Here is a 49,302-nt window from a genome sequence, read left to right on the forward strand (position 1 = left end):
GCGGTTTAATGGCGGGGGAGCCTCTGAATGCTTCGAAACTGTCGTTGCCGCCTTCGGCGTGGCCGGACATGTTGCCTCCGGCATCGCCGTAGAAAGTGATATGCGGTGCAACTGCGCCAAGGGCAGGAGCGGCCTCACCAGTGTCATCGCCGCCACGCGCGTAGCCGGACATGTTTCCGCCAGCGTCCCCATAGAAGGTGCTGTCGGTGAAGGCGAGATCCGTGAAGCGGTCGTTGCCGCCAACGGCATGGTCGAGCATGCTCCGACCCGCATCGCCAACGAAGTTGTTGATGGAGTTCACACCACCGGAAAAGGTGTCGTTGCCCCCGGTGGCGTGATCGCGAATATCCTGACCCGCATCGCCGACAAGAAAGTTGGTTGCGTTCGCGAGGCCAATCAAACCGTCATCGGTACCCACCTGATGGTCAATGAGACTACCAGGAATAATTGGAATGCGCTTGGCCATGAACACCTCCCGTTAAACGTCCCATTTTTCAAATGCAAACCTGCATGCCGGCGGAAACGAGAGGTTTCGCGCAATGAGCCGAGCAAATCGGATGGCTTCGCTGAAGCGAATGTGCCGGATGAGCCGTCGCTGCCAGCCTGTGCTGCGCCAGACTCCGGGGCGCAGCATGAGAAAGCTCTCAGGCGCATCTTCCGTGTCGGTACGAACGGTCAGCCTCCGCTTGGCCGGACTAAGCTCTTTGTCGGATCGATCTCGTTTTGGAGCATGCCGCGGCGGGTCTAGCACCGGCGCATGGTTAGGAACGCCCTTGGCCCGCTTGGTTGTTGCGCTGAGAGGTGGTTGCCGAGCTCCGCGAGCAACTGTTGAGCCAACTTGAAGCTCTGCTGGCCAGCGAAGGCCTGCTCGCCTGGGCCAAGGCCAGCCTACCGCTCAAGAACACCCTGCTGGAGTCGGATGCCCGACTCGTCGAGGCCGCCTATCAAACCAAGCTTGAGGAGGTCACCCGTTCATTCGCCAAGGATGTCGAACCAACGCCCGAAGCATCACCGGAGCACCTGCGAGGTGCAGCTGCAGGGATCGTAGCGCTGCACAGATTGCCAGACGAGGTTGGGCCTGCCTATCCCAAGGAGCCGCCCCGCGTACGCAGCAAGGCCCACCGGCTGTTTGTCCGTAACCAGCCCTGCCTCATCTGCCAGCAAACCCCGTGCGATGCCCACCATCTGAAGTTTGCCCAACCCAAGGCGCTCGGCCGCAAGGTCAGCGACGAGTTCACCGTCCCCTTGTGCCGCGCCCATCATCAGGAGCTGCACCGGCACGGTAATGAAAAAGCCTGGTGGGCCAACCTGCAGATCGCGCCACTGCCAGTGGCGCAGGACTTGTGGTCGGCGAGCCCTGTCCACGATACGGTCAACCTCACGCGGGCGGCTTTGCCCGCGAAGCTTGGACCGGAGGACCTACCGCGATGAACGAGCCTTTCCGAACGCCGCGGCCGCCGACCGCGATCGCGCTGCCGGTCGAATTGGAGGTGTTGGCGCCGCCCTATTGCCGCCCGCGAGAATCTTGACGACTACTATGCGCTGCGGCACGCGATCTTCGCCGACGTCGTGCCACGCCACGATCGGCCACCGAGTGGTCTGCTGGTGATCGATGTCACCGAACTCTCCTGGAAATCCAAGGCTAAGGAGTGTTGCGCCACAAGCTTCTGGAAATCTATCCGCAAAAAGTGATCTTACGGCGGGTCGACCTGTGCGGAATTGCCCCGAGTGTGGCGGTAGCGGATCGGGCGGGCTCAAGGCCCCTCGCGGCGACTTGAGGCCAGGGACCGGCATAGACACGCATCGGGACAACATCAGAGCGACACAGGCTCGATCTTCGCAACTCGCAAACTTTTAACTCCGACCGTATTTCTCCGGCAACAGCCGAAGGTGCGACGGCCAAAGCGGTCCGCTTGATCCATGGTGCTACACGGAGCCGGTCGGCGAGCGCGAGATGTAGGCGGGACTGTCACAGTTGTCGATGCAGCGTCAACAAGGGCGCGTCCTGGACCCGATAAGCCGCTCGGATCGCCACGCGTCCAAATAGCAAAGGTCTTTCAGGACGATGAAACGGGCTTTGCGTCGGCATGATCACGAACGGACGCCTGTTCGCCCGCGCGCTCGTTAGACTTGGAGTTACGCAACAAGAACAGAGCTCTCCAATCGAGCCGATGGCCAAACTCAATATAGCGATAGCTCAAAGCGCTCAGCGCGAGCACTATTGCGAGATACGGCAATGACAATCGAAGCGTGTCTTTCAACGAAGAAGTATCCGGCGGGATCATTTCGACCATGATGATCGAATGCCATGCATAGATGCTGTAGCACATGCATCCGACGATTTGAATTGCCCATGCTTCGAATACACGATTTGCCGACCATGCCCCACACAGCACCGCAAGCAACACCATGGAAAACCCGGCGCAAAATATCGTTGTATAGAGAATGCTCACGGCCCAAGGACCGTGATCCTTGAGAAATATGGCGGCAATCATCAGCAGCACACCGGGCAGCAGCCCATGCGAATGGAATCGCCCGAGCGAGGCGCTGTCCCTGGACTTGACATAAAGATCGCAAACCAACATTCCGAAAATGAATTGGTAGCACGACCCGAAGATGCCGCCCACAAACGGGCGAAATATGCCGACCCGGTCGACCGCGATAAGATTTCCGGCCACCACGAAGGCTGAGCAGACGAGCACGCTCAACAGCACCAACCTTTCGAGGCTCCACCGCGCGATCAGAAGGATCAGCAGCGGAAACAAAAGGCTAAACCAGACTTCAACACCGACGGACCACAGCACGGGATTGGAGGGGGGCATAAACCCGTGCGGCACAAAAATGAAAAGTGTCGATAGGAGTCCGCCAAGCTCCATATACCAGCCGTGCGATCCAGCGGGAGATTTGGCATGGAGTGCAACGGTCACGAGGACGACAATATAGTAAAGCGGAAGCAACCGGGCAGCGCGATGCCAATAGAAATCCGGGAAATCCGCCAGCCGATTGATCGCCCTCTTTTTTGTGCGATAGGGAAGGTACAGAACGAATCCAGAGAGCACAAAAAAGATATTTACGCCCAAGAAGCCGTGCTTCGCGACAGTGGCAAGAAGACCATTGGGATTAAGCTCGCCGGGAAACGACGGCGTGCTGGATGTAAACGGGACGAACAGGTGAAACACGATCACCATCATAATGGCGAGTCCACGAAGGCCGTTAACGGCCCCGATCTTCTGCGCGCCGCTTTCTGCGATCGCCGCGGAACCTGGAGATTGTAATAACAAGATCGGCGATCTCGGCATTTCGTGGTTTGCTATTTGCAATACTGGCCAGATTGAACCGCCTGTCAATCGACAGTGCTGCCACATCAGTCATCAGGACACGATTCTGAACGAGCGCGGCCCGGGACGAACGCGCGAACAACGTGCCTTCAAATAGTCAACTACGGGATATAGACGGCAGGAGGCTTGCTTTGGGGCATAATTGTGAGAGCGCACGTATAGCTTGATGGCAGGGCTCCTTATCATATTTGTTCTGCTCGCGATTGGCTTCGCTGCCGGCTATGGCACGCGCGAGCTAATCTCGCGCAAGCGACACGCGGAGTACCTGCATTTGCAGCCGTACATTTCGCCCGCGCTCAGACCCAAGCAATCATCTTCTGATGAACGCACCAGGACGCGACATGCCGCGTCTGAATCGGCAATGGCTGAAAGACAACGGACGAACCACGACATCACGCGCTCGTTTCAGGACATATCCATTCACGACCGCAACCCAGAAAACCCGGCAAGGCCTGCCGGCGGAAACTTGCATCTGGTTCAGGCTCATCGGCCTGAGCCGGACGCTGGATCTTTGCAGCCCGCGAATTTCGAACAGAGCCTCGAGGAGTTGGTCGCACTCCTGCAGCGCCGCAGGCAGGACGTCTAGGCCCCTTTACTTCCGCGTCGGTTGACCAGAAGTCTTTCGCCGTGTCTGCGCGTCGCTTTTTGCAGCGTGGTAGCGCTGATTGCTTTACGATGCTGAGGATGTTCCTGGAAGCTGAAGCCGCTGCCCATTTTCGGCGAAAGTGGCAGCCACAAATTGACTAGCAGGCGCAGTTAGAAAGTGGTATCTTTCTAGCAGTTCTGTGGTTGAAATGCGATGATGGCGCGTGTGCAGGACATCCTTGGCGCACATGCAGGAGGGTGGATTTTGATCTTGCTGTTGATAGCAAGCGGCGTGGTGGGTCTTCTTTTGGGACGCACCTTTCGCGCGTTCGTCCTCATTCCCGCAACGATGCTAGTCATGGTTCCAGCGTGGTATTTGGGCACTGAGCAGGGTTTGTTGACCGGTGCGGTTTCATTTGTCGTCAGCGCTGTGGTCATGCAGGTGGCGTATTTCGCGAGCCTGCTAACCAATCTGCTTCGCCAGAACCTCTCGCTGCTCGATCAAGTACAATCGGAGGCATCCCCGCCGTTGCCCGAATCACGAGTCGTACTCTAGCCAATCACTGGCGCGACAGTGGGCATGCATGCCGAGGATTTCGTCACATTGCGACGTGCCCCCGGATGAGCCTCAATCCCGTTTGGTCGCGCGCACCACGGATGATATTTTCCACGTCGACAGGGCCGTCGGTCTGCCCGTCGACCGGTTCCATTGTGGTCCTGTCGGGATTTCCCGGTCGGTGCACGCCGGACATAGTCCGGCGTGCGAACACTTCGAAACCGTGAGCGGAAAGTCTGTCCGCCACCTCAGCACACGTTGCATCCACACTGAACGCCACCTGAGCTCGATCTCCTCAAGAACTAGTAGCATTGCATCAGCAGTGACTCACGCTGTTTGGGGATTGATGACAACGGCGAGGCGGATCTGGAACCGGCGCCTGTGAAATCCCCGGCCGATATTTCTGCATTGTGCAGAAGCAGATGGCCTCGCCCTGGACTTGTGAATGTAGATCAACTCGCTGAAAACGATATGGTCTGCCGTCGATGGCACCTATCTTCGCCGTCTTTGTCGTGTCCTGTCTTAAGATTGCTCGAATGTGTGTTTAGTTGACCGGAGGATCCAAGATGGAACTGCTGGCGAGAGCAGCGGCAGCAGGACGCCGTAGCGGCGCGTGGGACTCGTTGCAAGAGTCGATCGAAACGGATCGAGCGGCTATAGCTCTCTCGATGCCAACACGATTGCGGCCGAAGCAGCGTCCCGGTCCCGTCATTCACCGGATTGATACCCGGCCGCTCGATATCGGCGCCGATGAGGTCGTGGCGGTTGGCAAACTCCGCAATGAGATGCTGCGACTACCCGATTTCCTGCGCCACCATCGGCGACTCGGGGTCAGACGTTTCCTCGCGATCGATGATCGTTCGGACGACGGCACGCGAGAATTCCTCCTCGATCAGCCAGACGTTCACGTATTCGAGATCCGCGAGCCGTTTGCAGAATCACGTGGTGGCGCGCGTTGGACCAGCGCCGTGCTCGACCAATTCGCGCCCGGACGGTGGGCGCTGACGCTCGACGCCGACGAGCTCTTTGTCTACCCCGGCTGCGAAAATTTTGATCTTCGATGGCTGTGCCGCTATCTGGAGAGCTCAGGCGCGGATTGCATGACTGCGGAGATGATCGATATGTATCCACGCGTGCTCGGCGGCTCGGAACGCTACCGCGCTGGAGAGAGCCTCGTCGCATTCTGCCCCTACTTCGATTCAGATACCTATGTGAAGCGCCGTCGGCGCGGCTTTCCGACGAACTACCTGATTGGCGGAGCGCGAGCGAGACTGTTCTATGATGAGCCGATGCCGCCGAAGATCGCGCTCTACGACGCGCTCGTACGGCTGCTTGAGCCCTACGGACTGGAGCGGCTTCTGCCTGCAATCAACATCACGCGCTGGGAGCCACCGCTGCTTACTAAGGTGCCGCTCGCGCGCTGGTTGCCCGGCCGTCGCTATATCGCCGCCGGTCACCTGATGGCCCCGCGCGGCAAGCCAGGGGACGTCACCGGCGCCCTGCTCCATTTCAAGTTTCTCCACGACTTTACAGACAAGGTCGCCACCGCCGTCCGCGAGGGGAATTACTACCGCGGATCGGTCGAGTATAAACGCTACGCGGAGCGGCTCGCCCAGGATCAGTCATTCGAACTCACCTATCCAAAAAGCCGGATCTACCAATCGTCGGATGATATTGTCAGTTGCGGTCTGATGCGCTTCTCCCCGGCCTACCAGGCCGCGATGCGACAACCCTAACCATCGCTTCCGAAACATTGGGCGCGCGCTCGACTCCTTTTCTCCAATCGTGGCCGGGCCGGTCGTTCTGCTCGATGGACTTTTTTTGAAGACCGGTACCTGCCGTTCTGGAGCATGCTCGGATCAGAGCTCACCGATTGGCTTGCGGCCGAGCAGCCGAAGGAGAAGTTTCCTTCCACGCACGAGCGTCGGATAAAGTGCCCGTGCAAGGCGCGGCCGGGAGAACACGAGCCGGTTGACTCGGTTGAAAAATGTCGCTTCGCCGGCAAGCGTTGCCAGCAGATACATTGCCTCGGCCCCATAGTAATACTGCCGACGCCAGCGAACCACCATGCCTTCATTAAGATCGAGGTTGTGCGCGCGGATCTCGCGTAAGATCGGATGTTCCGAGCGCGCGTCGATCAGGTGGACACGCTGCCCCTGCTCCCGCAACTGATACAGCAGGACATAACGGCTGCATAACGGGCATTCGCCGTCATAGACCACCCAGATCTCGTCATGGCCATCTTGGGTCAATTCGATAGTCCGTCTGCTTCCGCACGTCGCGCACAAGTTTGCCTTCGACAAGGCCGAGGCATACCGACTCTACTACGTAGTGATAGGCGACAATGTCGTCCATGCTCAGCTTGTTGAATTCGCTGTACATCCATGGATTGGCGAGCATGTGGTGCGGATAGGCATAGAAGCTGTTACTGTCCTTGACCCAGGGATAGATGCGGAAAAAACGGTCCGTCTCGCGGACCAGTTTCTCGACAGCGTCCATGGCTACTCCTGTGTCCTGACGCGGAAGAATCTCCGGGCCGCAGGTGGTCGCGTCGTGCCAGGTCGCAAGATCGTGGTTGTTACCGCCAACGCGAGCCCGGAAATGGTTTTCGGGGATGTACATGGTTCCGGTCCCGATCATGTACGAGTAGATGCCGAAATAGGTGGACGGGGCGAGGATCTGGCGGCCATCCCGGGTCTCGACGAAGAATCGCGGGCTTGCCAGCTTCGGCCCGTCCAGCCAGCCTAGGAAGTTGGTGTAGAAGAAGAATCGACCGCAGATGACAGCCACGACCATCACAACCTTCATGGCCGGGGTGAATCCGTCGCGCGGCAGCCTGCGCGCCGCGGCGACGACGAAAAGGTTGAGCGCAATCCAGAAGAAGAACAGCGCCCCGAGCGTGAAGTACACACCAACGTGGAAGAGATCGAACAACAGACAGAAGAACGACAACGCGCGCGTCGAGATCGCGGCCAGCGGCGACAGCAGCTGCGCGCCCAGCACAAAGACGTTGAAGAGCAACTGGTTGCTGACGATCGCGTCCCAGGTCGTCTGCAACGCGCCCGGCCATAGGCCGAGCGGGGCGTCGCCACGTTCGAGCCCCATCAGGATCGAGGTCTGCGTGGGGTTCGCAAGCAGCCAGGTCCACGGCTTCTCGCCGCCTGCCTGCAGCTTCGCGATTCCCGACCAGAAATAGCTGCCGAGATGCGCCCCGACGGCGCACGCCCAGATCAGGCCGTAGGCGCGATCGCGGAGCTCTTTCACGCCATCCGCGGAAGCGAACACAGTGCGCAACTGCGGCACGCGATCCATTGCCCAGGCACTGGTGAGGACGATCGTGCCCAGCACGCCAAGGACGCAGAAGTTGCCGACGTCGAGCATGCCGAGATAATCAGTCTCGGTCACGAAGATTCCGGACACGACGCTGACCATCTCGCGCCACGCATGATAGAAGTAGAACAACGGTAGCAGAAATGCTGGGCGCCAGATCGCGGCGATGCCAGCTACGACCGCAAGCACTGCGCCGTACCGAAAGAACAGGATCCTGTCGCCCGAACCGAAAAGGATATTGGCAGGACCTGCGAAGGGTCCCAGTGAATCGAACAACAACTGCATGAAGATCGCCATTCCGATCGCGAAGGCGGTGATCCGCAATGGCGGCGAGAAATCCCGGTAGCGAATCGAGTTGAAGGCGAGCGCGCCGGCAAATGCCGCGCAAACCAGCACAAACGCGTAAATGTCAGACCAGCGCGCGAGATGCGTGACGGCCCGCCGCGAAATCGCAGACAGAACGATGGCTACTGCAAGAAGGAAGAGAGGTCCCGCCAGCGACGAGATGCCAGACCGGGTTCCTTGCCGTGATGATGCGACGGTGTATAACGCCATCCCGCCTCGGACCTCCGGAACTGCGCGATCGCAGATCAACCGAACATTATCGAACCGCTTGCATCCTGCAAGCATCGCACGCGCAGCCTTGGCCTTCCGCAGCGGGAGTGCTCACAAAATCATCTTGCGGGAACCTGAACATTGCAAATTGAAATGTGACAAACTGCGGGCATTGTTGTGACTGCGCGTCTCCGCACCGCCAACTGACATTGGTGAATCTTCACGCACTCGTTCGAAGTTGGTCATCCGCCTCGACCGGACTCGCCTCACAGTTCGCCGATCCCACGTCGCTCGATCATATCTTCCGTTCGTGTCAAAGCCGAGCTAAAAGCCGGGGCGGTCCAGAACCGTCACAGTTGAGAGCGATAGATTTCGCGCCGGCATTTGCAGGCAGCCGCAAGACCGAGCAAGAACTGTTTGAGATCGCGGGGTGAACTCGTTGGACAGAGACAGCAAGTCGCGGGCCGCAACCAACATCCTCATAACAGGTGGGGCCCAGGCCTGGAAACTGTCAGCCGGTTTCGTTTTGACAATATTCTCGACGCGAAATCTTACGCCGTCCGACTTCGGCCTACTTGCCATGTCCGCGACGGCCGCAACGTTCCTCGGGCTCATCAAGGACCTCGGCGTCGGACAGGCCATCATTCAACGCCCGGAAATCGCCAAGGGCCAGATCGATACGCTGTTCTGGCTGTCGGTGCTGGCTTCCGCGGCGTCAGCCCTCGCCCTGACCTTGAGCGCATATCCGCTTTCACTGTTTTACGACGATCCCAGGCTTCGACAGCTCATCGTCGCAATTGCAGGGCTTAGCTTCATTGCAGGCCTGCCAACCGTTCCCGCCGCCCTGCTTGCCAGAGAGTCCAGGTTCAAAGCCCTGGCAGTCTTGGATGTCGCAGCGACAACCGCGTCCATTGTCGCGGGGATCGTTGCTGTGATCATCTTGAGAAATTATTGGGCGCTTTACCTGTCCACGCTCGTTCTCACGCTGCTTTCGACAGCTGGGATCTGGACCTGTTCGGGCTATCGTCCCGGATATCCTCACTTGGACAGCGAGACGCGGCACATGGCAAGATTCGGCCTGCACGTGTCCGGGTTCAATCTGGTCAACTATTTCTCGAGAAACGCGGACAATATCCTCATCGGCAAATTCCGCGGCGGCGACGAACTCGGCCTTTACGATCGGGCCTATAAGCTATTGCTGTTCCCGATCGTTCAACTGCACAACCCGATCGGGCAGGTGATCGTGCCGCTTCTTTCGCGGCTTCGTCTCGATAAGAAAGAATACCTGAGCACTTACGACGATGCCCTTTCCATGGTCATGCTTGTATGTCAACCAGGCATCGTCTTCGCCATCCTGCTCTCGGAGCCGCTCTTCAGAAGAGTCCTCGGAGAGCATTGGGTGGGTGCAGCCCCGATTTTTTCGTGGCTGGGCCTTGCGGGCTTGATCCAGGTCGCGACCGCGACGGCAGCCTGGCTGTTTCTCAGTCAAGGCCGTGGGCGGGAGTACTTCAGGCTGGGCGTTTGGACTGCTCTGATCAACGTGATCTCATTCGTCATCGGCCTTCCCTGGGGCGCCCTTGGAATTGCCATCGCATATACGCTGGTGAACTGCGCCATCGTGCTGCCGCTTTACGCGACATTGATCGGTCGCAACGGCCCCGTGACGACGAGGCGCCTGATCGAAACGACCGGCCCGCATTGGATCGGTTGTCTCGTTGCGGCGGCCATCACAAGGATTTCGACCATCTCGTTGCTGGATGGAAACTCTCTGGCTGGACTGGCTACGCTGCTGGCGCTTGCCTATGCGTCATATCTCATAGCCATCAGCTTCTTTGCGCAGAAAAGGGCACTCGCGAAGCGTCTGTTGCGCTACGGTTACCGAAGGGCAGCCCCGCAAATCTAGGCAAAACTTCCCCGGATTGCAGGAACCGCGCAAGCCGGGGCTTTCAGCCAACCGGACCTTAACAGCAGTCATACCAATGCGCGCTGAGCAGGGATTGAGTTCACCTTGCTGAATTCGCCCTGCCGATCTGATCAGGTCGGCTTGACTGTTGACGTCCGCAGCCATCCAGTCCTCACGACCTTCAGCGAAGGATGAAGTTGTGCAATTCCGCCAGATGGGCATCGATGGGAGCCACCGCGTCAACGACGTCGACCCGATGAAGGCCGAGGTTGGCCTCCGGGCGAGTGGCCTCCAAGACAGGCGTTATCCCTGCCGATTCATGGAACGCCTCGCTAACGAACTCGTAGGCGCCTTTCGAGGCAGCGGACTGCTCGAAAACAAGACCGTCGCTTCCCAGGCGCGCCGCCATGACAGCCGCTGCAGTCGCACTGGGCTGCGAGGCCGGAACGGACGCGAAATCAAAGCTGGCCTTCGGAGGATCGATGACCAGCGTGCCGCCATTTCCGTCATTTGAGATATTGAACGTCGACTTTGTGTAGTCACCGACCAACGAAATCTGTGCGGCGTGATTTTGCGCATCGACCACCGTCAACACGCCACCGGCCGTGTTGCCGGAAAACGACGCCGACGTTCCCGCTCCGTACGCGATGTCCTTCAGGTCGATATGGTTGGAATTGGCAGCGGTGCCGTCACCCGCCAGACCGATCAGCGTTCCCGTAAATTGCGCCGCATGGTCCAGCACCAGATTGCCTGTCGACGCTTTGAAAGTGATCGACCCGGAAGCCGCGCCCGACAATTCGAGTGTGGCGCCGGCGTCGAGCGTTGCGGCCTGCGTCATCTTGTCCAGGTTCAATACGACATTTCCGGAAATCTTGAGAATGGTCGATGACGTATTGATGACGCCATCGCCGTTGAGGTCCTGAAAAAAAGTCGTCTCGACCGCTTTAAGAGAAGGGTCGGTCGGGGACACCTTGTTCAGGAGGTTCGATATATAGTTGCCATTGCTGTCCGTGGTCCACACACAGAGTTCGCCGGTGGCCGGGATCTTCCAGGCCACGTCATAACCGCTGGACGTCTGCTCCACGGCTACCGGCGTCCATACGCCGAATTGTCCGGACACAACCGCGATACCGCCATACTTCAACGTCGGCCCAGTGCCGCTGGCCATCGAGTCGAGCAAATAATTCTTGCCGACCAGAACCAGGCTAGTCGAGCCGGACGCCTCGATCGTCGTGCCTGAAACCGGCTGGGACGCTGGTGGAAGACCAATCACTCCATCCCCGTTGAGATCCTGGTGGAAGAGAGTCTCGCTTGATTCAAGCGCCGGGTCGGTGCTGGACACCTTGTTCAGATAATTGGATACGAAATTGCCGTTGCTGTCGGTGTCCCAGATCGCGAACTGTCCGGTGGAAGGAATCTTCCAGGCGACAAGGTAGCCGCTCGATGATGCTTCCGCACCCACCGGCACCCATGAGCCCAGCTGCCCCGCGACAACCGCCGCTCCGCCATTCTTTAGAAGAACCGATGAACCGCCAGTCGACAGATAGAAGTAGCTTCCCACTTGGGTGAGCGTTGTCATACCGGCCGCTTCAATCACCGTACCGACTGTCGGGCTGAAGGCGTTCGAGAGCGCACTCAAATTGCCAGCCACATCAGTTGCGGTCCCGGTGAACTTATGTAGACCTTGCGTAAGCGGCCCGGTCGTGATGTTCCAGGCGCCATTGGTCCCCGCCACACCTGCGCCGAGCAAGCTCGAACCTTCGTACAATTTCACCGAGCTTCCGGCTTCCGCGGTACCGGAAATGATCATGCTGTTCGAAGCCGCGGGTGCGCCCGATACGATGGTCGGCGCAATGGGTGCAACCGTATCCGTCGTCACGTTCAAAGCAGCCGAGGGCGCGCTGAGATTGCGGGCGGCATCCGCGGCCTTGGCCGTAAAAACGTGGCTGCCGTCCGCCAGGGTTCCGGTCGCAAATGACCAGGCTCCATTGGCATCGGCGCCCGTGGTTCCGATCAGCGTCGCACCGTCGAAGATCTGCACCGCGCCTCCTGCCTGAGCAGTCCCGGCCAGATTTACGTGATTGACGTTGGTGACGCCGTCGCCTGCAATATTGCTGTCGGGCGAGAACGACGTGACCGTGGGGACGGTCGGGGCGACCGTGTCGATCGTGACGTCTACATTGGCGGAACGCGCAGTGATATTGCCCGCGCCGTCCGTAGCGGCAGCCGCGAACGCATGGCTACCATCGATCAGTGTTCCCGTAGCATAGCTCCACGTGCCATTGTTGTCGGCGATCGCCGTGCCGATCTGATTTGCTCCGTCGAACACCTCGACGGTCAGACCTGCCTGCGCGTGGCCTGTCAGGATCAGGTGATTTGAGTTGGTAAGGCCCGACGCGATCGAACCGTTGTCATTGGTGACCGCGATCGTCGGCACGTTGATAGGCATCGTGGCAATCGGCACATTCGTCGCGGACACGAATGAATAGTCGGCCGATGTCAAGCTGGTGATGCCGGCAATGCGCAGCGTATCTGCTCCACCCGCGTAGTGAACTGTCCACACGTCGTTCACATGGGTCAAATAGGCGCCGCTGTCATAGCCTTTCAGGATCAGCTTGTCGTGTTCGGCAGTCGCGCTCGTGAAGACGTGGAAATCCGCGATCGTATCGTTGCCGCTGCCTGCATTGTAAATGAACGTATCGTTCCCGGCTCCTCCGGAGAGCCAGTCATTCCCGCCGGCGCCATCGACGATGTCGTAACCGCTCGAGCCGACCATGCGGTTTGCCATTTGGTTGCCGACGCCGGTGAGCCCTCCCATCAACAGCGTCAGATTTTCGACGTTGGCCGGCAGCGTGTACGACGTCCATGCCTCCACGCTGTCGATGCCGCCGCCCGCATTCTCGACTATCTTCTGGTTCGTGTTGCCGATGACATAGGTATCGTCGCCCTTCCATCCTACGAGCGCGTCATCAATATTCACCGCCGTGAGCTTGTCGTTCGCCGCGGTGCCGTAGATCATGCGGCTGCTCGCTTTTCCGCTGATCCAGGACGTAATTGTCCCGCCGACAGGGAGCGTTGCGGGCAATTGGAAATCGTCGCTGCTGAACGCCGAGATCGTCGTGTTGCGGAACACCAGCGTATCCTGGCTCGTCAGCTTCAGATATACGTCGCCCCTGACCTGGCTCATCGCCGCCTGCACGTCGACGAATGAGGTGAAGGCAAAGCCGTTCAACTGCACAACGTCGTGTCCGGCGCCCGATCCCGGTGAGAAGTCGGTGATGATGTCCGAACCGTCGCCGGAATTGACTACGAAGGTATCCGCGCCGCCGCCGCCGGTCAGAATATCATTACCGAGTCCGCCGGTGATAACGTTCGCCGCGGAGTTTCCGATGATGATGTTGGACTGGATATTGCCGCTGGCGTTGATCGCCGCCGAGCCGGTGAGCGTCAGATTCTCGACGTAGCTGGAAAGCGCGTGCGTCACCGAGGAGCGCACCGTATCGACGCCTCCGCCATAGGCCTCGACAACCTTCGCAGCTGAATCGGTCACCACGTAGGTATCTTCGCCGGCACCGCCGGTCATGGTATCGGCGCCTCCGGCGCCACCGATCAGATCATTGCCGGAAGTGCCGGTCAGCGTATCCGCAGCCGCGCTTCCCGCGATCGTGTTGGTCGGGGTGCCGCTCGTGAGAAGAGCGTAGTTGGTAAGCGTGTACTCCGGCAACTGATAGGCCTTGAACGAATCGATGGTCATCGTCGCCGTCGATCCTGGAGCGGCGTTGCCCGGCCAGCTCCCGCCCATCGCGAGATTGGCGATCATGTACATCGCCGTATTCATGTCGGCGGGTGTGGCCTGCTGTGCGACCTCCTTCCCGTCGACGAAAAACGTCAGGTCGTATGGCGTCCATTTGAGCGCAAATGTGTGTTCTCCGGTAGTCAGGTTGGCTGTATTTGCCCAACCGCCATTCGTCGCGGGCGCGTACGGTGAGTGAATGGCCCAGTGGGCCTGGTTAGGATCCTGACCAAAGGCTTCGAGCACATCGATCTCGGTATTGAGATTATTGGCAGTGCTGGGCAACAGCCAAAACGCCGGCCACGCGCCGGTTGTGCTGGGCAGCGTGGCCGTCATCTCGAAATAGCCGTAGGTCTGGGTAAAGCTGTTCTGGGTCGAGATCATGCCCGACGAGAAAATGGCGCTCCCAGTATAAGGCGTGGCGCTCGCAGGCAAGGGCTGCGCCGTGATGACAAGGTGGCCGTCCCGAATCGAGAACGGATTAAGCCCAAGCGACGTCGATGCCTGCGTTGCCGGCAGCCCGGAAAAACTGGGATCGACGTACACTTCCTGTTCGCCGGCCAGCCCGTAGCCTGCTGCTCCGCTCCAAGCATAGCTTGTGCGCCAGGTCAGGCTGGGATCCTGCCCCGCGGAGAGCGCGTTGAAGTCGTCGTTGAAGGTCGGGACCAGTCCGGTCAGCGGGCTGACGATGTTTATATTTGCGGGCGTGAGATCCTGGAGGCTGGTATTCTCGAGCCTAATGGTTTCGCCGCTAGCGATCGTCAGGACCAGGTCGGTGCCGACCTGTTTCATGGCTGCCGTGACATCGGCGAAGGTCTTGAAGCCCGTGTCGTTGAGCTGCAGGATGTCCCCTCCCGCGCCCGCCTGAAAATCGGTGACGATGTCGTTTCCATTGCCCGCGGTTACGACAAAGGTGTCGCGACCGGCCCCACCGGTCAGCACATCATTGCCTCGACCGCCGTCGATCATGTTGTCGCCGGCATTGCCGACAATGATGTTGTCGAGATCATTACCGGTGGCGGGAGACGGAACGCTATCCGTCAGGATCAGGTTTTCGACGTTCGACGCATTGATGAGGCTGTATCCATTGATGTTCCAGACACGGATCGTATCAATGCCCTCTCCGGCCTGCTCGACGACCTTGGTGTTGTGGTCATAGACGTAGTAGGTGTCGTCCCCCGCACCGCCGATAAGGGTAACGCCCGCGCCGCCGGCCTCTATGCCGTCATTTGTTGCTCCCGTCGTCAGCGCGCCACCTGCAGGAACAGTGCCCGCCCAGTTCCACGCCGTACCGCTTGCCGGCAACGAATCGTCCAGCGCGACATTGTCTGCGACCAAAGCCGAAAGCGCGACATTCTGCAGCGTAAGAGTTTCCGTCGACGACAGAGTTACGACTATATCGGAGCCTACTTGGGTAACCGCGGCCAGGAATTTGGCGAACGTCGCAAAGCCGTAATTCTGCGCCCGCAACACATCGCCGCCTACTCCCGCCTGAAAGTCAGCGACAGTGTCGGAGCCATATCCTTTCGAGATGACGAACGTGTCCGCCCCTGCGCCTCCGGTCAGAACATCGTTTCCGGTGCCGCCAAACAGGATGTCAGCACCGGCAGTGCCGCTGATTCCGGTCATGATGATTGCTTGCTCCCTTTGTAGGTCAGCCAACGACAACCGCGTTCAAAACGGCCTTACGGATTCGAAACAATTTGAAGCATGAAGAGGAATTCAGTGACAGCTTCAAGACCGCGCATCGCTCAAGGGCATCGTAAGAATACGGGGCATCGTTTGAGGTCAGCGCGTTCCGCAGCAAAGAGACTTCAACCAGACGAGCCGCCGCGTCGTTCCACTGCGCGAGATCCTCTCCCGGAACCAGGCACAGAACTGGAACTCGATGGCGGTCCCAAAGAATTCGGCTGCATCGCGTTCGGACTCGAGGCGAGTAAAGTAATAAGGGAGTTGTGCAGATGCAGGCTGCAGGCGGTCACGGCACGGCGATGTTGCCGCGAAACAATTGTCCCGATGCAAGTTCACCCGCGGGATAGAATCGTCCCTGATGCTTCCGAAAGAAACTTGTCCTGTCGAAGATTTCGGTCCATTCGTACAGACCAGGGTTGCAAGGACCGAAGGTCCGGATCGTCCCCAGACAACACGACGCTATTACGGGAACCGAAACGTTCTGGCCTCCCATTTCTCGCGCGCCTTGCCTCAGCGTGAGCGACATCGACGCATCATCTGCGGGAACGTTGCGCAGACGAATCTCGGGATTTAGGAAGAGCGTGACGCAACCGTGCGCCCCCTGCCATGAAAGATCCAGCGTCATCGGATCAGCCGATGCACGACGACATACAGCAAGCCATCAGGCGAAGACCGCAACAGCAACTCTCACTTAGAGCTTCCATTTCGAATTCGCTTCCGATCTTCAGGCGATCGGCTACACAGCAGGCACGCAAAATAGATCGCCGGTTGCAAGGCACCTCAGTAGTCAGACTCGCTCAGTTGCCGAGGCACCAAGAGATCAAGTCAAGAGGTCACGAGTTGGCCATTCTTTTGGCCGACCGTTGGCTTGTCCCTTGGCGTGCATCAATAAATAGCGTTCCCGCGCCTCCCAACGGATTGAACAGATAAACGCAAGTGGCAGCTAAACCGTGTCTAGAAAAGTCCTGATCGTCGTACCGGTTTTGAACGAGGCGTCCCACATCGAGACGGTTGTCCGTAACCTGGCCCGGGACAGTCTCCACGAAGACCGCACAATAGTGGTTGCAGATGGTGGCAGCACGGATGGGACGCCTGACATTGTCCGCGCTCTCGCCAGTGAGATTGATAGCGTCAATCTATTGCATAATCCCCAGCGGTTACAGAGCGCCGGCGTCAATCTGGCCGTCCAGGTCTACGGGGCGGGCGCGCAGGCCCTGGTGCGGTGTGACGCCCATTGCGAATATCCGGCTCATTACGTTTCGAGCCTTCTCAAGACCCTGGACGAGCGCAAAGCCGACTCGGTCGTGGTCCCCATGGACTCGCGTGGCGACGGCTGCCTACAGAAGGCCGTCGCCTGGGTCTCGGACACGAAGGTCGGTTCGGGCGGATCGGCACATCGCGGCGGAACGCAAAGCGGCTTTGTCGACCACGGACATCATGCGGCCATAACCGTTGACGCGTTCCGCAGGGCGGGTGGTTACGACGAAACCTTCACTCATAATGAAGATGCGGAGTTTGACTGCAGGCTGCGTGCAATCGGCGGCCGGATATTTCTGGATTCGGACATCCGCCTTTCATATCGACCGCGATCAGGCTTCGTGAGCCTGGCGAAGCAATATTTCAATTATGGTCGCGGTCGATCGAGAACCGTGAGACGGCATCCCGGATCGTTGCGACTGCGTCAGTTCCTAGTACCCACTCATGTTGCACTCACGGTTTGCGCCATCCTACTGTCTCCAGTGGCGCCAGCGCTGTTGGCATTGCCGGCGGCTTATCTGGCGATACTGGCACTGACCGCAGTTATGATTGCAGGAAAGCATCGCTCGATCTGCGGACTGCTGGCCCTGCCGGCCGCTGTCGTGATGCATTTCGCGTGGGCGCTGGGCTTTTTCTGGGGCATCCTGTCGATCCGCCAGACCACCTGGCAGATGACCCCTTCAGTTTCGTGAAGCCTCAAGAACCTGGACGCTGGCATCTGCGCCCACACGCTGGCCCGCCTTCGCATAGGCGGCCTCGGTCAGGCGTGCGATCGAGGTCCACGTCGGCACGGAATCGCGCAGATCCAGCATTCCTTGACCCTTGGAGTTTCGATAATCAGGATCGCTGATCAAGCGCTCGAGCGACCGGGACAATGCGACGGGTTCATCTGGCGGAACGAGCGTCCCTTCTGCCTGATCGCTCAGCCATTCCGAAAATGTTCCAAGGTTCGACGCGACAATGGGACGTCCCGCTGCGATCGCCAGCATCAGCACACCCGACGCGTCGATATCCCGGTACGGAAAAGCCAGGATGTCCGCGCGTGCGACCAGCGAAGTGACTTCATCTTCCGGAACAAAACGCAGGTCAAATTCGACATGCTCTTCGAGCTGCAGATCCTTCACCATCGCAAACAGCGGCTCCATCGGCATTTCCGGCCAGCCCACGACCTTCACAACGCAACGCGCCCTAACCTCTCGAGGCAGCAGCGCAAGCGCGCGAAGCATGACGTCTACGCCCTTGTAGGGCTTTATCTTGCCGAACAGGAGTATTTGAACGCGCCCGCCCCCGTCCGAAGGCTCGTCGGCCGGTCGGGCGATATGATCCGTCAGCAATCCGTGCGGGATAACCGATATCCTCTCGTCGAGGATACCAACGCGCAATAGGCGATCGCGACCAACGGTCGTATGAACGATAAGATGGTCGAAGCAATGCAGAATCTTGAGCGCGCCAATCCGCTGTATCCGCGAGCTCGGATTGTTGTTGAACGGATTCGAGTCATGAACGGTCAGCACAGTTGGCGCGATCTTTCTGAACTTGGGAACGAACTGGCTGTCAACGATCGCCAGCGGCGCCCACTGGAAATGGATCACATCGGGCGGCGCTCTCCTGAAGCGCCTGATCAGCCGAGCCATTGATTCAGCGTGACTGAGACCCTTCAGTCCCAGCTGCACGTTGCGCGGAAGTTTCTTGAAAAAGCGCGACTGCATCCCAGAATAAAAATGCCGGTCAAGAAACCGCACTTCGTCGAGGGACGGCTTCTGCCCAAGCTGGCGCCCAACAATGCTGGCTGCATGCCCAATATCGGTCAATCCTTTGGCTAATTTAAGATCATATGGCCAGGTAAACAGCGACGGATCGATCAGAGCGATTTTCATGCGATTGTCTCACCAACCATGCTTGCGGACCGTGAAATTACTTCTGGCTCATCAACGCATGGATTGATAGCCTTCGGTGACACTGGCGGATTTCCTGAGCGACACACGTGAAGATTAGCATCGTCATAACAGTCTACAATTACGAACGGTATGTCGGATTGGCAATCGACAGCGCGTTGAATCAGACGCGTCCGGCGGATGAAATCGTTGTCGTCGACGATGGCTCGATCGACGGTTCCCGTCAGATCATCGCCGGATATGGTGACAGGATTCGAGCCGTATTTCAGGCAAACCAAGGCAACATCGCAGCATTCGAGGTCGGGTATCGTGAGGCGACAGGCGATGTGCTGCTGTTCCTCGATGCAGACGATATCCTGATGCCGACAGCAGTGGAAAATGTCGTCGCACACTGGCGCGAGGGTCTCTCGAAAGTTCAATTCGATCTAGAACTCATCGACGGCGCTGGCACGCCTCTTGGACGCTTATTTTGTGCGTTTCCGAAGTCGTATACATCACAGGACGTGCATGCAGCATTTATCCGGTCGGGAACGTACATCTGGCCGGTCATGTCGGGAAATGCGTATTCCAGAGCGTTTCTTCGCCAGGTCATCCCTCTCAATCCGCCCGTCGGATACGACGGCGCTCTCAACTCGATTGCGCCTCTTTACGGGGACGTCGTCACGGTACAGGCAACCTTGGGGCAATATCGGCTCCATGGTCGAAATATCAGCCGGAACGACGCGAAGGGCCGCGCGCAGCGCTTTCCCGATTTCCCCAGGCAAATCGGGTTTCGCGTCGCCGAGTTCGATATCCTAAAGGCGCATTGCGACAGGAAGTCGGTACATGTGCAAGCTGCAACGCCAATCGATAACGAGATCGTCTTTGTCAACTATCGCCTAGCGTCACGAAAATTGGGATTGAGGTATGTCGCCCAAGACGCAGACACGTCGAGCTCGCTTCTGCGTCGTGGCATATGGCTCGCCCTGACCGAGACGACACGATGGCGGACCGCGGCCTCTCATATCGTCTGGTTCACTGCGTTATTCTTGAGTCCGACCTGGCTTGCATACCGGCTGATCATGCTCCGGTTCAACAGGGCAGAACTCCTGAGGCCGCTCCAGAGGTTCGGCAGCGTCATCCGACGCAAGCACGCCTGAATGCGCGGTGGCCAAAGGCAACCCACCACGTCAGATCCTCGTCCCCCCAAGCGTCAATCACAGACTTTCGATCCTGCGGATTGTCTCCGGCATTGGCCCGTAAAGATTGGTTACGCCGGCAAGGCGGGCACGAATCCGCCTGTCGGACTGGCGAAGGCGAAAATTTTCCGACAAGCGCAGAACGTATTCCATCGATTTCCACGCAAACCACGCCGCCCTGTCAAGCGCTGTCGGCTCGCCGAGCGACTCGGCCGCTTTTGCAATCGACGATGGCAGCGTCAGCTCAAGGCACGGAAATGGAAACAAGCCATAATTGTACAGGCCATTTGCCCAGAAGCGATCCATCTCCCAGTCGACTGGCCGATGGATCGTCGTCACGCTGTCGATGAATCGACGTGCGGCGCGGCTGGAGATCAGATAGGCCTGCGTTCCCATTGGCGCGCGCTCAAACCGTACCAATTCCCGCTGATCCAGCCAGGCCACATGCTTGCTGGGTGCCATGTGTCGCCCATACAGCCGGAGATAACCGATCTCGGCAGCCTTGCAGATATCCGGAAGCGATCGAAAGTCGAATCCGGCATCGAGAACGACATCGTCTTCTACCACAAGTGTCCATAAATCGTCGGTGTCTGATGCCCCCAGTTGCGCCATGATGCTCATATGGCTCGCGGCGCAGCCGATCTCGGCTCGTGAAAGGCCCCTGCCCCAAAAGCGGATGGCCAGCCCTTCATCATATTGCGGCAGCCCCTTGGCTGGCGCACGCAGGGCATCAAAGAAGGTCCACGGAATACCAAGCGAGTCCAGATTTGCACTCGCGCGCTCGCGGCGCTGGGAACCGGCCAAACTAATCGCCACAACTCTGAGATCGCTGCCCATTGGAGTCAGTCCTGCGCTGTCAACTTGGAACCGCATCGCACATCATCTCGAAACGATTAGCGCGAACTTGTCTCTGCTGACAAGGAGGAGGCAAGCGGCCAGGCTGCCATGCTCGCGACGATGTTTCACATTGTTATCCCCGTCAGGACGAAATCTGCGGCTATACGCTGAAAGGGTCCGCATTCGGACGCCTCGGTGCGAACCGAAGGTTCCTCACTAGCGAGTGAATGCGTACGTCGCGAAAATCATGACGGTCTTAACCTAAGAGAGGCGTGGATGCCATCAAAGCGTCGAATCAACGGCACCATGGCAGCAATCTTCGTCGCATCGTTGGTTGTTGGCGGCTCAGCAGTTTATCTAGGCCTGAGCAACGATGGTGCGCGACAGCGCCTGCGATCCATCACGCCATTCAAGCGAAGCAGCCAAATCGTCGGTGGCGCCGTCGTCGGCCAGAATGGCCGTGGGTTCTATGCCGGCTATACGCTGTCCTGGGGTGACGATTTCGACACTCTTGATATCATCGGTCCGGCAAACCCGCGCGGCAAGTTCTTTCCGACTGGCGCCTATCATCCAGGCATCCGCGGCAATACCATGTCGCTAGGGACAGCCTTTGATGCCGACCCGCTAACGACAGGTTACAAAGACCGTAACCGCGGCGTCGCGGTCGGCTTCGACAACATGTCGGTTTCCAGTTCGGTGCTGCGGCTCGGGGCGCGCAAGGCTACAGTGCGCGAGCAGCCATTCCTTACACCGACCGACCGGTCCATCAACGGAGGCGTCCGCCCGCACCTCTCCGCGATGATCCATACGGCCGGGGCATTTGCATATTACCCGACCACCAACGCGGTCATCATCGAGATACGTGCCCGGTTCAGCTCCAGGCTTACAAATCCGGCTGGCTTTCATCCAGCATTCTGGACCTATTCCGTCACACCCGTGCTCAATCCAACCGGCAACGAGTGGGATCTGGAGTGCAACTCTCAAGGGATGCACTTCAGCAATATCGTCCACACGTCGGGGGCAATCTCGACCGACAACAGCGCCGGACCGTTCGACTATATGGACGATACGTTCCACGTCTTCAGCTTCGTCTTTCGAAACGGCGGAAGCACCCAGCTCTACGTCGATGGTGCCCTTCGGTCCCAGTTTGTTGGCGTGGACTCCAATAGCAAGAATATGCCCTCATTTGTGCTGCTGACGTCACACATATTCAACAATACGTTCGCGGGCGAGGCGTATGACGCCGCGGCGTGGGCCGGCTCGGCGACCGCCTATCTCGACGTGGACTGGATCCGCGGCTGGCGGACGGCAGGCGTCGCGCATTGGAAGCCGCTGGTTTCTGTCGAAGGCCTTAATGTCGATTATGACGGCAACGGCAAGGTCGTGCTCCCGAGCGCCAAGGCCCTCTGGGGTGATGCAAGCGTCACCGAATTCGTCCAGGTCGTACCCTACGACAGCTCCGAACCAGGCATGGCGGAGCAGACGACGTTTACGCAATTCCCGGCAGGAATTTCGTACGACCCGGCCTCGCGCACGGTCAGGGCGGACTTCACCGCCGGCACGGGCAATGCCGGGCGGTCTCACGTGGTCGTCTATGGCTACAAGCCTGATGGCTCGACGATGGAACCCCTGCGATTTTCCATTAATCGCGGCCCACGAATGACGACCGGCCCCCTTTCGGCCGCCGCGGGCGACCGCTACCGCCACGATATCTATGGGGAGTGCGACGCCGGCGTCATGATGCCGAAGATCCTGTCCGTCAAAGGACTACCGCAGGGTCTCTCCTTTGACGCCCCCACCGGACTCATCACCGGCGCACCAACGGCAACAGGGGTCAGCACCCTGACAATCTCCTGCACAAACAACGCGGGCCAGACAACAACGAGGGCGACCACATTCACGGTCGACGCGCACGATCCGGCGGGCCGCTTGGACGGAAGATGATGCTCGACCGTCATTCTTGATTCGGCGACGTCGGAGCGCCTTTGCACATACCCAGAAAGGTTGCGACCGCCTCGTCCACACTCGTGCTCAATGGTCGGCCCAACTTCTCGAAGGGCTTGCTCCAGGCATCGACAAAAGTGCTGATCTTTCCATAATTGTTGTCAAGGACCGAGTGCGGGACATTTAACAACACGCAAAATATGTGCGTGTGAAGCCGGTCCGTGATCACATAGGCCGACGATCCAACCTGCTTCATTCCACGCGCTACGCGGTTCGACGCCAAAAGGTGAAACCATCGAATGCGCGCGTCGAGCTCGGATGGCATCCTGCCTTTGAACACGAGAAGGGACGTCTCAAGCAGCGCCTTGAGAAACAACCACTTTCCCAAGCCGCGCCGTTCCGTCAACCAGTCCTCGACAACTGCAAAGCTCGGAAGCGGACGAGAACGCGCCCGCTCTACCTTCTCGTGATCGGTTCGAAGCAGCAGCAATAAATTCCTCGTTATTGCCGCTCGCGAGCTCTGCGGCCCCAGGCAAAATGCCATGTCCGGACAGAGATCGACGGGCGCCGTGAATTCCTCTCTCGCGACCGTCAAACTCTGCACGTCCCGAACCAGAATCAGGAACTTTTTGTGAGCGTTGATGATGTCCGCGGCGCGCTGGAGACTTGCCTTCGAGGAGAAGTGTATGGTTTGCGGCAACTGGATGATCTGGCGGTCGGGAAACTCTGATAGAAGCCTGAGACGAAACTCCTGATGACTTGGCCACAGGTCACCGAAATTGCCGCCGCCATGGATGAGGATAGGTCCGGCAGGAACCGCTCTTTCAAAATCCTCCTTTGCCCAGGTGTCGTAGGTGCACACGTAGGACGGCGCTCTTCCCAGTTTCTTTTGCAGATAGGTCTCTTCACCCAACCATATGGCGCTGTCTCCGACATTTGGATGGTTGGGGAAGTCAACCAGTGCAAAGTCGTCGACGCCGTCCAGATAGGGCCCGATGACCCTGTCGATCTCACTCTGCAATTCCGCGATGAGGGTACGAGAACCCTTCATGGGATTTTCGGCCATCGTCCTGAACTCTTCGGTGCCGCCGGCCGCATCACAGCATCGAACGGCTTCTGATGCATTACCCAAATTCCGCATTCGACAAATCCACTTCCGCGTTCCGCGAGGTACTTGCTACAGCTGAGCAAGCACGCATGTGCGTGCTGCCAACGACAGCGCCGGACAGTTTGCGGTGCCGGGCTCCCTGCGTCAGGCATCAGATTCGATCTTTCGCGCTCAGTCCGGCTTCTGCCCCAATCACGCTCTCGCGTCCCCCCAGTGTCCCTCGCCGGCGCGGAACAAATCAGGTTCCAGAGAACGGAATATCCGCCCAGCAGCCAAAGGCAGCGTTACCGAGCGCACCGCACATATTCATGACAAAAATCGAATCTATTGAAGTCTTAAGGTAGGCAAATGTGTCCATCGCCACGAACATAGGCAACGAACCTACCTCGAGTGCCGCCTCTTGAGCAAAGCGGCACCCGGATGCGTTAGCGAGCTCGGAGTCAGCCGCATGATTGGTTTGTTGAAGGACTATGTGAAGTCACGCCTGCTCGATAACGACCTTATGATATCCGGCACATCAAAGGAGGAGGAGCTCAGGGAGTACTTCCGGGACCTCTTCCCTGTGGCGACGGACAAGAAATTGATTCGATTGGGCGGACCGGCTGACGGTGGCTATCTGGTTCCGGATGACCTGGATGGATGCGTCGGTTGCTTTTCGCCGGGCGTTTACAACGTCTCTGATTTCGAGCTCGGGCTAGCCAAACGGGGCATACCATGTTTCCTGGCCGACTTCTCAGTGGATGCACCCGCGATCCAGAATGAGCTGCTGGATTTCGAAAAGAAATTCCTCGGCAACGAAAACAACGCCAAGTTCATGACTTTAGAGAACTGGATGTCGAGAAAGGGCCCTCAGACCGGCGACCTCATTCTCCAGATGGATATTGAGGGCGGCGAATACGAGGTTCTCATCGAAACGAGCTCAGAGTACCTGAACCGATTCAGGATCATGATGATCGAGTTCCATTCCTTGGACAGACTTCTCAATCCCATCGGCCTCAAACTCATCCGAGCCGTTTTCAAGAAGATCACCAAGCACTTCGACGTCGTACACATCCATCCAAATAATTACTTCAAACCGATCGAATACAGGGACTTCAAGGTGCCGCCGATCATGGAATTCTCGTTCTTGCGCAAGGATCGCGTTTCTCGTCAGACGCCTGCGAGAAGGTTTCCTCACGACCTCGACAGGAGAAATGTCGCAAACAGAGACGACGTCGCGCTGCCAGACTGCTGGTTCGCCCCGGAGTGATCGCCCCGAATCGCGCCAACTGCCGACAAACGGGCGCGCGTTCACGCGACCGTTGGCCCGCACAACAAAGCGGTGGCGCTCCCTACTCCACCGCCTGCGCGTTTTCGCTGAGATACGCCTGATAGGCCAGCTTGAGCCCATCCGCGAGTGAGGTCTTGGCCCGCCAACCCAGTTTCGCCAACCGGCTGACGTCGAGCAATTTGCGCGGGGTGCCGTCGGGGCGCGCGGTGTCATAGCTGATCTCGCCAGAATAGCCGACGATCGCCGCGACCACGCGAGCGAATTCAGCGATCGTGATGTCCTCGCCGGTGCCGATGTTGACGAGCTCACCGCTCGAATAGGTCTTCATCAGGTGGATGCAGGCGTCGGCCAGATCGCCGACGAAGAGAAATTCGCGCCGCGGCGTGCCGGTGCCCCACACCTCAACGTTCTTCGCCCCCGACATCTTGGCCTCGTGGAACCGGCAGATCAACGCCGCGACGACGTGGCTGTATTCAGGATGATAATTGTCGCCGCGACCGTAAAGATTGGTCGGCATCACGCTGATGAAGTTTGATCCGTACTGGCTGCGATACGCCTCGATCATCTTGATGCCCGCGATCTTGGCGATCGCGTACGGCTCGTTGGTCGGCTCCAGCGGGCCGGTCAGCATCGACTCTTCGCGCAGCGGCTGGGCTGCGAGCTTTGGATAGATGCAGGATGAGCCGAAGAACATCAGCTTCTCGCATCGATTGACGTGCGCGGCGTGAATGACGTTGGTTGCGATCGCCAGATTATCGTAAAGGAACTCGGCGCGCAGCGTGTTGTTGGCGACGATGCCACCGACTTTGGCGGCAGCAAGGAACACTGCCTGCGGACGCTTTGCAGCGAACCATTTGTCGACAGCGGACTGGTCGCGCAGGTCGACCTCGCTCCGCGACACCGTCAGCAGCTCGACATTTTCCTCTGCCAGCCGCCGCACCAGCGCGGCGCCAACCATGCCGCGATGGCCGGCAACGAAGACGGTCTTACCGGCCAGTTCAAACGGAGTGCTTACCATTGGCAACCTCTCGCCTGGCCTCGAGCAAATCGCCCGCCATCATTTCCTTCACCAGTTGCGCGAACGGGGTCCTGGGTTTCCAACCGAGCTTCTCGCGCGCCTTGCTGGGATCGCCGATCAAGAGATCGACCTCGGTGGGACGGAAATAGGTCGGATCGATCCGCACCACGATCTTGCCTGACTTCTTGTCGATGCCGGTTTCCTCGACGCCCTTGCCCCGCCATTCGACACTGCGGCCGACTTCGGCAAAGGCAAGCTCCACGAACTCCCGCACCGAGCGGGTCTCCCCGGTTGCTAGCACGAAATCGTCGGGCCCGTCGGCCTGCAAGATCATGTGCATGCCTTCGACATAATCCCTGGCATGGCCCCAGTCGCGCTTGGCCTCGATATTGCCGAGATAGAGCATTTCTTCGAGGCCCGTCTCGATACGGGCGACGCCGCGCGTGATCTTGCGGGTGACGAAGGTTTCGCCGCGGATCGGGCTCTCGTGGTTGAACAGGATGCCGTTGCAAGCATACATGCCGTAGGCCTCACGGTAGTTCACCGTGATCCAGTAGCCGTATAATTTTGCGACGCCGTAAGGCGAGCGCGGATAGAATGGCGTCGTCTCCTTCTGCGGCACTTCCTGCACGAGGCCGTAGAGCTCGGAGGTGGACGCCTGGTAAAACCGCGTCTCCTTCTCCATGCCGAGAATCCGGATCGCTTCCAACAACCGCAGCGTTCCGATCGCATCCGCGTTCGCGGTGTATTCCGGGCTCTCGAAACTGACCGCGACGTGGCTCTGCGCGGCCAGATTGTAGACCTCGGTCGGCCGGATCTGCTGCATCAGGCGGATCAGATTCGTTGAATCCGTCATGTCGCCGTAATGCATCAGGAACGGCACGTTGCCGGCATGCGGGTCCTGGTAGAGATGATCGACACGGGCGGTGTTGAATGAGGACGATCGCCGCTTGATGCCGTGGACGGTGTAGCCCAGGCCGAGCAGATACTCGGCGAGATAGGCACCGTCCTGACCAGTGATACCCGTAATCAGCGCGACGCGGCGCTTCGACCTTTCATTCATATTTGCTCACCCGGCTGCGCGGTTGTCATTGACGATTTTCCCAGTTTCCCAAATCTATTGGCAATTGCGACGAGGATTCGCAGAATCTCAAGCTCGGGCCCAGTCGGCGAGCCTGCCGCTCGCCAGACTCCAAACAGTGCCCCGACATAGGCAAGGGCGCTCACGAAAACTACAGCGATCAATCGAGCATAGACGTGAGACTCATGGCCAAAGAATGTGACGAAAGCCCAATTGGTCAGAAGACCGCCAATGATCATTGCGCAGGTGGACAGAACGGTCCTCAGATTCACCAGAAATTGCCGGGAGACAGAAGTGTCGATCAGCTCGCGGACGAGGACCATGTTATATACGACACCGCCGAGCGTAACCGCCACGCGAGCGACAAGCAGGCCAAGTATCCCTCCTACCCACAAGCCGGCAACGATGACAGGCAGCCTCACGATCAGGATCGCAACGTCGCGATGAAACAATCTGCGGGTCTGCCCAAGAGCCAGACCAAGGGGCTGGACGGTCGCGCTGAGCGTATGCAACGCAATTGCGCCTCCGAGAAGCTGGATCACGATCGTCGCGCCTGCCCAGGCCTTACCCAGAGCAAGCGGCACGAATTGATCGGCGATCAGCGCGAAGCCGAACCCCGCCGGAAACGCGATCGCGCACAGCATTGATTGCGCCGACAGATAAGCTCGCTGCAGGGCGGCTTTGTCGTCCCTCAGCTTGACGAACGCGGGAAACAGCGTTCCTGCGAGCGGGTTTGTGGCTTCTCTTGTCGGCGTGGCGGCCAGGTCGCTGCCCAGCACATATCCGCCTAGGGCGGATTTCCCGAGAAAATATCCGATGATGATCTGGTCGAAACGCCAGTTCAGCGTGCTGACGGCCTGTCCGAGTGATAGCCACACAGAGAACGACCACAGGGAGCGACTGCCCTTTATCCGGAATTTTGGCCGGAACGGCCGGATCAAATAGGAGGCGACGACGTCGACGAGATTGGCGGCGACGGCCCCGGCGATCAGCGCCCAATAGCTCTTGAAGCAAATGGCGATCCCGGAGGAGACCAGAATGGTTGCGAGCGCCCGGCTGATGCTTGTCACAAATTCCTGCCAGAAGACGAGTTGACGCTGCATCATTGCGAGCATCGGATTTCGAAGACCCGATATCGCAATCGAGCAGCTCAGGACCAACAGGATCGGAACCAAACGGCCGTCGCCGTAGGACAATGACACCGGATAAGCGAGCAACGACAGCAGGAATGCGAGCAAGCAAGCGCGAGCCATGCTCAACGTCCACGCGGCGTGGAATTGGTCTTCAGTTGGGGCCTTGTGGTGAATGAGCGCCGATGTCAGGGACAGTTCGGTCATCGACGTCAGGATAGCAATGATGGCCGTCGCGACGGCAACCAGGCCGAAATCTTCCGGCGTGAGCATTCTCGCCAATATGAGCATGTTCATGAAGCCGAGACTGGCGACTACCAGCCGGCTCACGCCGATCCAGGCAGCTCCGATGGCGATTGAATTTTTCGACAAAGGAAGCCCCGCATGCGCACCAGTAGCCACCATTTTCAACGCTCGTTCATTGACAGATGGTTTCCAGCGCGCGCTCGAAGATATCAGGCGCAACCTCGAAATCGAATGGACTGGGTCCAAACGTGCCCTGCGGGCGCGTTCCGTTGCTGGGTCCCACAATGTAAGAATATTCCGCGCCCGCGGATGTTGCGATCGTGTAGTAGTAGGGATGCACGTGGTCTGAGGGTATCAGCTCGAGGACCCTTGTCCCCGGTGAGCAGAATACGAGATTTGTCAGGCCTGCACCATGTGGGCCAACGACAATCGAGCATTCCGAGAAAAACGTCGCTTCATCCTCGACATCAGCAAAGTCGTAGACTTGGAAGCCGAACTTTTTCAGCACAGGCATCAGCTCTTCTTCGTTGGCGACCTTCCTTTGCCCTTTGCGCGGAACGTATACGCGCCTGTCGTGACGAAGCGGCGACTTGGCTACCTGCGAGCGGAAGAACTCAGTGAGCCACGGCGCATAGTTCCGCCGCAAGCCCGGAAACGAAGTGCCGATCACGAGATCGGCCTGGATATCGTCCTGGCCTGCCCACACGCACTTGTGCATTGAAATTCCAAGCCGGCGAACGAGTTTGGCTGCTGTTTCGGATGTCGGTTTAGGCAAATAGATATAATCCACGTCATCGAGCGATAGGCCACTGTTCCGGAAAAGCGCCAGGCGTCCCAGGCAATCGAGGAGGAAGTGCCCATAGTTCCCTCCGGCGAAATCACTCGCCAGCGCGAGACAGGTGCCGCTCAACGGCAGCGGTGTTCCGTAGGCAATTGATCTTGGATGGCGCGAGAAAGACGATCCGTACCAGGTGCTTTCGTAGAGCAGCGATCCATCTTCTGTCACGAGCCAACCGTCGGGACCGAGGATGCGGGCATTGTTCAGGCTGAGAACGCCCAGCTCAGGCATTCTATTGTCAACGCTTCCACCAAACCCTGCGTCGCGGCTGCCGAATCGAATCGGCGCCCTCCGCGCTAACACCTCTTCTTCGACTGCAGTCAGCCAGGTGTGCGGATGTTCGCTTCGCCACGTGCGATGATCGCAGAGCCGGCTCGGGCTGCCGCGCAATGCACCACGGAAGATTTGCCTGACGGCCCGAACCTTGGAGTTCATGGACGATTACCTTTGCAAGACACAGATTGTGGCGGGTAAGCCCGCACGAGGGGGGCTCACCTGCCACAGCCAAAGCAAAACTCAGACCGACATCGGACAGCTTGCCGATCCGAACCAGCGCTACTCGGCCTGATCCAGATCACGACGAGTTGTACTTGCGCCGGATCCAGCCTTCCCAATCAGCGTCCCACATGCAGCGACAATAGACGGCAAGATCGGGCTTTTTTTGGTTGGATCAGCGTAGTGTCGCAGGCAACGGGGACTTCTTTGGGGCCAACCTCGCCAGCAACGTCAGCCGTCAATTTGCTGCCCAGCAGGTAGCTTCCCTCGCGCGGCACGGCCGGCAGCGCAAATTCGACTAAACTGACGCCACCTTCGCCTTCCTTGCGAGAGACCGGTTGCAGCGGCTTCTTCGCCGATGCGACGATGGCGCCGGTCGTTTCGTCGAAGATGTATACCTGAAGCGTTCGATTTGTCGGATAGTCCTCCGGAATCTTGATCGGAACTTCGATCTTGAGCGGATCGGTCGTGTTCAGCGACAATACCCCTGCATTCGGCTTCTTGTCCGCTACCACCTTCGTGACGTTGAGGAATGTCGGCTTCGGCATATCGTTGAGCGCTGCCGTATATCCAAAATCATTCGGATCGGGTGTCACGTCGCTCGGACCACATTTCCGGCCTCCCCGCTCGGACGTTGTGAACTGGCACACCCGAACGTAGTCGATCTTGAACGTCTGCGGGAAAGCCGCGTCATCGACCCCGTGCCGGCCTGCCCAAGCCGCTCCGCCGACAGCGAAATTAAAATCGATATGCGCCGGCGGCCCCAGTTGGTCGTCCTTCCTGAGCCACTGGTACGTGCGCGTGTAGATGAGGCGGCCGTCCCAGAAGAACGAAATGCGGTCAGGCGCCCAAACGAAACCGGCAATATGCCAATCCTTGTTCAGGTCCTCCTTGCTGACCATGTCCTGAAACCTGAGCACGAACGAGTTGTCCACGTAGGTGTAGGACTGTGGCGTCCACTTGTCCTTGCTCATGGCGTTCGAGTGCAGCATGTTCGGCTTGTCTTCCACGCCGTTGATGACGTACTCGAAAATGTCGATCTCCGGTGGATGCCAAAATTTTCCATCGATGTCGTAATCGGCTTCGAGCCAGAATGCCGGCCACGATCCCCGCGCATTCGGAAGAAAGACCCGCGCCTCATAGTAGCCGTAATAGAATGTCTGGTGGCTTCGGATCATCGCGGAATCGAACGTGTCCGACGCCTCATTCTTTTTTGCAGTCAGACCCAGGACACCTCCGGACACCACGTGGTTATCGCGGTAGCGCTGCTTTTCGTCGTTGAACCGGTCCATCGTTTCGTTGTTGTAGATGTACCGGGTCGCCCATTTGGTTCGATCAAGCTTGTCGCCATTGAACTCGTCCGAAAACACCAGCTCCCAGCCGGCGCACCACGCTGGCGTTGCCGATCCGAGCGCAAGAACTATCGAGGCAACACAAAGGACTTGCCTGCGCGCGACTGCGATCATCATCGAGATCCTTTCGGTTCGGCTGTTGGCTCCGGCGGGGACGCTGTGCCGGCCCAATGCGCAAAGACGATGGCAACGGTGACGCTGCCACGCCGTGAGCCGGCACGCTCAAGCACACGGCCCTGCTGCTTTTTCCCGAGTAGAAGTTCAACTTGCGATCGTTTTGAGGCGATGACTTGTCGACTGTTCAAGAACATTTGACTGCTCCCCGATCAGGTTCCCTCCTTCGCTGTCGCGTCCTCCATGATCGGCCCGACTACCGGCTTCACCTTCGAGATCTTATCAATCCGTTTTCGAATCTGTCCCGTCGCCTTTACTTCAAGGAACCGATGGCTGATCGTTGCAACGATAAGCGACGGCGGAAGCGAGACCAGGAAGAACACCAGTTGCGACCCGTGGCCCAACGCATCCACCATACCCGTTCGATACATGATTAGCTTGATCCCGGCCATGACGAGCGGCGGCCAGAGATAAAAACTGAAGCTGATCGTACCCAACCACTGCATGACCTGCCAACGGAGCATTCTTCCGAACGGACCGTTTCCGAGGGACATGCCCAGCAGGAAAATGGTCCCAAAGACGCCACCAAGAACGACAAATGGAAAAGCAAAGATCCAGTCATGGAATGAGAGATGCGCCGGCGTGACAAAGCCCACGTAATCCGTTGCGCTGGCAAGCTCGAGGCCCCTCCAGACAGTCAAGAACAGCACGAAGAAGATAGCCGGGCATTTCGCCAAGGATTGCAATAACGTCGACGATAGATACTTCTCGGCAACAAGCACGCCGCCGATCATCAGGAGCGCGCGGGGGTAGTACACGACGAAGATCAGCGAACCAACGGCCAGCGTCAACGCCAGCGGCCGACTGAAGCCGCTGATCAGGAAGACGACGGCGCATACGCCATAGAACAGGAATTCGTATCCGAGCGACCACGCAGCCGGATTGATTTGAAGGACGTCAATAAATGGAGGCGGCGCGAGCAGATTTGCGCCCACCAGCAGCAGACTTTGACCCTTTCCTGAAAGCCAGCCGAAAATCGCAATCGCGATAACGGTAACCCAGAGGACCGGAAGAATCCTCGCATAGCGGTCAAGGATAAAGGTCACGACCGAGGATGCTCGATACAGGCTTGGCAGAATGACGATTCCGCTGATGCCGAAAAAAAACTCGACACCGAACTTTCCGGTCTGCAGCGCTTCTCCAAACAGCCCCCTGGCAAACAACTCGAACGTCGGGAGTCCGGAATGAACAACGTGATAGACGAATACCATGAGGCAAAACAAACCTCTGGCGCCATGAACGTAGGGGTTAAATCTTGCGCTCGTGTCGTGTTCCATGTGGAAGTTGCCACTGGCTCTAGTATAGAGGGTTAACAGCCTCACGAGCGAGACCAAGGTCGATCGCGATTGTTGTCCCGCGCCGCCCAAGCAGACACTGCTCGCCGAGGCGCCAAGAAACTGGAATCGACGAGTCCGAACATGGTGAGCCTCGATACATTCCCAGCCAGAAGCTCGTCTAACAAGCGCGCTGCAGCAGCGTCAAGTGACGAGAGCAACAGCGTCATTTTCGCGCATATCGCCTTCATTCTGTGCATTTGCATGCAGCGCTTCGGACTCCTCGTAGGAACCGGACAGATCTTCTTTTCGTTGTTCGGATTCTTTGCGCTCGTCGCGTGGGGATGGTGGGTTGGTCTTGTGCGCCTTCGCGGACCGCAGACTCTCGCGTTCGGACTTGTCGTCATCTGGTTTCTCGTCAGCGCAGTCGCCGCAGCCGAATCTCCTGATCGCGGTGTGGAGACCAGCCCGGCGTCGCTTGCGATGGTTCTTGTCACGAATTCGATCTTCCTATTCGGACCCTCAACAAGATTCTCGAACGAGGCCGTCCTTCCCACTTTCCTGTTCTATGTTCGCTTGTGCGCCGTTCTGGCCATCGTTCAGATTGTCTTCCAGTTCGGCGGCATACGCATCTTCTCATTCAAGGATGCAATCCCGGCGCTTGATCCGATCCTCGTTGAATCTGCGTACAATCAAAATGCGGTGGAATTTTATGGGTCCTTGAATCGACGCGCGAACGGGTTTTTCCCGATGGAGCCCGGAGCACTATCCCAATTGCTCGCTATAGGTGTAATCGTCGACGTCTTCCTTTTGCGGCGATTTAGCTATCTCCCGCTGTACGCCATCTCATACGTCCTGACTCGATCCGGATCGGGCCTCTTGGTGCTCGCCGTGTCCCTTGGCGTCTATCCCCTGATTGCTCCGCTCAAATCGCTGCGCGTTATCGCCATAGGAGCGATCGCTGTCTTGATGATCGGAACTGCCTACCTCGTTGCGCCGGACCCCTTCGATCCTATCGTTAATAGATTGGACGAATTCAGTTCAACCAAGTCGAGCGGCTATGCACGCTACGTGGCACAACTACAGACCTGGAACTATCTCTTTCAGACCGACAGAGTGCTTATCGGCTCGGGACCTGGCGGATTGGAGCGGTCGCCTGCCTACTTTGGCGGCAGCGGAAATCCCGTTCTCAAGCTCGTCGCAGATTATGGAATTATCGGGCTTATACTTTTCCTGTTTTATCTCCTCCTCTCGATATTCAGGAAAGACAACTCGATGCTCGCATTGACGATGCTGGCTTGCTATCAGCTCGGCGGCGGCAACCTCGCCATGGCTCCATTTCTGATCATGATGGCAATGCTGTGCGTATGGTCGCAGCCGCCAAGCGCCCGTCTGAGGTCGATCCGCCGTCCAGCTTCCGTCCAACGGATGCAGTCCAGCCCTGCCCCGATCATCGAATGACGCGGAATAGACCAAGCAAAGCGCGCAACCATTTCGGCCGCTGGGCAGGCACGTACCGCAAACTCACCAGGGCACGTCGAATGTACCGCGGACTGATCAGTACGCACAAAATCCAGCCCAGCAACGATATGCGCTGGGATCTAGAGAACCCTTGCGGAGTCGCAACGGCCCGAAGCGCATCGGCAGCGATACGCAATGCGCTGTCCTGGGCGATTGGATGGAGATCTGGCCGCAGCTTGAACGACGCGGTCCGCAAACAAAGAAATATGACATTTCTGTTGAGCGCATCGGACGCCACCGGTAGTTTGTCGATGCTCGCGAACTCGGTAAAGAATTTGTAGCGCCGCCGCGTGAGGTCGATCTCTCTCGCAAAGCGGGCATCGTCCAGTTGAAGGAAGGCCCCGTGATTGAGGCCGTGCACGCGATAGTCAGCCAAGGGCTTTGTGATCGTCTCGATATGACCACACGCGGGAGCGGCCGCCAGTAGATAACTGTCCGGCGCCCGGTCGACAAAGTCGGATTCAAAGCCGAAAACACGCTCGACAAACCATCTCGGGTAGGCATTTCCCGACCCCGGCGGCGTCGGATAGGCACCGGTCGTCGTCATCCACCTGCGGATGTCCTCCGAGGCGGGACGGGAGAAGAACTGCGGCAGGACATTTCCAGTCGGCTGCCCCTGTGCGTCGATAACGCGCATCTGAAACTGATATTTGCTCGCGACCTCCAACCAGACGGATGCAATCTCCGTCATCACATCGGGATGCAGGGCATCGTCCGAGTCGAGAAATATGATGACGTCGCCGGAGGATCTGCGAAAGCCGTTCACACAAGACGGCATCTGCCCGGCGTTCGGCTGGCTGATGATCGCGACCTCGTCTGCAAATTCGTTGATGACGTCAAGCGAATTGTCCGTCGAACCGTCATCAACGACGATCACTTCGACTTTCGGCCATCGTATATCCAGTGCGCTGCGGATCGCAGATCCCACGTAAGCGGCGTAGTTGTGATTCGGAATGATGACGGAAAGGCTCGGTAGGTCCGCCCGTTCGGCGCCCCGCACCACAGTGTGTCTTGGTGTCTGCTTCAGCATTGGACGCCGAGAATACTCACGTTGAGGATACTCATCATACGACTGCCGACACAGTATCATGTTCGACAGATATTCAATGACCAGACACTCTGTCTACGAAGAGTGCACTCTCTAGCATGGGTTTTCCATCGCAAGGAAGAGGCAGGTTTGGGATCTGTCCGATCGATGGAACAATTTGTTTGTCATTGTGTTGCCGCAACTGCAACGCTATCCATGCAGAACGAGCAGTGAAGATGTGTAGTAAAGATGCGTGACGAACGATCGACGAGCTCAGATGGTTTCGTGGCGATATGCGTGGCGGTCGTTTCATCGCTCCTGGCAACGACGGCCGATGCACAACTTTCCGGCTACGGACGCACATCTCCACCGATGTATGGCGGCTCCGGCATTTCGACTCGGCCCTCGAATTCAATCCGGCCCATGGAAGGCACTTACGCTCCAAATCACAAGACGCCGGACGGGAAGCTTTGCATATCGATCAATCCGCTAACGCACCCGCAAACTATGAATCCTAAGATCATCGACCAAATTGTTCTAGTTCAAAACATTTGCGGCGAATCGATCCGGGTTCAGGTTTGTTATGCCGGCAGTTCCGATTGCATCGTTGTTCCGCTCGCAGGCTACCAGAAGCTGCAGAGGACGCTGGGAGTCGCGGCTGGGTCAACCAGCTTTCAATTTGAGTATCGCGAACTCTATTGAGCTCGCCGATGCACACCAGCGGTCCTGGCTGGAATGCAGTCCACAACTGTTGCGAGCAATATGCGAGCTTCTCGCGGACCCGCTTCTTTTGTCGATCTCATGCTGCCAGGATCGTGGCATTGTGGATGACTCTGGCAGAACCGATGATCTCGAGAACGTCACACGCACTACGGGTCACAATCATGTTATCGCCGCATGATCAACGGATAGCCAACCAACTGCTCACCCGATTGTCCGCTTATCTGCAGCAGCGGGAAGCTTTCGGCACCCAGCAAACGCCTTGCACGTCAAGCGATCGTGCTCTTTGGAGGCACAGCTCTTGCACCGGCACGTAGTGCAGCTCATCGATCTCCTTCGCTCAGTCGATTACGCTCGGGCCGAAATTCTTCGCACTACATTCAGTATCCTCACTCACGTTGACCCTCGAGCACATGTCCAATCCTACTCAGGCTATCGTATTCGGAGGCGCAGGCTTCATCGGTACCCATCTGATGATGCGTTTGGTCGTTTCCAGGAGCTATAACCGGATCGTGTCGATCGATATCGGCAAGCCGAGAACGCAGGTCGATGGCGTCGAATATGTCCATCATGACGTCCGTGAGCCGATCGATCCGAAGCTCGGGGGCGGAATGCCTGCCGACATCTTCAACCTGGCTGCGATCCACGTCACTCCGGGTCACCCGGAGGGAGATTATTACTATACAAACGTGCTCGGCGCAGTGAACGTCTGCCGATTTGCGAAGGAGACGGGCAGCCGGAATGTCATCTTCACGAGCTCGATATCTATCTACGGCCCGACCGAAGCCCCGCTCGACGAGGATGCGACGCCGGCCCCGGTCAGCGCCTATGGACGCTCCAAATTCTCGGCCGAAGCGATCCATCGCCTGTGGCAGTCGGAGGCCCCGGACAGGCGACTCACGATCGTTCGCCCCGCCGTGATCTACGGACGCTACGAGCGGGGCAATTTCACGCGATTGTCGCGGCTTCTCGAGAGGCGGGCCTTCATCTATCCCGGCCGAACCGACACGATCAAATCGTGCGGCTACGTGAAGGATCTGGTCTCGTCTATGCTGTTCATGGCGCTCCGCAACGACAGTCTCTCGATCTACAATTTCTGCTACGAGCACCGTTACACCATCAGCGATATCTGCTCTGCCTTCTCCCAGGCCGCCGATTACGCCAAGCCAACGATAACCATTCCGATATGGCTGATGAATCTCGCGGTACTTCCATTCGAGATACTTCACGCTGTCGGCATCAAAACCGGCATAAATCGCGACCGGATCAGGAAGTTGTGGTTTTCTACCAATATTTTGCCGAAGCGGCTGGTCGCAAGCGGGTTCAGATTCGATTACGACCTGGCAAGCTCGCTTGCGGAATGGAAACAGGAATCCTCCATCAAGGATTTTGATTGAGATGTCGACCGCTTGATTCTTCGAGCATCCGGACGAATTCCTTTCACCAACGGAACTTCGTGACCGGTGGTCGCCACCACGGCGAATGCTCCGAAAACAAGCTCCCTCGCTGTCCTGCCGTTCGCGCTCGATCAGAAGGCTGAGGATGCGTTCTCGCCCATTGCGATTTTCGATCCATCTGCTCCGCGATCGGCCACACTCAGGCCGATATTGCATTGCAGAATTTGTGGATTCGTCCCGTTGTTCCATCTGCTGGCAGGCGATCTGGTAGATACTTATCCAGCAGATCGGCGAACGATGACCTTCTAAAGCGATTGTCTTCATCCTCAAAGTCGCGGTCCTGAGCGGGTTGGCGGAGATGCACATAGTGACGATTTTGCGGCGAGCGGAACAGGCAATGGCACCCGACGGCGTTGCCGAGAATCCCTTAGCCCTCAATTGCTCAAACAATCTGATTGGCTGCTCCACCGATAGTGTCGGCGGCGTCGGTCAACTTTCGATCGCTGCGACCTCGACCACTGTATCCGCTGCGTCGAACTCTTGCTGACGTCAGGCCGTTGGATACGGCACTTTACACGTTCACGGCGGCGGCAAGACGAGCCTGCTGCCAGGCGTTGCAATCTACAACACGTTCACGTAGGCGGGCCGGATGCTTCAAACCAAAATCACAACTCGTGAGATCGAATCCACTGCGGCCGAGGCCCCGTCGCTGGAGCAGACGATCTCTTCTGCGCTTGCGCTGGTCAGCCGGCAGTATCCCGTGATGATCTTCACGCTGCTCCTGTGCATCTCTCTTGCCGGAGTCTACGTGTTCACGGCACCAAAACGATATACCGGAACCGCTATCCTGATGATCGATAGCCGCAAAATGCAGGGCCTGCAGACGCAAGCGCAGACAACCAGCACCGACAACCCGATCGACTCGGCGATGGTTGATAGTCAGGTCGAACTCCTCAAGTCCGAAGCGATCGCTTCCAAGGTCATCAAGGACCTGAAGCTTGTGGAGTCGTCAGAGTTTATGAGCGACGGCGCCGGAGTGCTCAGCACCATCAGCAACACGATTTCCGGATTATTTTCCAAATCGAAGCCGCCGACGCAAGAACAACTGCTGCGTGGAGCTCTCGCGCGCTTTGCAAACGGCCTCAGCATCAAGCGGGTCGGCGTGAGCTATGTTATTGAGATCTCTTTTCAGGCGTTATCGCAGGAGCAGGCCGCGCAGATCGCCAACGCGGTCGCCGACGACTATATCGTGGACTCGCTCGAGTCGAAATATCAGGCCTCTAGGCGCGCGGCGGTCTGGCTGCAGGACCGATTGAAGGAACTGCGTTCGCAGGCGTCCACCGCCGAACGGACCGTCGCCGACTTCAAGGCCAAAAACAATATCATCGACGCAGGCGGGCGACTGCTCACCGAGCAGCAACTCGCCGAAATCAATACTTCGCTGACAACTGCTCGTAGCCAGCGTGCCGAGGCCCAGGCCAAGCTCGAACGCATCACATCGATATTGAATGCGGACAACGAGGATTCAAAGGTCATTCTGAGCGACTTGGCGACCGTGAGCGAGACGATGGGCAACCCGGTGATCACCAAATTGCGCCAGACCTATCTCGAGTACGCGGCCAAGCAGGCGGATTGGTCGAACCGGTATGGATCGAGCCATCTGGCCGTTGTCAATTTGCGCAACCAGATGCGCGAAATCCGACGCTCGATTATTGACGAACTGCGACGTACGGCCGAGGTGTACAAGAGCGACCTCGAAATCGCCAAGTCACGCGAAGAGTCAAGCCAGAAGAGCTTGAATGATACCATCGCGGTGTCGAACAATACCGGCCAAGCGCAAATTGTCCTGAGGGATCTGGAAAGCAACGCGCAGAGCGCCCGCGCGTTGTCTGACAACTTCCTGCAGTTGTACATGGTCTCGGTTCAGCAGCAGTCGTTTCCCATCACCGAAGCGAGGGTGATCACCCAGGCTGCGTCGAATCTTCCCAACAAGACCTCGCCGAAGACGACACTCATCCTGCTTGCAGCGTTCGTCGGCGGATCGATTCTTGCGGGCATCGTCGCAGTCCTGCTCGACATGATGGATCGCGTCTTCCGAACCGCTTCTCAAGTCGAACGGTTCGTGCACACAAGCTGTCTCGCTTCAATTCCGGTCATAGAGCAAGGTGCCGTGAATGCTACTTCTACGCAGCCCAGCAAAGCGGCCTGGCGGTTCGGCAAACGCGGCAAGTCCAAACCGCAGCAGGCGCCGCCGGGTTACGGAGGACCCGGCGCGATGTTGCCACTCCAGGGATCGGCACCGGGTCCTAGCCAGCCGCGGCCGCATCGCGACCGTTTGCTTTCGACTGAGGAGAGCGTCGGGCGATACGTGATCAACGCGCCGTTTTCGCGGTTCGCGGAGGGATTTCGATCAATCAAGCTGGCCAGCGATCTCGCAAATTACGGTTCAGCGTCTAACAAGGTTTTGGGAATTACCTCCGCCCTTCCCAACGAGGGCAAGTCAACCATCAGCGAAGCGCTGGCACAGACGCTTGCCCAAAGCGGCTGCCGGACACTGCTGATCGACGGTGATATTCGCAATCCGAGCCTCACCGCAAGGCTTACGCCGGCTGCGCCGGTTGGCTTGATCCATGTCATCGTCGGCCAAGCCGACTGGAAGGATGTGGTCTGGATCGACCCGCAGACAAACCTGCATTTTCTTCCTTGTGCTATAACTTCGCGCTTCTCGAATTCGAGCGACCTGCTGGCGTCTCCGCAAATGGAGCACCTGTTCCAACAGCTGCGCCAACACTATGATCGAATCGTTCTCGATCTTAGCCCGCTGGCGCCGGTCGTCGATGTTCGGGCGACTGGAGGCCTGGCCAATTCCTATATACTCGTCATCGAATGGGCGAAGTCGAAAGTCGATATCGTCGAGCGGGTGCTAAGTGAAACGCCGATCGTGCGCGACCGCTTGCTCGGTACGGTTCTTAACAAAGTGAACGTCTCGGTGATGAGCCGCTACGATACGTACGGCGGAGCCTACTATCGTAATCGGTACTACAAGAGGTATGGCTACGTCGATTGACATAAACGCTTCATCTGGACGTGGAGAGTGTTCTACGGCGGCCGGATCGGATCGGCCCCGCCGGGCTTGAGCGACAAACCTCCTCAAGAAGAGGGATTCGATGCGGATTTGGTCGTCTTCGCGCAACAGAGCGGGCGCGACCACGGTGTCGAGCCCGTCTTTAAACCGGCCAATGCACGTGCGGATGTGCGAGTCATTGGTCCGCAGGTGACCGTTTCACGGCATGGAACCGAATGCCCTTGTCTGGCTGTTCCGCCCCAGCGGCGACACAGTTCTACGGTGCAATGAACCATGTTTTTGATCTGACCGTCGAGTACGACATGAAGAATTTGGCTCTAGCGGGGCTTACGTCTGCGTTTATACCCATGCGGGTAATCGTGCTCTGCGTTGGTCTCTTCGTCCTAACGGATCGTTCCAGCCGAGCCGAGCCGCCGCGTCCGGGCGTTTTGAATTGCGCGTCGGGTGTTAGCGCCGAGCAGCGTCGACGTTGTGACGAAGAGACCGTCAGGCAGGTCCAGTCCGGTAGCCAATCGACACAGCTGGAGGGCGGATGGCGATTGGTGAAGAGCAAAAATCCTGACGGCGGCGCCGATGCCATTTCAGTGATGCATGTCGTCGATAGCGCCAAGTCGGATACGCGCCTTGCAGGCTTGAACCTGCAATGCGGGCAGGACGGTATCGAAGTTGTGTTCATCGTTCTCGAACCACTGTCCCGCTCGACGCGACCGAACGTGGCGTTGATAGCAGGAGAAAAGCGTACAGAGTTCCAAGCATCTGTGATCCAGGGCGGCCTGGCATTGCTACTGCCCGCCGACGCCGCGAAGGTTGCTACCATTGACTGGCAAAACGCAAACGAGCTTTCGGTCGAAATCGGGGCGCCGCCGACTGCTATCCGTGGAGCGGTGCCGATCGCAGGCCTGGCTACGGCTCTGGGTTACTTGCAGCACAACTGCCGCGCTCGATAATTCCGCCGACGAACAGAACTTTCATGCCGATCAATCCCTGCAAACTGACTGCGTTTGGCCAGATTGGCGTGCCGCCGACTGGCGATGATTCACAGCGTCGACAATCATCGCAGTCAGCAAGACGGCGTCGCCGTCGCAAGCTCCGCTGTGCGATAGCCAGCAACGTCCGGCTTTTGTCACGATGAACTCACTTTCCGCTTCAAAGTCTCACGGCTTATCGATTGCTCATTGCGTTCTAATCGCATTATTGGCAGCGACTCCGATCTTGGCAAACGCAAACGGCATCTTTGCATGGCACGTGGTTGCGCTTGTTACGGCCGCGATGTTGGCGATCGCGGCAAGAGGACCGGAAGCCGGCACATCTGCCGCGCAGTCGCTGAAGCCATTTTTGCCGGTTTTTCTCATTCCGGTCATCTGGATGGCTTTGCAACTTGTTCAGGTGCCTACTTTTTTGCTCGCAAACCCTATCTGGTCCGCGACTTCGATCGCTTTGAACCAGCCATCGCTACCGGGCCGCATCAGCGTTGATCCCGGTGCGACGTTGCAAAGTCTGGTTCATTATCTGGTCGACGTGGCGCTGCTGGTGTCGACCGTCATCATCGCCAAGGATCGCCAAAGGGCCGACACGATCCTGATCGTATTGTGCGTGGTAACGACTTTCATGTCGGTCGAAGTCCTGCTCGGGCGACTTGATTTGTTCGCTGGAACGATTCCCGAAACGGGCTCGGCTACGAGCCCGTTTCCCGCAGCAGCCGCTTTGGCAGTCTTGGCAAACGGCGCGCTCGTTGCCAGGGCACTCGAACGCCACCTGCACCAACAGGACATCCGCAACCTGGCCTCGGCCCAGTTGTGGATCGGGGTTCTTTCCGGACTATTCGGAATGGCCGCGGCGCTTGCCGCAATGTCGGCCCTGGAACGAGGCGCTTTGTTGGCGGTCACTGGCTGGGGGCTCACTGTCCTCGTTTTCATCGCCGCTGTTCGCCATTTGGGATTTCGCTCCTGGCCATCGGCAATTTTGTTTTCATTCCTTACAGCTGTCGCCGGTCTCATGGCGATGCCGCACTCTCGATCCGCTGGTTTGGATCTCTTCGGTTTCGCAAGGTTTCCTGCGGACGTGGTTGCACCGGCAAAACACCTGCTCTTTGATGCACCGATATTGGGAAACGGCGTCGGAACATTCGGGCTGACTTCGCTAGCCTATCAGGAGTTTGGCACCGCAGCGTCGGCGGCATCTCCTTCGACCGCGATCTTGATCGCTATTGAGTCGGGACGGTTTGCGATTGTGATCCTAGCAGGCTTCGCCGCCCACCTCTTCTTCGTTACCTTTCGCGGCGCGGTTCGACGAGGTCGCGATTTCTTCTTTGCCGCCGTGGCCGCCGCCGGCGTTCTGGTTGTACTTTGCGAGACCTTCCTCGATTCAAGCCTCTCAAGCCGCACGATCCAGATCATCGTATCGGTGATGATCGGACTCGGACTTGCACAATCTGCGGGTCGGACCAGCGGCGCCAACCACTAGGGGCAGCCTGCCCGCGCCATAACATTGTCTTTACAGTAAGTTAGTCGATCAAAATGGCCTTCTCGAGCAAATTTCGCATTCTTCTGACTGCGTTGGCGCTGATCATCGGATCCCATGCGATCGTCTCGGCTATGGCGGAGGTGACGGCGTTCGAGCGCGCGACATTTCCTGCCGATGCATCCAGGATCAGCTCGCGCTGGACTGGTGATGTGCCCTCCTTGCTGACAACGCTCTCTCCTTTCGGATCGGAGCTGCAGAGCAATCATGCCTTGATCGCCGCGCTGCAGGCGATCCAGTCAGGCCAGCAGGAGCCGGCGGCCGTACGATCGACGGGGCACGCCGATGCGGTCGACAGAGTCACCCGGACATTATCAATCTCGCCTTACAATCCTGAACTCTGGTTGGCGCTGGCGCTGCTTCAAGCCCAGCGCGACCCGCACGACCCAGTCGTGGTTGAGGCGCTAAAGATGGCGTACTTTATCGCGCCAAACGATGCGCGGTTGATGCCAGTGCGGATCGACATCGCGAGCCGCTTCGATGCGCTTGCTATTCCAGACGTCAAGGACCTAGTACGCAACGACGTTCAGCTTATCTTGACCCGCCGGATTGCGTCGAAATGGGCACTGGTGTCGGCTTATCGGCGAGCATCAGACCTCGGCAAGGCTTTCCTGAAGGATGCTATTGAATCGATCGACCCCTCGTTCCTTGCGGCACTGCGCCGTTGAGCGCCGTGTGCAGTGTGATGAGCGGACCATGATCTGCACCGCTCACAACCTCCTGAAGCTGTTCACCCTCGCAACCGCAACCCCGAGCCGGAGAACCTGCATCAAATCCCCATCGCAATCCCTATCCGGGACGGACTCCTAGACTTCCTGATACATCAGCGCTGCTGCGCTTCGAAAAATAATCCGGATGTCGAGCCAGATGCTCCAATTTCTCGCATACCACAGGTCGCGCTCGACGCGCTCCTCCATCACGTCGATAGTGAGCGTCTCGTCCCGCAAGCCGTTGACCTGGGCCCAGCCGGTCAGGCCGGGTTTCATGTGATGGCGGCAGACGTATTTGCTGATTAGCTGGTCGTAGTAGCTGTCGTCGGCCAGCGCGTGCGCGCGCGGTCCGACCAGGGACATCTCACCTCGCAGCACGTTCCAGAGCTGGGGTAGCTCGTCAATGCTCGTCTTGCGCAAGAAGTGTCCGACTCGAGTGAGCCGCGCGTCGTGCCTCATGAACTGCGCGATCGCGAAGCCGTTCTCAGTCACGCGCATACTGCGGAACCGCCATATCTCGAACGGCTTGCCTTTGACGCCGCGACGCGACTGCCGAAGGACGATCGGACCCGGCGTATCCAGTTTTATCAGGATCGCCGCCGTGATGATGAGCGGCGCGAGCATCAGAAGGGCGAAGGACGCACAGCCAATGTCGAGACAGCGCTTCTGAAGCCGCTCGAGGAGCGTCAAGGGCGGCCCCTGAAACTCAATAGCAACCGTTCCGCTGACCGGCAGAAACGGCCGCGAAACTAGATCCGCGATCGGCAAGTCGGGCAAAATGCGAATCGGCTGCGGAACCATCCGCAGATGCTGGCTGAGCTTCCCCAGCATCGGCAGCTCGTTCCAATCGATTGCCACCAGGTACTCGTCAACCTCGGCGGCGCGCGATTGCCGGATCACATCCGATATCTGCTGATTCCAGACCTTGTCGTCCTGGTCCATTTCCGCGTTGAGCACGCAGTGACGCACGACATCGAAACCGTGCTTGCGAAGATCCTTAAAGCGGTTAGAGGTGAAATCCAGCGGCGCCAAGCTGAGCAGGATAGCCTTGCGGGCGAGCAACCGCTCCTTGGCAAAGGCCGACGACAGGCAGTAGCGCCAGATCACGCGGTGCGCGATGAGCGCGACCGCTCCCAACACCGCGAATAGGACGATTGTCCCGCGGGACAGGTCGGACGCCGACTTCAGCAGGAAGGCGAGGACGGCGAGCGTGGCGAGCGCGAACAGCCAGACGCCGAGGAGCTTGCGAGCTTGCCAGAGCGTATTCGACAATCTGTGGCAATCATAGGCGCTCCGATGATAGGCGGCCACGATGAACACAATGCCGACTATGACTCCAGCACCGATCCCAGCATCCGACACGTTCATGAACTGACGATAGAGCGCGCTCGCAGCCCTGCAGCTCAGCAGGATGAGCAGGAAGTCGACCGCGATGATGAAAAGCTGAAACGGTCTATGCAGTGGGCTGCCGCGGCTCGACGTGGATACGCGGAGATTATCTGAGCCGTATGTGGTTGCAGGCATCTCGAAACTCTTCACTTCAACGGCGGTAGCCGCACGAACCCAAAAGCGAACAAACACAATGAATTTGGGGCGAAAAGGACGAGAACAACGCGAGATGGCTCGCATCAAACTGATGCCATCCAAGCTTGGATTCGTGCAGTCTGCAGACGGAGGTTGCTTGCGAAAAACAGCGACATTGCGGCGCCGCATCAACAAACTTGACTCGCCATGCAATTATGAGCCGCTGGTTCGATCGCTGGCTCAATCGGTCAATTGGTATCGAGCGTATGCTTTCACCGTGGCCATGTTGGCCTGAATGTGTGGGTCGTTAGGGCCCTAGATCTGCTGGACTGTTTCTGACGACATTGTGCTTGGCCCGGCCCGAGCGCCCCAAGCGAGCGGCTCGGTGCGGCCAGGCGCTTCCGCCCGAAGGCGTGGCTCGTCGCGTCAATCGCAGACCGTAGTTGCCCGGTCCACAAACCACGATTGTTGCCGTAGCCGGCTTTTGCCCGAATTGATAAAGGTAGCCGTGGCGCAACTCACCTAAACGGTCTCGCGACGCGGAAGGGAGCCGGCCGACGCTCCTGATCCGCGACTCCCCCTTTCCTTCTGAGGCTCCGACGAATTCTTTACTATCTCTCGATCCTGCTTTTTGGGTAAGACTGGATGCTGAAGATACTTATAATACTGAGCGTGTGGCTGCTGCTGAACGTTCTGTTCGTTCTGATTGTGGTTCCCGCCCGTAAATCGCGCTCTCGACCCGACGCGTCGGGAACGACTCTTGCGCCGGTGCCGATCGACAAGCATCAAGACCGCTTCGATCACGACGAACCATTGTCCCTTCGCCACCCTTTCGTATCAATTGCAATGCGAGTCTTCTTTGCCTTCGCCGCTCCGCTACGCGATGCGATCGTGCGACTTTGGAAGAGGGCACGGGGACATCAGACTTAGGACGGCGGGGCACCAGTCAACGCCAGGTTAACGCAACACCGCGGACGATCCTTGTTGCTTCTCCATGGGCTTCATGCCGGCGCTAGTAGGCCTCCTTCTGGAACAGCACAGTGGATGCGGTCCGCGCCATTATCTTGAGGTCGAGCCAAATGCTCCAGTTCCTCACATACCAGACGTCATATTCCACTCGCTTTTCCATTAGGTCGATGGTCGGGGTTTCCCCCCGGAAGCCATTGACCTGAGCCCAGCCTGTCAGGCCCGGCTTCATATGATGACGGTATACGTAGTTGCTGATGATCTCGTCGTAATAATTGTCATGGGCGAGCGCATGCGGGCGCGGCCCGACCAGGGACATGTCGCCGCGCAAGACGTTCCAAAGCTGTGGCAATTCGTCGATGCTTGTCATGCGAAGAAAACGCCCGAGCTTGGTGACCCGCGCATCCAGCTTGGTGGCTTGGGTAATCGTCCGCCCGTTTTCGCAGACCGTCATGGTCCGAAATTTCCAGATCTCGAAAGGCTTGCCGTTGAACCCTCGGCGCGACTGGCGGAAGATGGCAGCTCCCGGCGAGTCGAGCTTGATCAGAACGGCGACTGTCAGCAGCAGTGGTGTGAGTATGACGAGCGCCAACAAGGCTACCCCTACATCGAGACAGCGCTTTTGCAGGCGCTCGAACACGGTAAGCGGAGGTCGCTGGATTTCGATCGCCACCGTGCCGCTGACCGGCAAGAACGGGCGCGAGACGAGATCGGCGATCGAATTGTCTGGTAGCACGCGAATCGGTTGCGGCACTGCGCGTAGATGTTGCCCAAGTTTGGGCAACATCGGGAGCTCATTCCAGTCGATTGCAAGGAGGTACTCGTCGACGTCAGCCGCGCCGGACTGCCGGATGACGTCGCGGATCTGCTTCTCCCAGGCGCTGTCGCTGTTATCGCTGCCAAGCACGAAGTGGCGCATTACGTCGAAGCCGTTCCGACGCAGATCCTTAAAGCGGCTCGAGGTGAAGTCGAGCGGTTTCAGGCTCAGCAAAATCACCTTCCGATCGACCAACCTGCTCCTGGCATAATTTGTTCCCAGCACGAACTGCCAGACAAAACGCAGACTGATCAATCCAGCGCCGCCGATTGCGGCGAAAATGATCACCGTGCCGCGGGATAGATTGTCCGTCGACTTCAGCAGAAATGCAGCGACAGCGAGGATCGTCAGCGACGCCAACCATATGAAGACGGCCTTGCGCAGCTGCCAGACGAGATCCAGCAAGCGGTGTGTGGCATAGACATCCTGGAAATACGCGACCGAGACGAACACAACGCCGACAATCAATCCGGCACCCATCGATGCTCCGTCGACCGTCGAAGCGATCGCAGCGCTATAAATCGCAGCTCCCGCGCCATAGCTGAGCAGGATCAGCAGAAAGTCAGCAGCAATGACGACGACTTGAAAGGGCCTCTGCAAAGCAGAGGCGCGCCCTGACGAGAGTGCACCAATATTTTCGGAGCCATAAGTCGCAACAGCCATTCGAACCTCTGTCATCGAGAGTGCTTGACGTTGATCCGTGATGCTGAAGATCCGTCACTTCCCCGGTGCTAACCTGTTAAGTGATCACAGCGATATTGTGGCGCTGCACGCACAATTTTTGCGACGCCACTATGCGTCGCGGTTTGCCACGATTCCCGTCGCGTGTTGTTGAAGATCGCGTCACAATGCTGACATACGATCGGGCTCGATGCCCTATTTTGAATCAAGTTCCCATCGAACGAGATGCGCGTTGTATGGCCAACCGCTCAGCTCACCCATCTTTGAAGCGTCCCGTCGAGTCGATTACTAGAAATTCTAGAGATTGCGCTTTAAAGCTGTATCGGCACAAGCCGTCGTCCGCCGGCATGCATCTTTCCAGCCGAGCGTTTGAGCAATGCAGCCCGGCGAAGGTGCCTGATTTACGCGGCGCGTGTCGACAAACCAGGCAACAATCGAACGCCACGCCTTCGGCGCAATCGGGCTGTCAGAGAGGTGGGCTGTCTTTTCTGCTCCTTGCCCGCAGACCGGCTTGACGAAATTATCCCCACCACCCCAGCGAGTACGCGCGCCACGGTATCTCTTGCCGTATCTCTTGCCCGATCTCGCCCGCCGATTCACAAGCCGCAACTGCCGGACGGCGTTCGGATCTACGCCATCTCCGATATTCACGGCTGCTCGCATTTGCTGCAGCCCATGCTGGGGGTGATCGACGCTGACGTCACCCGCAGTCGGCCGGCCCATGCGATCGAGGTATTCATGGGCGACTATATCGATCGCGGCCCGAACACACGCTCCACGCTCGAGATCCTGGTCGAGCGAAGCCGGCGGGGAAACGCGGTCTTCCTCAAGGGAAATCACGAGGCGTTTCTGGTAAGCGTTTTCGAAGACCGTCCTTGATCGAAGATTGGATTCGCATCGGCGGCGCCCAGACACTGATGTCATATGGGCTCGCGCCGGATCTGACGCGCGACGGTCCCGCGTCGATACTCCGCGATTTGATTCGCGCAATGCCGGGCGAGCATCTCGAATTCCTGGACGATCTGCGGCTTAGCTATACCTGTGGGGACTTCTTCTTTGTCCACGCCGGCGTTCGCCCGGGTGTACCTTTGGCCGAGCAACGAGAACACGATCTGCTCTGGATTCGCGAAGAATTTCTTCGGAGCGAAGAGCGGTTCGGCAAGTATATGTCCATGGTCCCACGCCGGTTCGTGCCGCCGAAGTCCTGGCGAATCGCGACAATGTCGATACCGGTGCCTACGCGACGGGCAATCTGACCCTCATGAGCATACAAGGCAGCCGGATGCTCGCGGTTTGACCAACCAGCGAAGGTTTGCTGATTGTCCACGGTAAAGATGCTCCCGAAGGACCGAGTTGAGTTCGGACGTCACGGGCTGGGGACTTCACCTAGGGTCTGTTGGGATTCATCTGGAGTTTATCGCGGCCGCGGCCAGATAGATCATTGAAGTGAAGCTCTGGTCGGTCTTGTCGGCGCGCATTGCGATG

The 49,302-nt window shown here is 58.2% G+C and carries 33 protein-coding genes and 2 pseudogenes; 17 read left to right on the plus strand and 18 right to left on the minus strand.

Annotated features, from left to right (window positions below):
- A pseudogene (locus IVA74_RS32705) lies at positions 1–466 on the minus strand (calcium-binding protein); the annotation flags it as partial.
- Positions 467–828: 362 nt separating this feature from the next.
- On the opposite strand from IVA74_RS32705, the gene IVA74_RS32710 reads away from it, so the two are divergent.
- Positions 829–1,431 carry a hypothetical protein gene (locus IVA74_RS32710; protein ID WP_346730996.1) on the plus strand — a complete coding sequence of 201 codons (603 nt, stop codon included), beginning with the start codon at positions 829–831 and terminating at the stop codon, positions 1,429–1,431.
- A 626-nt stretch (positions 1,432–2,057) separates the two neighbouring features.
- On the opposite strand, the gene IVA74_RS32715 is transcribed toward IVA74_RS32710, so the two are convergent.
- The gene (locus IVA74_RS32715) at positions 2,058–3,299 is read right to left on the minus strand and encodes an acyltransferase (protein WP_247351134.1); all 1,242 of its coding nucleotides are present in this window, start codon (positions 3,297–3,299) and stop codon (positions 2,058–2,060) included.
- A gap of 205 nt (positions 3,300–3,504) precedes the next feature.
- Here IVA74_RS32715 and IVA74_RS32720 point away from each other — a divergent pair, with 205 nt between their 5' ends.
- From IVA74_RS32720 to IVA74_RS32730, 3 genes are all read left to right on the plus strand, one after another.
- Entirely contained in the window at positions 3,505–3,924 is a 420-nt protein-coding gene (locus IVA74_RS32720; protein WP_247351137.1) for a hypothetical protein, read from the plus strand.
- 213 nt (positions 3,925–4,137) lie between these two features.
- On the plus strand, positions 4,138–4,479 hold the full coding sequence (locus IVA74_RS32725) for a hypothetical protein (RefSeq protein WP_247351139.1): 342 nt from the start codon (positions 4,138–4,140) through the stop codon (positions 4,477–4,479).
- A gap of 566 nt (positions 4,480–5,045) precedes the next feature.
- Positions 5,046–6,215 carry a glycosyltransferase family 2 protein gene (locus tag IVA74_RS32730; RefSeq protein ID WP_247351141.1) on the plus strand — a complete coding sequence of 390 codons (1,170 nt, stop codon included), beginning with the start codon at positions 5,046–5,048 and terminating at the stop codon, positions 6,213–6,215.
- Positions 6,216–6,338: 123 nt separating this feature from the next.
- Here IVA74_RS32730 and IVA74_RS32735 read toward each other — a convergent pair whose 3' ends face one another.
- Both IVA74_RS32735 and IVA74_RS32740 read right to left on the minus strand, forming a co-directional pair.
- On the minus strand, positions 6,339–6,731 hold the full coding sequence (locus tag IVA74_RS32735) for a DCC1-like thiol-disulfide oxidoreductase family protein (protein ID WP_247351143.1): 393 nt from the start codon (positions 6,729–6,731) through the stop codon (positions 6,339–6,341).
- On the minus strand, positions 6,712–8,403 hold the full coding sequence (locus IVA74_RS32740) for a hypothetical protein (RefSeq protein ID WP_247351145.1): 1,692 nt from the start codon (positions 8,401–8,403) through the stop codon (positions 6,712–6,714). Before IVA74_RS32740 ends, IVA74_RS32735 begins: the two co-directional genes overlap by 20 nt.
- A 400-nt stretch (positions 8,404–8,803) precedes the next feature.
- Between IVA74_RS32740 and IVA74_RS32745 the strand changes: the two genes are divergently transcribed.
- Positions 8,804–10,267 (plus strand): lipopolysaccharide biosynthesis protein, encoded by a 1,464-nt coding sequence (locus IVA74_RS32745; protein WP_247351147.1) that lies wholly within the window; start codon positions 8,804–8,806, stop codon positions 10,265–10,267.
- Positions 10,268–10,448: 181 nt separating this feature from the next.
- On the opposite strand, the gene IVA74_RS32750 is transcribed toward IVA74_RS32745, so the two are convergent.
- Positions 10,449–15,689, minus strand: coding sequence for an Ig-like domain-containing protein (locus IVA74_RS32750; protein WP_247351150.1), 5,241 nt, complete (start codon positions 15,687–15,689; stop codon positions 10,449–10,451).
- 349 nt (positions 15,690–16,038) lie between these two features.
- Positions 16,039–16,377 (minus strand): hypothetical protein, encoded by a 339-nt coding sequence (locus IVA74_RS32755; protein WP_247351152.1) that lies wholly within the window; start codon positions 16,375–16,377, stop codon positions 16,039–16,041.
- Between the two features lie 325 nt (positions 16,378–16,702).
- On the opposite strand from IVA74_RS32755, the gene IVA74_RS32760 reads away from it, so the two are divergent.
- A complete protein-coding gene (locus IVA74_RS32760; protein ID WP_247351154.1) occupies positions 16,703–17,701 on the plus strand; it encodes a glycosyltransferase family 2 protein in 999 nt (332 codons plus the stop codon).
- Here the strand turns inward: IVA74_RS32760 and IVA74_RS32765 are convergent.
- Positions 17,690–18,886, minus strand: coding sequence for a glycosyltransferase (locus tag IVA74_RS32765; protein ID WP_247351155.1), 1,197 nt, complete (start codon positions 18,884–18,886; stop codon positions 17,690–17,692). The two genes, IVA74_RS32760 and IVA74_RS32765, sit on opposite strands and share 12 nt — an antisense overlap.
- 107 nt (positions 18,887–18,993) lie before the next feature.
- Between IVA74_RS32765 and IVA74_RS32770 the strand changes: the two genes are divergently transcribed.
- Positions 18,994–20,043, plus strand: a complete 1,050-nt coding sequence (locus tag IVA74_RS32770) for a glycosyltransferase (protein WP_247351157.1) — start codon at positions 18,994–18,996, stop codon at positions 20,041–20,043.
- A 57-nt stretch (positions 20,044–20,100) separates the two neighbouring features.
- Here IVA74_RS32770 and IVA74_RS32775 read toward each other — a convergent pair whose 3' ends face one another.
- Positions 20,101–20,919 (minus strand): glycosyltransferase family 25 protein, encoded by an 819-nt coding sequence (locus IVA74_RS32775; protein ID WP_247351159.1) that lies wholly within the window; start codon positions 20,917–20,919, stop codon positions 20,101–20,103.
- 276 nt (positions 20,920–21,195) lie between these two features.
- Between IVA74_RS32775 and IVA74_RS32780 the strand changes: the two genes are divergently transcribed.
- Positions 21,196–22,863: a putative Ig domain-containing protein gene (locus IVA74_RS32780; protein ID WP_247351160.1), complete on the plus strand. Its 1,668-nt coding sequence runs from the start codon at positions 21,196–21,198 to the stop codon at positions 22,861–22,863.
- Between the two features lie 10 nt (positions 22,864–22,873).
- Here IVA74_RS32780 and IVA74_RS32785 read toward each other — a convergent pair whose 3' ends face one another.
- The gene (locus IVA74_RS32785; protein ID WP_247351162.1) at positions 22,874–24,004 is read right to left on the minus strand and encodes a polysaccharide pyruvyl transferase family protein; all 1,131 of its coding nucleotides are present in this window, start codon (positions 24,002–24,004) and stop codon (positions 22,874–22,876) included.
- Between the two features lie 415 nt (positions 24,005–24,419).
- Here IVA74_RS32785 and IVA74_RS32790 point away from each other — a divergent pair, with 415 nt between their 5' ends.
- The gene (locus tag IVA74_RS32790; protein ID WP_247351165.1) at positions 24,420–25,220 is read left to right on the plus strand and encodes an FkbM family methyltransferase; all 801 of its coding nucleotides are present in this window, start codon (positions 24,420–24,422) and stop codon (positions 25,218–25,220) included.
- A gap of 82 nt (positions 25,221–25,302) precedes the next feature.
- On the opposite strand, the gene IVA74_RS32795 is transcribed toward IVA74_RS32790, so the two are convergent.
- The 6 genes from IVA74_RS32795 to IVA74_RS32820 form a co-directional block, all read right to left on the minus strand.
- Positions 25,303–26,259: a GDP-L-fucose synthase gene (locus IVA74_RS32795; protein ID WP_276576989.1), complete on the minus strand. Its 957-nt coding sequence runs from the start codon at positions 26,257–26,259 to the stop codon at positions 25,303–25,305.
- A complete protein-coding gene (gene gmd / locus IVA74_RS32800) occupies positions 26,240–27,322 on the minus strand; it encodes a GDP-mannose 4,6-dehydratase (RefSeq protein WP_247351167.1) in 1,083 nt (360 codons plus the stop codon). Before gmd ends, IVA74_RS32795 begins: the two co-directional genes overlap by 20 nt.
- Positions 27,319–28,875: a lipopolysaccharide biosynthesis protein gene (locus IVA74_RS32805; protein WP_247351169.1), complete on the minus strand. Its 1,557-nt coding sequence runs from the start codon at positions 28,873–28,875 to the stop codon at positions 27,319–27,321. Before IVA74_RS32805 ends, gmd begins: the two co-directional genes overlap by 4 nt.
- 13 nt (positions 28,876–28,888) lie before the next feature.
- Positions 28,889–29,989 (minus strand): glycosyltransferase family 61 protein, encoded by a 1,101-nt coding sequence (locus tag IVA74_RS32810; protein ID WP_247351171.1) that lies wholly within the window; start codon positions 29,987–29,989, stop codon positions 28,889–28,891.
- Positions 29,990–30,168: 179 nt separating this feature from the next.
- The gene (locus tag IVA74_RS32815; RefSeq protein ID WP_247351173.1) at positions 30,169–31,518 is read right to left on the minus strand and encodes a glycoside hydrolase family 16 protein; all 1,350 of its coding nucleotides are present in this window, start codon (positions 31,516–31,518) and stop codon (positions 30,169–30,171) included.
- 209 nt (positions 31,519–31,727) lie between these two features.
- Complete coding sequence (locus IVA74_RS32820) at positions 31,728–32,852, minus strand: acyltransferase (protein WP_247351174.1); 1,125 nt, start codon at positions 32,850–32,852, stop codon at positions 31,728–31,730.
- A gap of 141 nt (positions 32,853–32,993) precedes the next feature.
- On the opposite strand from IVA74_RS32820, the gene IVA74_RS32825 reads away from it, so the two are divergent.
- Complete coding sequence (locus tag IVA74_RS32825) at positions 32,994–34,310, plus strand: hypothetical protein (RefSeq protein WP_247351175.1); 1,317 nt, start codon at positions 32,994–32,996, stop codon at positions 34,308–34,310.
- Here IVA74_RS32825 and IVA74_RS32830 read toward each other — a convergent pair.
- Positions 34,300–35,400 carry a glycosyltransferase family 2 protein gene (locus tag IVA74_RS32830; protein WP_247351176.1) on the minus strand — a complete coding sequence of 367 codons (1,101 nt, stop codon included), beginning with the start codon at positions 35,398–35,400 and terminating at the stop codon, positions 34,300–34,302. The two genes, IVA74_RS32825 and IVA74_RS32830, sit on opposite strands and share 11 nt — an antisense overlap.
- A gap of 294 nt (positions 35,401–35,694) precedes the next feature.
- Here IVA74_RS32830 and IVA74_RS32835 point away from each other — a divergent pair, with 294 nt between their 5' ends.
- From IVA74_RS32835 to IVA74_RS32860, 6 genes are all read left to right on the plus strand, one after another.
- Positions 35,695–36,099 (plus strand): hypothetical protein, encoded by a 405-nt coding sequence (locus IVA74_RS32835; RefSeq protein ID WP_247351177.1) that lies wholly within the window; start codon positions 35,695–35,697, stop codon positions 36,097–36,099.
- A gap of 431 nt (positions 36,100–36,530) precedes the next feature.
- Positions 36,531–37,514, plus strand: coding sequence for an NAD-dependent epimerase/dehydratase family protein (locus IVA74_RS32840; RefSeq protein WP_256467554.1), 984 nt, complete (start codon positions 36,531–36,533; stop codon positions 37,512–37,514).
- Between the two features lie 649 nt (positions 37,515–38,163).
- Positions 38,164–40,581 (plus strand): polysaccharide biosynthesis tyrosine autokinase, encoded by a 2,418-nt coding sequence (locus IVA74_RS32845; protein WP_247351178.1) that lies wholly within the window; start codon positions 38,164–38,166, stop codon positions 40,579–40,581.
- A 560-nt stretch (positions 40,582–41,141) separates the two neighbouring features.
- Positions 41,142–41,546, plus strand: coding sequence for a hypothetical protein (locus IVA74_RS32850; protein ID WP_247351179.1), 405 nt, complete (start codon positions 41,142–41,144; stop codon positions 41,544–41,546).
- Between the two features lie 265 nt (positions 41,547–41,811).
- A complete protein-coding gene (locus tag IVA74_RS32855) occupies positions 41,812–43,062 on the plus strand; it encodes a hypothetical protein (protein ID WP_247351181.1) in 1,251 nt (416 codons plus the stop codon).
- Positions 43,063–43,115: 53 nt separating this feature from the next.
- A complete protein-coding gene (locus tag IVA74_RS32860) occupies positions 43,116–43,787 on the plus strand; it encodes a hypothetical protein (RefSeq protein WP_247351183.1) in 672 nt (223 codons plus the stop codon).
- A gap of 138 nt (positions 43,788–43,925) precedes the next feature.
- Here IVA74_RS32860 and IVA74_RS32865 read toward each other — a convergent pair whose 3' ends face one another.
- A complete protein-coding gene (locus IVA74_RS32865; RefSeq protein ID WP_247351184.1) occupies positions 43,926–45,476 on the minus strand; it encodes an exopolysaccharide biosynthesis polyprenyl glycosylphosphotransferase in 1,551 nt (516 codons plus the stop codon).
- A gap of 889 nt (positions 45,477–46,365) precedes the next feature.
- A complete protein-coding gene (locus IVA74_RS32870) occupies positions 46,366–47,799 on the minus strand; it encodes an undecaprenyl-phosphate glucose phosphotransferase (protein ID WP_247351186.1) in 1,434 nt (477 codons plus the stop codon).
- A 681-nt stretch (positions 47,800–48,480) separates the two neighbouring features.
- Between IVA74_RS32870 and IVA74_RS32875 the strand changes: the two are divergent.
- Positions 48,481–49,114, plus strand: a pseudogene (locus tag IVA74_RS32875) (metallophosphoesterase).
- Positions 49,115–49,302 lie beyond the last annotated feature (188 nt).

This window comes from Bradyrhizobium sp. 132, assembly GCF_023074185.1.
Classification (GTDB): Bacteria; Pseudomonadota; Alphaproteobacteria; order Rhizobiales; family Xanthobacteraceae; genus Bradyrhizobium.

Bases quoted from the DNA above. Each gene is read 5' to 3' on its own strand.
- IVA74_RS32720 (WP_247351137.1), top strand. From the start codon at position 3,505: ATGGCAGGGCTCCTTATCATATTTGTTCTGCTCGCGATTGGCTTCGCT.
- IVA74_RS32820 (WP_247351174.1), bottom strand. From the start codon at position 32,852: ATGGAACACGACACGAGCGCAAGATTTAACCCCTACGTTCATGGCGCC.
- IVA74_RS32765 (WP_247351155.1), bottom strand. From the start codon at position 18,886: ATGAAAATCGCTCTGATCGATCCGTCGCTGTTTACCTGGCCATATGAT.
- IVA74_RS32795 (WP_276576989.1), bottom strand. From the start codon at position 26,259: ATGGTAAGCACTCCGTTTGAACTGGCCGGTAAGACCGTCTTCGTTGCC.
- IVA74_RS32750 (WP_247351150.1), bottom strand. From the start codon at position 15,689: ATGACCGGAATCAGCGGCACTGCCGGTGCTGACATCCTGTTTGGCGGC.
- IVA74_RS32810 (WP_247351171.1), bottom strand. From the start codon at position 29,989: ATGAACTCCAAGGTTCGGGCCGTCAGGCAAATCTTCCGTGGTGCATTG.
- IVA74_RS32830 (WP_247351176.1), bottom strand. From the start codon at position 35,400: ATGCTGAAGCAGACACCAAGACACACTGTGGTGCGGGGCGCCGAACGG.
- IVA74_RS32780 (WP_247351160.1), top strand. From the start codon at position 21,196: ATGCCATCAAAGCGTCGAATCAACGGCACCATGGCAGCAATCTTCGTC.
- IVA74_RS32730 (WP_247351141.1), top strand. From the start codon at position 5,046: ATGGAACTGCTGGCGAGAGCAGCGGCAGCAGGACGCCGTAGCGGCGCG.
- IVA74_RS32840 (WP_256467554.1), top strand. From the start codon at position 36,531: ATGTCCAATCCTACTCAGGCTATCGTATTCGGAGGCGCAGGCTTCATC.
- IVA74_RS32715 (WP_247351134.1), bottom strand. From the start codon at position 3,299: ATGCCGAGATCGCCGATCTTGTTATTACAATCTCCAGGTTCCGCGGCG.
- IVA74_RS32790 (WP_247351165.1), top strand. From the start codon at position 24,420: ATGATTGGTTTGTTGAAGGACTATGTGAAGTCACGCCTGCTCGATAAC.
- IVA74_RS32785 (WP_247351162.1), bottom strand. From the start codon at position 24,004: ATGCGGAATTTGGGTAATGCATCAGAAGCCGTTCGATGCTGTGATGCG.
- IVA74_RS32725 (WP_247351139.1), top strand. From the start codon at position 4,138: ATGATGGCGCGTGTGCAGGACATCCTTGGCGCACATGCAGGAGGGTGG.
- IVA74_RS32775 (WP_247351159.1), bottom strand. From the start codon at position 20,919: ATGGGCAGCGATCTCAGAGTTGTGGCGATTAGTTTGGCCGGTTCCCAG.
- IVA74_RS32860 (WP_247351183.1), top strand. From the start codon at position 43,116: ATGGCCTTCTCGAGCAAATTTCGCATTCTTCTGACTGCGTTGGCGCTG.
- IVA74_RS32825 (WP_247351175.1), top strand. From the start codon at position 32,994: ATGGTGAGCCTCGATACATTCCCAGCCAGAAGCTCGTCTAACAAGCGC.
- IVA74_RS32815 (WP_247351173.1), bottom strand. From the start codon at position 31,518: ATGATGATCGCAGTCGCGCGCAGGCAAGTCCTTTGTGTTGCCTCGATA.
- IVA74_RS32755 (WP_247351152.1), bottom strand. From the start codon at position 16,377: ATGACGCTGGATCTTTCATGGCAGGGGGCGCACGGTTGCGTCACGCTC.
- IVA74_RS32845 (WP_247351178.1), top strand. From the start codon at position 38,164: ATGCTTCAAACCAAAATCACAACTCGTGAGATCGAATCCACTGCGGCC.
- gmd (WP_247351167.1), bottom strand. From the start codon at position 27,322: ATGAATGAAAGGTCGAAGCGCCGCGTCGCGCTGATTACGGGTATCACT.
- IVA74_RS32870 (WP_247351186.1), bottom strand. From the start codon at position 47,799: ATGGCTGTTGCGACTTATGGCTCCGAAAATATTGGTGCACTCTCGTCA.
- IVA74_RS32805 (WP_247351169.1), bottom strand. From the start codon at position 28,875: ATGGTGGCTACTGGTGCGCATGCGGGGCTTCCTTTGTCGAAAAATTCA.